The following is a 57,671-nucleotide window of genomic DNA, read 5'->3' as shown; positions in this document are numbered from 1 at the left end:
ATCTTGTCCATAAAGCCCACGGTCAGCAGGTTCTGCGCTGCCGCGGTCTGGATACCGATGTTCCAGATACTGGTGCCCTGGGCAACGATAATCATGATACCGGCAGCGATGTTGGAGCGCTTGTCGACGCCAAAGGCAGCAATCACCCCCATCATGATCGGCACCACGCAGGCACTGCGGGCAGTGGCACTGGGAACCACCAGACTGAGCAGAATGGTCACCGCTACCGCACCGAGCAAAATACGCCGGGTGCTGACACCGACACTGGAAAGCGTTACCAAGGCAATACGCCGATCCAGTCCGGTGTGGGTCATCGCAGCAGCTATGAACAAGGCCCCAACCACCAGCGCCAGGGCGCTGTTGGAGAACCCGGTCAGGGCCAGGCTGATCGCCGCCGAGGAACCGTAGGTCACGGACGGGTCGGCCACAGTCGGTGCCGTACCGAGCAGAAAGGCCATCAGCGAAGTGATCATGATCGCACTGGCTTCGTACGACACCGCCTCGCTGATCCACACCACGACGGCAAAGGCCAGGATCGCCAGCACCCGTTGCCCGGCCACCGGCAAGTCAGCTGGCAACGGTAACAACAACACGCCGATCAGCGCAGCAATCCCAAGCAATAAACCGATCGGAACCTTGACCCGACTGGATTGCGCACCCGGTGCGCTAGCCGACGAACTCATGAGAATCTCCCTGCAATACATGAATGGTCATCTTCGGCCACTTTCAAGCGATGCGAACTGATACGCATCAACAGCGACGAAACAAGTATTGTCGGACAAGATGTAGTGACTCAAAAAAATCACTACAAAAGCTATTGACGCCATTCGTCGCCCCTTGCATCATGAGGCCGTCTCCCCGATCGGGGACACTGGCAAGGGTGTTCCAGGCAGCTCGAAGGATCCATGAGCTGTATGCGGATGGGTACTGCCCAAAAGGCAGCGGGTAAAAGCCCCCAGTTGTGACGCTGCTGTAGCAGCTTTCTTTCAACGCTACATGACGTGCGCCGAGTTTGAACTCAACTAAATGATCTAGGGGGCTTTATGATGAATCTGAACAATCAACCGACTGTTGACGAACTGGCCCAGCTGTTCGCTGCGCGCAAAGACACACTCGACAGCCACATTCTCTGGGTTTGCCAATCGGGTGAAGTACGCCTGGACAGCCTGGGGACACTGACCGATGAAGCGCAGTTCGAGCAACGCACGCCGAACATGCGCGCCCGGTTGAAGATGTACCGCCGTGGGCAAGGCTACGTCGGCAAGAAAGCCGCCGCCGACACCCAGTACGTCGGTCGTGTTCTGCAGACCCTGCAACATGAGTGGGCGTCGCTGCAAAACAATCCAGGCGTCGCGGTGATCGACCGCCTCTGCTGAGAACGGCTGCTACAACAAAGCCCGGTGCGCAAGCACTGGGCTTTTTTCATTGTTGCGGCATCTGGCTACAATACCCGCTTTTGCTCAGGAGCCCTGGCCATGAACAGTCGCGCATTCGGTACCGGCGATGCCTCCTACCAGGCCGCAGGCGGCATCGATGGCCTGCGTCGGCTGGTGGATGATTTCTACCGGTTGATGGACCAGACTCCCGGCGCCCGCCCGGTGCGCCAGATGCACCCGGACAACCTCGACAACTCGCGAGACAAACTGGCCTGTTTTCTGAGCGGCTGGCTCGGCGGCCCGGCCCTGTACGGTGAACGCTATGGCTCGATCGCCATTCCGGCGTTCCATGCCCGTTGGCCAATCGATGACTCCCACAGCGAAATCTGGTTGAGTTGCATGGCGCAGGCTATTGCCTTGCAGGGCTACTGCGCAGAATTTGCCGAGTACCTGCTACGTCAGTTGCGCGTGCCGGCCCAGCGCATTGTCCAGGCCAGCCGCAACCGTCACTCTCAGGCCTGACGCCGCATTGGCGTCTGATCTATGGGGAAGTCGCCAGTGAGCAGTGCCCTGGCGCGGTCTACACCCCAGACCATGGCCCGTGTCATGGTTTCGCCGGGGCGGTGATCGTAATACTCCTCCACCATCGCCTTGCCATGACTGGCATACACGCCGAGGAACAATTGCGTGGCGCCGGTGCGCGATAACCTGACCTGAACATCGATGCTGGTGCCGTCACTGAGCAGTTCGTCATGGCAGCGGCTGTGCAGGTGCACGTCAGCCCACTTCCAGTATGTTTCTTCCCTGATACGCATCGGTTACCCCCTGTATTGATAGCAGCCGGACAAGTAAGGCATACAAGCGCGGCGCAAGCGAGCGCCTATGCCCCAACCGTTGAGCAAGGTCAAACAATGCAGAAAAAACCCCGCGACAATCGGCGGGGGGATGTGAACCGGTTCACTTTTTCACAGGAACCCTGGGCATGAATCGGCCCTTCTTGGTGCGCTGCAGGTGACACGGTTTGGCCTGGTCTGCGTCGTCCTGGGTCATATGGGCAAAGCCCAGACGGAAGGCCGCCTGACCGCAGCGCACCTGGCTGTTGATGGGGAACTCGTCGCCGTTGTCCTCGATATAGAACTCACTCATGCCTTGCCTCCTGCTGACAGAGGAGCGGTACCGGCAAGCAGATGATTGCCCAAAAGAGTACCGACCCAAGTGATTCTGAGACTAGCCGGTCATTTACGGACCATGCAGGCAAAAAACAAAAAGCCCGACCAGTGGCCGGGCTATTTTGTCGCACCTGCAGGGTTAACGGAGTTTGACCGCCGTACCGGTCACAAACACCACGACCATCCCACCCCGAGCCGACGGCATGCTGATCTCGTAATCCAGGCCAACAACAGCATCGGCCTGCAGGCTACGGGCGCGCGCCTTGATTTCAGCGGTGGCCTGTTCACGTGCTTCTTTCAAGGCACTTTCCAGGGTCTGCGAGCGTCCGCCGAAAAAATCGCGAAAGCTTGCGAACACGTCGCGCACCACATTGATGCCCTGAACCGACTCGGCGCTGACCACATCCAGGTACGCGGCGATTTGCCGACCTTCGACAGTGCCTGTGGTGGTGATAATCATCTTGCTCTCCTAGCCCATTGCCAAACGCCACCGCAATCAGCGGCGGCGAAAAACGCCAATGGTAGCAAAGTCTGGCGTTACCCTCAGTGATAGGCATCTCCCACCTTCACCTTGCCGCGGAACACGTGGTAGCTCCAGAAGGTGTACACCAGAATGATCGGAATGATGAACAACGCCCCGATCAAGGCAAACAACTGACTCGACGCAGGCGACGCCGCCTGCCAAAGGCTGATGCCGGGTGGCACGATGTTCGGCCAGATGCTGATTGCCAAACCCAAATAACCGAGGAACACCAGGGCAACGACTGCCACGAAGGGCAAATGCGAATGGCGTCGGCGCAAGGTCTTCTGAATCACTACTACCGCTGCCAATGCCAACAAGGCGATAAGCGCAACACCAAGCCCGTGACCGGCGCCGAACCAGCGTCGGCCAATGTCTTCATGCAGGTACACCGTCCAGGCACAGATGATCGCGATGACCAGCGCCAGCAGGTAGACCAGCGGACGGCTGTAGTGACGCATGCGCGACTCCAGCATGCCCTCGGTCTTGATCAACAACCAGGTGCTGCCCAACAGCGCATAGGTCAGGATCAGGCCCACACCACAGAACAGCGGGAACGGCGCCAACCAGTCCAGTGCACTGCCGGCAAACTGACGGTCGACCACCGGGATGCCGCTGATGTAGGCGCCGATCGCCACCCCCTGAAAGAAGGTCGCCAGAATCGAGCCACCAATAAATGCCTTGTCCCACCAATGGCGTTTGTGCGCATCCGCCTTGAAGCGAAACTCGAACGCCACCCCTCGGAAGATCAGCCCAGCCAGCACCAGCACCAGTGGCAGGTACAAGGCTTCGAGGATGACCGCGTAAGCCAGCGGAAATGCCCCATACAATGCTGCAGCGCCGAGCACCGCCCACGTCTCGTTACCGTCCCAGACCGGCGCCACGGTGTTCATCATTACATCGCGTTCGCGAGCGTCTGAAATCAGCGGGAAGAGGATCCCCAGGCCCAGGTCAAAGCCATCCATAATCACGTACATCATCAGGCCGAAGGCGATGATGACACCCCAGATGATCGACAGGTCGATACCTTGAATTGCCATGTTCCAATCCCTCTCAGTCGGCGGCAGACAGCGGTCTGCGGGAAGTTGCAAGCAGGTTGTCTGGGTGTGCGGCGTCATGGCTGGCCAATGCCGTTGGCCCTTTGCGCACCAGACGCATCATGTAGCCGATTCCGACGGTAAACACCGAGAAGTAAATAACCACGAACAGCGCGAGGGTCACACTCATCTGCGTGGCGCTGTGGTTGGATGCCGCTTCGGTGGTGCGCAACATGCCGTAGACCACCCAGGGCTGACGGCCGACTTCGGTGGTGAACCAACCGGCCAGCAACGCAATCAGACCGGATGGCCCCATCAGCAAGGCGAACCACAGGAACACCTTGTTGCGATACAGCGCGCCCTTGCGCCGCAACAGCAGCGCCAGCAGTGCGCAGCCGAGCATCAACATACCCAGCCCGGCCATGACCCGGAAGCTCCAGAAAATGAGGGTGGCGTTAGGTCGGTCTTGCTTGGCAAAGCTCTTCAGCGCCGGGATCTGCTTGTCCAGGCTGTGAGTGAGGATCAAGCTGCCCAGGTACGGCACTTCGATGGCGTAATGGGTGGTCTCGGCGTCCATGTCCGGCAGGCCGAACAACACCAACGGTGACGGCTCACCCGGGGTGTTTTCCCAATGCCCTTCGATGGCGGCGATTTTCGCCGGTTGATGTTCAAGGGTATTCAGGCCATGGGCGTCACCGACGACGATCTGCACCGGTGTGGCAATCAGGATCATCCACATGGCCATGGACAGCATCTTCCTGATCGGCGGCGAGTCATTGCCGCGCAACAGGTGCCAGGCCGCCGAGGCGCCGACGAAGAACGCAGTGGACAGAAAAGCGGCCAGCGCCATGTGCATCAGACGGTAGGGGAACGAGGGGTTGAAAACGATCTTGAACCAGTCCACCGGTGCCACCCGGCCATCAATGATTTCAACCCCTTGCGGCGTTTGCATCCAGCTGTTGGACGACAGGATCCAGAACATCGAGATCAGCGTGCCGATAGCCACCATCACCGTGGCAAACAAATGCAGGCGCCGCCCTACCCGGTCCCAGCCAAACAGCATCACCCCGAGGAAGCCGGCTTCGAGGAAGAACGCAGTGAGCACCTCATAGGTCAGCAAGGGGCCGGTGACACTGCCGGCAAAGTCGGAGAAGCGTGCCCAGTTGGTGCCGAACTCATAGGCCATGACCAGGCCCGAGACCACGCCCATACCGAAGTTGACCGCAAAGATCTTCGACCAGAAGTGATAAAGGTCTTTGTAGACCCGGTTGTTGGTCTTCAGCCAGCAGCCTTCAAGCACGGCCAGAAAACTGGCCAGGCCGATGGTGATGGCCGGGAAAATAATATGGAACGAGACCGTGAACGCGAATTGAATCCGCGCCAGGTCCAATGCACCCAGAGAAGTCATGAGCAAATCCTTAGAGACGCACTGGCACGCCCAGGAGCAGCAACCATAGGGGCTGCCGCCGGCGGCCAGTACTCCAAGTCAATAAGAGGAGGTAGCGAAAGGGTTAAACAGCCGCCGATGGAATGCGGTTGTTGCCCCGCGCTTTCTCAAGCTTGATGGCGATGAATTTCGAGGTCGGGGTGAAGGTCCGGTCGCCGTAACTTTCCAGCGGCACCAGTGGATTGGTCTCGGGGTAGTACGCCGCAGCCTGGCCACTGGGAATGTCATACGCCACCAGGGTAAAGCCGCTGACACGACGCTCGCGGTCATCCTCCCAGAGCGATACCAGATCGACCTTTTCGCCAGGCTCGAAGCCCAGGCGGCGGATGTCCTGCTCATTGGCAAAGATCACTTCGCGCAGCCCAAACACACCCCGGTAACGGTCGTCCAGACCATACAAGGTGGTGTTGTACTGGTCATGGGAACGCAAGGTCTGCAGGACCAGATCAGGCGTGTCGCCACGCGCCAATACCGCTTCATTGACCAGCTGTTGCGGCAACAGACTGGGGGTGAATTGGGCCTTGCCCGTGGCGGTGTGCCATTGCCGCGCCGCTGCGGGGTTGCTCAGATGAAAGCCGCCGGGATGCTGCAGACGGGCATTGAAATCTTCGAAACCTGGAAGGGTGTCAGCGATCAGGTCGCGAATACGACTGTAATCGGCCACTGTCCATTCCCAGTCGATCGGCTGGTCACCCAGGGTTGCCTTGGCAATGCCGGCGATAATCGAAGGTTCAGAGCGCAGCAGCGGCGAGCGCGGTTTGAGTTGGCCGTAGGAGATATGCACCATGCTGAAGGTGTCTTCCACGGTGACGCCTTGTGGCCCTTCGGCCTGCATGTCGATCTCGGTACGCCCCAGGCACGGCAGGATCAAGGCATCACGCCCGGTGACCAGGTGCGAACGGTTGAGCTTGGTCGCGATGTGCACCGTCAGGTCGCAATTGCGCAATGCATCATGAGTACGCGGGCTGTCAGGCGTGGCCTGGGCGAAGTTGCCACCCAGGGCGATAAACACTTTGGCGCGTTTGGCCTCCATCGCCTGAATCGCCAATACGGCGTTGTGGCCATGCAGGCGCGGGACCTGAAACTTGAAACGCTGTTCCAGTGCATCCAGCAGCCACGCGGGTGGTTGCTCGTCGATACCCATGGTGCGGTCACCCTGCACGTTACTGTGACCCCGTACCGGCGACAGTCCGGCCCCCGGCTTGCCGACGTTGCCGCGCAGCAATTGCAGGTTGATGATTTCTTGCACTGTCGGCACCGAGTGACGGTGCTGGGTAACGCCCATGGCCCAGCACATAACCACCCGCTCGGCCCGCCGGTACATGCGTGCGGCCAGCTCCAACTCAGCCAGACTCAAGCCAGATTGTTCAACGATGTGCGCCCAGGGGGTGGCATCAACTTGCGCCAGGTAGGCGTCCAGGCCCGAGGTATGCTCGGCAATAAAGGCATGATCGAAAACCGCTGGCTCGCCCTTGGCCTGGGCTTCGCGCTCCCAGGTGAGGAGGAATTTGGCAATGCCGCGCATCACCGCCATATCGCCACCCAAGGCGGGCCGGAAATACGCGGTATTGGTCGGTTCGGAACCATTGCTGAGCATTTCGAACGGATGTTGCGGATGCTGGAAGCGTTCCAGGCCGCGCTCCTTGAGCGGGTTGAAGCAGACCACCTGGGCGCCACGCTTTACCGCCTCACGCAGCGGTTCGAGCATGCGTGGGTGGTTGGTGCCGGGGTTCTGGCCAATGACGAAAATCGCGTCAGCCTCCTCCAGGTCATGGAACACCACCGTGCCCTTGCCTACGCCCAGGGTTTCGCCCATCCCTACTCCACTGGCCTCATGACACATGTTCGAGCAGTCGGGAAAGTTGTTGGTGCCAAACTTGCGCACAAACAGCTGATAAAGAAACGCCGCCTCATTGCTGGCTCGACCAGAGGTGTAGAACTCGGCCTGGTGCGGCGAGTCAAGCCCGTTGAGGTGACGTGCAACCAGGGCAAACGCCTCTTCCCACGAGGTTTCGACGTAGTGATCGGTGGCGGCGTCATAGCGCATCGGATGCGTCAGGCGCCCTTGATACTCAAGCCAGTAATCGGTCTGATCGGCCAGTGCACTGACACTGTAACGGGCGAAAAACGCCGGGTCGACCGAACGCCCCGTGGACTCCCAGTTGACCGCCTTGGCACCGTTTTCACAGAACTTGACCATGCCATCTTCAGGAGATTCGCCCCAGGCACAACCCGGGCAATCGAAGCCGCCATTCTGGTTGGTCTTGAGCATCACCCGCAGATTCTTGAAAGCATTCTCACTGCCCAGCCAGCTCTTGGTCACGCTTTTCAACGCCCCCCAACCGGCGGCCGGGGCATTATAGTTTTTGATGTGTTCGTCTTGACTCATCACGGTATTCCTCGATGTGCACGCAGAGATTTATTAATCTCCAGGCAAGCGCAGGCCATATTGCGACACGGATAAATCCGCGCAAAACAATTAACTGGCGCCGTTCGAATAGCCGTTAGGCGAATGCCCACTGGCTTTCTATTTATTTCACACTTACAGACTATTGGGCCCGTTCGCGTGCGTCCAATCGAAAGTAATGACAGACCGATCAAAACCCTCTATCACGGCCAAACCCCACAAAATCCGTGACCTACAGCGCCGATAGACAGCACTTATCACATGGTCACTAAAAGCAATTTGACGTCACCTCGGCGCCTCCCTATGCTCGATACAACGCAGCACTTTTAGTTGACACATTGCTTAAAGTGCATTCACCGCAACAACCGATATTCGATTAAACGAGGTAATGCCATCGTGAATGCAAGCAACCAAATTCTGGTCGATGGTTTTAATCGAAAGATTGATTATCTGCGGATGTCGGTGACTGATCGCTGCGACTTTCGTTGTGTTTATTGCATGGCCGAAGAGATGCAGTTTTTGCCGCGCCAACGCATCTTGACGCTGGAAGAGCTGTACCAGGTCGCCGAGCGCTTCGTGGCCATGGGCACCCGCAAGATCCGTCTGACCGGTGGCGAGCCACTGGTGCGCAGCGGCATTGTCGAGTTATGCGCACGCATTGCGGCCTTGCCGGGTTTGCGCGAGCTGTGCATGACCAGCAATGGCTCGCAACTCGGGCGCCTGGCCAAACCCTTGTTCGAAGCTGGCCTGTCGCGCCTGAACATCAGCCTCGACAGTCTCGACCCTGAACGCTTCAAGGCGCTCACGCGTACAGGCGACCTGCAGCAGGTGATAGCCGGCATCGACGCGGCACGTGCCGCCGGCTTTCGTCGTACCAAACTCAATTGCGTGGTGCTCAAGGGCCGTAACGACGGCGAGATAAACGATCTGGTGCGCTTTGCCATCGACCGTGAACTGGATATTTCTTTCATCGAAGAGATGCCTCTGGGCGTGATCAGTGAGCACCAGCGCAGTGAGTCCTACTGTTCAAGTGACGAGGTGCGTGCGCGCATCGCTGAACAATTCACCTTGATCGAATCGGCCGAATCCACTCAAGGTCCTTCTCGTTACTGGCGCCTGACCGAAGCACCGCAGATCCGCATCGGCTTCATCTCGCCTCACAGTCATAACTTTTGCGGCACCTGCAATCGCGTGCGTCTGACGGTCGAGGGTCGCTTGTTGCTGTGCCTGGGCAACGAGCACGCCAGCGACCTCAAGCAGGTCTTGCGCGCCCACCCTGGCGACACCGCACGCCTGGACAAGGCCATTCGCGATGCCATGACCCTCAAGCCCTACCGCCACCACTTCGATATCAACGGCGATGTGCAGATACTGCGCTTCATGAACATGACTGGCGGCTAGCCGCTACTTTCGCAAATGAGCCTCCCATGATCGTTCACCCCAAACCCAATCTGCTCAATATCCTGATTACCCTCAAAGGCTCTATTGCCAAACGCATCGCCCGGCGCTGCATCATGGTCACCCTGCTGGCTTCATTGATTGTGCTGATCGAGAACCTGCACCCAACCCTGTTTTCCCGGGTCAATGCCACGCCCTTCACCCTGCTCGGTCTATCACTGTCGATCTTCATGAGCTTTCGCAACAACGCCTGCTATGAGCGATGGTGGGAAGGCCGTAAAGCCTGGGGCCAGGTGATCATCGAAATACGTTCGTTTATCCGCGAGAGCTGCGTGATCGCTGATCCGAAACTGCGCGAAAGCCTGCTGTTGGCGCTGTGTGGCTATGCCCATGCGCTGAATGCCAGACTGCGCGGCGAAGATGAGCAACAAGCAGCACGCAAATGGCTACCCGGGGTGGCAGGCCTTGCTGCCCACAACGTCAGTGACGGGATCTTGCAAGACACCGGCAGAGTCTGTTCGCGCCTGGCCGAAGACAACATCATCAGCGAGTGGCGCTATGTGACGCTGGAACAACGCCTGCGCGGCTTATCCGAAGCGCAGGCTGTGTGCGAACGCATCAAGAGCACACCCTTGCCCTTCCCCTACACCTTATTGCTGCATCGAACGATCTACATCTTCTGCGTCCTGCTGCCCTTCGCCATGGCCCAGCCGCTGGGCTGGCTGGCGCCGATCTTCACCGCCATTGTCAGCTACACCTTCTTCGGCCTGGATGCCATCAGTGATGAACTGGAAGACCCGTTTGGGCGCGAAGAAAATGACCTGCCGACCGACGCCATGGTCAGGACGATTGAGCGGGAAATACTCTCCGCGACCGGTCACACTGAGCTGCCCCCGCCTTTGCAGCCGGTGGACTTTGTGTTGAGTTGAAGGCTGGGGAAGATGGGTTGGGGTGTTCAAAACCGAGGGGTTTATCGTGTCGATGTGGCGACGCTGCCGCCCCCTTCAACCCTTACGGCGAGTCCCTTTGTATTGGTGTATAAACTGGAGACATAGTGGCGCAGCGCAGCACCTTCGGCAGTAGCCGAAGGCGCGAGGCGGAGACTTTGCGAAGCAATTCGTGGCCGTGTGGCCTCGGAAAGTGCCGGAGCGCTGGATCGTATACAGGAGCAAGCGGTTTGCTGGGTCTGCCCCCAGGTAACGGACGCCAAGAAGCTGGTTATCCAGCCCACACCTCAACCGGATAAACTCACGTCCCAAGTGCCCCAGCCCCAACGCTATCGCCCGCAAAATTGCCTGCATAGCAGAAGGCTGTCGACCCGATAACCATTTGTGCTATGACAGGCAATCCAACTCGTTCAATCCCAGGTTGAGTCCTGGATGTTCCATTTACCTGGGATTGCCCCCTTGGTGAACCGCAGGCACTCGTCCTGCACTGTCAAAGGCCGACCCGTTTCCCGGTCCCCCTGCCAGATCTCGTAGTAGTTGCCCATGTCGTAGAACGTGACCTTATCCTCTCTGGAAGCGACCGGTTTGGCCCAGCCGCTACTGGAATCGATGTACTTGTCCTTATCGGTGACACAGGTGATCTGAAGGTAGCCGCCCCAGTTACCATCTTCGGACCAACCGTCGACAACCTTGACCCACAAGGATGGGTGCGTGGAGCCGTCCAGCTGGAAATTTTTCGTATCCTCCGACCAGGAAGTGCCGTCGGACTGAAGATTGATAGCTAGGTAACCGTCACCTCTGAACCGCACGGTGTGCGTACCGGCGCGATGAGGGACATAGCGGCGGGGGGTCGAAGCCTTGGAAATCACAATCTCGTGCGCCGCCCAAGCGAAGGTGCGCCAATTCATCTCATTCGTGGATCTGAAGGTAGTGCGAATATACTTCTTGAGGGCTTCCTCGTCTGTACCAGCCTCCTGGACATTTTGGACGATCTCACGCAAGCGAGGCTCTGTGTCTAGGTTCCGATAACTCCGAATCAGGTCTTCCATACGTCCCTTCTTGGCCACTTCATGCGCGGCTTCAATCTCCACCATTTTCTGCCGTTCAAGCGTCTCGTCCTCTGCTGGAGCGTCCGGATCGCTAAAAATCAAGAAGCTATTCTTACGCAAGTATCCCATGAGACTTCCCTCTCGTTCCGTCGATAGAAAGTTGCCGCCCGGCAGCTTTTCACGTACATAACCTAGCGTAATTTTGGCGGAGGGCACCACTGACAAAAATACCAGTTGCATAATCAAAATAGGTGGTTTGTCTCTGCTGTTACACAGCCACCGAACTGGTGAAAGGGATGAAGTCAAGCAGATCGTCCGACTCAAAATCCGTATCCACCGGCAGTTCCAGAAAGCCATCAGACCAGGTTGCACTGAGCCGCGCGCCCGAACTCTGAGCCGGTTGCAGCACCGCGCGCCCCTGCTCGATGCTCACCCGCAGGTACTCCTGACTCCTGACTGACGCGTTCCGGCCTTGGGCCAATTGAAGCCACTGGCAGGCGGCAGTCGTAACGGCTGGCAAACACTGTCTACGACACTGACAAAGGGCCGCTCACGACATCGTTCAGGTTGAAGGCATAGCCATCCATAGCACTACTGTTCGATCAAGGGGCGGATCGATACGCGCTTGCACGTCACGGGCCAGTACCCGACCATCCGCGTCGGCCAGAGGGACCTCCTCAACGGCGGTAATCGGCGCCTGTGCCGCGAGCAGAATCAGTTGTTCGAGGGCCTGATCGACCGAGATCAGCGCACCGGCCTTCATTGGCGCGACGCGCACAGATTGCCAGGCTTGAGATGGGCGACAAAGTTACACGGGCGATGGCGGGCATCGAGCTGCTCGGCCAGGATGCCTTCCCATGCCGTGCGACAGGCGCCGGTCGAACCCGGCAGGCAACACACCAGGGTGCCATTGGCGAGCCCCGCCAAAGCGCGGGTTTGTACGGTGGAGGTGCCAATATCGAGGATCGACAACGCCCGGAACAACTCGCCGAAGCCATCAATATGTTTGTCCAGCAAGCAGGCCACCGCCTCGGGTGTACTGTCTCTGGCAGTAAAGCCGGTACCGCCGGTAACCAGTACAACTTGCACCTGCTCATCGGCAATCCAGGTCGCCACCTGAGCACGAATCTTGTAGACATCGTCCTTGAGCAACTCGCGCGCCACCAGACGATGACCCATTTCTACCGAGCGGGTCGCAAGCAGCTCACCGGAGGTATCGGTCTGGAAGGATCGCGTGTCGCTGACGGTCAGTACGGCAATGTTGATCGGTACAAAAGCCGCATCCAATTTCACACTCATGTCATAGCCTCACCAACGAAGAATAATCGTCGGGAAAACTAGTGACTAATAGAAACACCGTCCAATCGATAGTTCACAACACCCTATCGACTTCCTCTATTGGCACACGCCCCAACGCCTCACTTCATCGACCGTAGCTATCACACAGTCAACACGGCCCATTGGACGTCTATGGCGTCTGGCAGTAGGGTTGCGCAACCGCGCTATGCTCAATTCCACATTCCTTGCCAGGCCGCACCATGGACATCAAGCAACTGAAGTTTCTCATCGCCCTGGATAAGACCAGACACTTTGGCCAGGCGGCTGCACTGTGTCACATCACCCAACCGACCCTGTCCATGCGTCTGCGCAACCTGGAAGATGAACTGGACCTGGTGCTGGTCACCCGCGGCCAACGCTTCGAAGGCTTCACCGAAGCCGGTGAGCGTATCCTGGCCTGGGCCCGAACCTTATTGGCCGCCTACGATGGCCTACAAGCCGAAGCAGCCAGTTGCCGCGGGCAAATCGTCGGCAATCTGCGCTTGGGGATGGTGCCACTGTCGAGCATCAACCCGATGAGTTTCCTCACCCCCCTGGCCCAGCGCTATCCGGAGCTGCATTTCCAGCTTTCGTCGTTGAGCTCGGAGCAAGTCATCGATGGCTTGAGCCGCAACCAGCTCGACCTGGGCATCTGCTACCTGGACCAGATCAACACCAGTTTCTTCGAGGTCATCGAACTGGGTGCCACCAGCATGGGGTTGCTGTATGACACTCGCCACTACCACTTTGACCAGATCGAGCTGCCCTGGGAGGCCATTAGCGACCTGCCCTTGGGCATGCTGTCCGAGGGCATGCACTACCGCCAGTCGGTCGACTTGAGTTTCAGAAGCCGCGGCCTGCATCCTCAACCGGTGCTGGAAAGCGACTCCACCTACCAACTGATTCAGGCGATCTGTGCCGGCATCTGTTGCGCGATCATGCCGCTCAACTGCGGGCTGGACGAATTGAGCGAACACATCAGCATCGTACCGATTGCCAGCGCCAGCGTGCACGCGCCGATTGGCCTGCTGCTGCGTCGCAGCGAGCCGCGTTCGGCCCTCGCGGAAAAGTGTTTCGCCGAAGTCAAAGCCCTGCTCGAAGCTCTCTAAAGAACATTCAGACAGCTCGCAACACTCAGATACATTCACTTGACTGTAGTTGTATGTACATGCTCATATCTGCTGGCGTCGCCGGCCTTGCGCTGCGCGATGACTCGACCGCCCAACAACAAAAACATGCGGAGATTCCGAGCAATGTCCCAGGTCAGCGCCCCGCGCAGCAAGCCCCTGATCGAGCGCCGCTCGATTGACTACATTCCGGAAAACGAACGACACGGACGCCTCTACAGTCAGTTCACCTTGTGGTTGGGTGCCAACCTGCAGATCACCGCGATCGTTACCGGGGCCCTGGCCGTGGTGCTCGGTGGCGATGTGTTCTGGTCGTTGATCGGCTTGCTGATCGGCCAGTTGGTCGGCGGCGCGGTCATGGCCCTGCATGCCGCCCAAGGGCCCAAACTGGGCCTGCCACAGATGATCTCCAGCCGGGTGCAATTCGGCGTCTATGGCGCGGCGATCCCGATTGCCCTGGTGTGCCTGATGTACCTGGGCTTCACCGCCACAGGCACGGTACTGTCGGGCCAGGCCATCGGCCAGTTGCTCGATGTCAGTGACAGCGCCGGGATCCTGATCTTCGCCGCCGTGATCGTACTGGCGACGGTGTTCGGCTACCGCATGATTCACTGGATTGGCCGCATCGCCAGCGTCTTGGGGATCATCGCCTTCGTCTATCTGTTCAGCCGCATCATGGTCATCAGCGACATTGGCCAACTCCTGGAAAACCGTCACTTCACCTGGGCCTCGTTCCTGCTTGCAGTGTCATTGTCGGCCTCCTGGCAGATCTCCTTCGGGCCCTATGTGGCGGACTACTCACGCTACCTGCCAAGCAACACCTCATCGTTCAAGACCTTCCTTGCCGCGGGCCTGGGCTCGGTGGTTGGCTCTCAGGCGTCGATGGTACTCGGCGTATTTGCCGCCGCCATCGCCAACGGCCAGTTCTCCGGGCGCGAGGTAGCCTATATCGTCGGTCTGGGCGGGACAGGCGCCACCGCCGCGCTGCTGTACTTCAGCATCGCCTTCGGCAAGGTGACCATCTCCACCCTCAATTCCTACGGCAGCTTCATGTGCATTGCCACCATCATCAGTGGCTTTCGCGGGCATATTGAAGTCAGCCGCCGTCAGCGCCTGTTGTTTGTGCTGGCCATCGTCGGTGCCTCGACCCTGATAGCGCTGCTCGGTCAGCACTCGTTTCTGGCCGCGTTCAAATCGTTCATCCTGTTCCTGCTGACCTTCTTCGTGCCCTGGAGCGCGGTCAACCTGGTGGACTACTACTTCATCACCAAGGAACGCTATGACGTACCGGCGCTGTCCGACCCCAATGGCCGTTACGGACGTTGGAACAAGCCCGGCATCATGGTCTACACCCTCGGCGTACTGGTGCAGATGCCGTTCATTTCCACCAAGCTCTACACCGGACCAATGGTTGCCCACCTGGGCGGGGTCGACGTGTCGTGGATCATTGGCCTGGTGGTACCGAGCGTGCTGTATTACCTGGTCGCCCGAGGTAAGGCCGGGCAAGCACCAGCGCGAATGATCTTGCCCGAAGCAGCCAGTTCCTGAGCCAACCCCTGAGTTGCCCACTGCCGTAGCGGTGGGCAACGACCGTTCGGCGCCCCACCCTATAACGACATATTTTCATGCTGGTCAGGCAATCGGCCAGCGCCAACCTTAACCTGCCAGAAGCTACCCTCAATACGATGCTCGCCGTACATGGCGAACCTCCTATTGCGCCACCCTTCATAGCTTGGCGATCGATACCTCGGTGGATTTGACGAAGGCAATCACTTCACTGCCCACCCGCAACTCCAGCTCGTGTACCGAACGGGTGGTGATCACCGAGGTGACGATACCCGCCGAAGTCTGCACATCGATTTCCGATACCACTGGTCCTTCGATGATCTCCTTGACCGTGCCCTTGAACTGATTGCGGACGTTGATCGCCTTGATGGTCATGCGCTGCTTCCTCGTTCCGGAGTGCACTGCCGCGCAGTGCTTGAGGGACAGAATGCACGCCTACAGAAAAAACAAAAAAGAATAATTATTCACATTTATATAACCAACTGCAATATGTGTTCACGCGACGCCCCCACCCTACCTACAACTTTGGTCTAATGCACCGCGCTACGGCCCCTCACATCTCGCACGCATGACAAGGCTTTGCCACGCATGAATTGGCCACGATAGACCCGCTCGATAGCACCATCGACACCCTTGATTAGTCCTACATTCCATACGGGAATACACTACCGTTCATCCGCGTATTCGGAGCCTTGCGCTAGACAGGGCCTGCAACCAATCGTGATCTCACCCCAGCCAACTGCGCTTGCGACGCCTTGTTGCCGGGCATGCCTATGCCCGCAGCTTTGTGCAGCCGTCAGAAACAGGCCGCCGTAAAAATAAGGAGATACTCATGGGACTTGGCCGCCGCCAGTTCTTCAAGCTCTGCACCGCCGGTGTCGCCACCGCCACCTGTGCGACCCTGGGTTTTGCCCCCGGCATGGCCCAGGCCACGCAGTCGCGTCAGTACAAGTTGTTGCGCGCCAAAGAAACCCGCAACAACTGCACCTACTGCTCGGTGGGCTGCGGGATTCTCATGTACAGCCTCGGTGACGGCGCCAAGAACGCCAAAGCGCGGATCTTCCATATCGAGGGCGATCCGGATCATCCAGTCAGCCGCGGCTCGCTGTGCCCCAAAGGCGCTGGCCTGGTGGACTACGTGCACAGCGAACAACGACTGCTGTTCCCCGAATACCGTGCGCCCGGTTCAGACAAATGGCAGCGCATCAGCTGGGACCACGCCATCGAGCGCATTGCCCGGCTGATGAAGGACGACCGCGATGCCAACTTCATCGAAAAGAACGCCAAAGGCACCACGGTTAACCGCTGGCTGAGTACCGGCATGCTCTGCTCCTCAGCAGCCAGCAGCGAAACCGGCTCGCTTGACCAACGCTTCACCCGCGCCCTGGGGATTCTCGGTACCGACAGCCAGGCCCGCGTCTGCCACGCGCCCACGGTTTCGGCCTTGGCGCCGACCTTTGGCCGTGGTGCGATGACCAACAACTGGGTCGACATCAAGAACGCCAACGTCGTGCTGATCATGGGCGGTAACCCCGCCGAGGCACACCCGGTGGGCTTCAAGTGGGTGATCGAAGCGAAGATTCGCAACGGTGCCAAGGTCATCGTCGTCGATCCACGCTTTAACCGTAGTGCTGCGGTGGCCGATATCTACTCGCCGATCCGCGCCGGCTCCGACGTGACCTTCCTGATGGGCGTGGTCAACTACCTGATCAGCCATGACAAGGTTCAGCACGAGTACGTGCGCCACTACACCAACGCCAGCCTGATCGTGCGCGAGGACTACCGCTTCGACGACGGCCTGTTCAGCGGCTACGACCAAAGCAAGCGCAGCTACGACCGCAGCTCCTGGACCTATGAGCTGGACGCCAAAGGCTACGCCAAGCGTGACCTGACTCTGAGCCACCCGCGCTGCGTGTGGAACCTGCTCAAAGCCCACGTCAGCCGCTACACCCCGGAAGTAGTCAACAACATCTGTGGCACGCCCAAGGATGACTTCCTGCAGATTTGCGCGATCCTCGCCAGCACCTGCGTGCCGGACCGCACGGCGACCTTCCTCTACGCCCTGGGCTGGACCCACCACACCAATGGTGCGCAAATGATCCGCGGCTCCGGGATGATCCAGCTGTTGCTGGGCAACATCGGCATGGCCGGTGGCGGCGTCAACGCCCTGCGCGGCCACTCCAACATCCAGGGCTACACCGACCTGGGCCTGCTGTCGCTGCGCCTGCCGGGGTACATGAACCTGCCGTCGGATGAGCAATCCACGCTGGACACCTACCTCAAGCAGACCACACCGACAGCGTTGCTCGAAGATCAGGTCAACTACTACAAACACACGCCGAAATTCTTTATCAGCCTGATGAAAAGCCTGTGGGGCGACAAGGCGACCAAGGATAACGATTGGGGTTTCGACTGGCTGCCCAAATGGGACGACAGCTACGACGTGCTCAACTACAGCAACCGCATGTTTGAGGGCAAGGTCAACGGCTACATCGCCCAGGGCTTCAACCCGGTGGCGGCCTTCCCGGACAAGAACAAAGCCCAGGCGGCGCTGGCCAAACTCAAATTCCTGGTAATCATCGACCCGCTGGCCACCGAAACATCAAGCTTCTGGCAGAACCACGGCGAACAGCACGACGTCGACACTGCGGCGATCCAGACTGAAGTGTTCCGCCTGCCCTCCTCCTGCTTTGCCGAAGAAGACGGCTCGATCGTCAACTCCGGGCGCTGGTTGCAGTGGCACTGGGCCGGTGCTGCGCCGCCCGGCGAGGCCTGGCACGACGGCAAGATCCTCGGCCATCTGTTCATGAAAATCCGTGAACTGTATGAGCAAGAAGGCGGTGCCAACCCGGCACCGATCCTCAACATGAACTGGGATTACGTCGACCCGTATGACCCCAAGCCCGAGGAAGTGGCCAAGGAATCCAACGGCCGCGCCCTGGCTGACCTGCATGACGAGCAAGGCAACCTGATCCTGCACAAGGGCCAGTTGCTCAGCGATTTCTCGCAACTGCGCGATGACGGCACAACCCAGTGCTTCAACTGGATTTTCGCCGGTTCCTGGACCGAACAAGGCAACCAGATGGCCCGTCGCGACAACGCCGACAGTGGCCTGGGCTGCACCCCGGGTTGGGCCTGGGCCTGGCCACAGAACCGACGCATTCTTTACAACCGCGCCTCGGCCGACCCCCAGGGCAACCCGTGGGACCCGAAACGCAAGCTGATCGGCTGGGATGGCCAACGCTGGAGTGGCGTCGACGTGCCCGACTTCGCCGTCACTGCCGCACCAGGCAGCAAGGTCAATCCGTTCATCATGCTGCCGGAAGGCCTGGGTCGGTTGTTCTCTGTTGGCGCGCTGAACGATGGCCCGTTCCCCGAACACTACGAACCGACCGAAAGCCCGCTGGCGAACAATCCGCTGCACCCGAAGGTCACCTATAGCCCCACCGCACGCGTGTATGAAAGCGACCGTAAGCGCATGGGCAAGCGTGAAGACTTCCCTTACGTGGCGACCACTTACTCGATCACCGAGTTGTTCCGTCACTGGACCAAACACGCACGCCTGAACGCCATCATCCAGCCTGAACAGTTCATCGAGATCGGCGAAAAGCTCGCCCATGACAAGGGCATCGTGCAAGGCGACACGGTCAAGGTCAGCACCCAGCGCGGCTACATCAAAGCCAAGGCCGTGGTGACCAAGCGCATCCGCCGCCTGGCCGTCGATGGCCAGGCTGTCGACACCATCGGCATTCCTTGCCACTGGGGTTATGAAGGCGCAACCCGCAAGGGCTTTCTGGCCAACACCCTGACCCCAGGCGTCGGCGACTCCAACACCCAAACGCCGGAGTACAAGGCGTTTCTCGTGAACATTGAAAAGGTCTGAGGGCGAAACCATGTCCATGCAATCCCAAGACATCGTCCGCCGCTCGGCCACCAGCGTGCTGACCCCGGCGCCGCACACGCGCGATCATCAGGCCGAAGTGGCCAAGTTGATCGACGTGAGTATCTGCATTGGCTGCAAAGCGTGCCAGGTCGCCTGTAATGAGTGGAACGACCTGCGTGACGAAGTCGGTCACAACGTTGGCGTCTACGACAACCCGGCGGACCTGTCCGCCGAAACCTGGACGCTGATGCGCTTCGACGAGGTCGAAGATGAAAGTGGCAAACTCGAATGGCTGATCCGCAAGGACGGCTGCATGCACTGCGCCGATCCCGGCTGCCTGAAAGCCTGCCCGCAACCGGGCGCGATCATTCAGTACGCCAATGGCATCGTCGATTTTCAGTCCGAGCACTGCATCGGCTGTGGTTACTGCATCGCCGGTTGCCCATTCGATGTGCCGCGCATCAGTCAGAAAGACAACAAAGCCTACAAATGCACTCTGTGCGTAGACCGCGTGTCGGTCGGCCAGGAACCCGCCTGCGTCAAGACCTGCCCCACTGGCGCAATCAACTTCGGCAGCAAGCAGGACATGCTGCACCAGGCCAGTGAACGGGTCACCGAGCTGCAGGGTCGCGGCTTTGCCGGGGCGGGCATCTACGACCCGCAAGGCGTCGGGGGGACCCATGTGGTGTATGTACTGCAACATGCCGACAAGCCGCAGCTGTACCACAAGCTGCCCACTGACCCGCGCATCAGCAGTGCCATCCAGGGCTGGAAAGGTTGGATGAAACCGGTGGCGGCGGCAGCCTTCTTCGCCACGCTGGCCGGCACCTTGTTCCATTACATCGGCGTGGGCCCCAACGAGGTCGACGAACAGGATGAGAAACGTGAGGAGGATACCCCCGCATGAACACCGACAAACTGATCCTGCGCACCCGCTTCATTGATCGCGCCTGTCACTGGTTCATGGTGATCTGCTTTTTCGCCGTGGCCCTGTCGGGGTTGTCGTGGTTCTTCCCCGCGTTCAATGGCCTTAATGCGGTGTTCGGCACCCCGCAGTTAGCGCGCATTCTGCACCCGTTCTTCGGGGTTGTGGTGTTCGTGCTGCTGATGTTCCTGTTCGCGCGTTTCGTGCGCTACAACCTGCCGGAACGCGAGGACCTGCAGTGGTTCAAGAACGTCAAACAGGTGCTGGCCGGCAAGCATGACCCAGTGTTGAACATTGGCAAATACAACGCCGGGCAGAAGGTGCTGTTCTGGGGCATCATGAGCTTGATCACCTTGTTGCTGCTCAGCGGTGTGGTGATCTGGCGGCCGTATTTCGCCCCACTGTTCTCGATTCCGAGCATTCGTATTGGTTTGCTGGTGCATGCCCTGGCCGGAATCGCCCTGATCCTGCTGATCATCGGCCATGCCTACCTGGCGTTCTGGGTCAAAGGCTCGATTCGCGGCATGCTCACCGGTTACGTCAGCCGTGCCTGGGCCAAGACCCACCATGATCGCTGGTACCGGCAGATCAGCAAGCAAGACAAAACCGGGAGCAAGCCATGAGCAGTATCCAGATGACTCCGGTTCAGACGCCTACAGGTGGGGTCAACGAGATCCCGCCGGTATTGCTGCCCTCACTCAAGGATCGCTACAGCAAACGCGCCGACCGTCTTCGGCAACTGGCCGACGCGCACGCCATGGGCGACTACCTGGGCTTTTGCGCACAGCTGGTTCATGCCCAACAGCAGTTGCTTGAGCGTATGCCGTTGCCCCCGGCGTTGCTCACCGGGCTCGCGGATAGACTGGGCAGCGGCCAGGCGCCGCTGGCCAGCACTGACTACCCGCGTCAGCGCTACTGGCAGGACTTGCTGCAAGGCCTGATCGAGTTGCTGTACGCCGACGCCAACCCCAACGTGCGCACCACGCTGGACGGCCTGCGCAGCCACACGGCAGAGCAGCTGGAAAGCCTGGCCGACGTCTTGTTGGCCGGTCACTATGAGCAGGTCGGCAGTGGCCAGGCGCTGTTCCTGTGGGCGGCGCTGTCGCTGTACTTCACCCAACTGGCCAGCGCCTTGCCGGCATCGGCCAGCGCCTCCCTGGGTGAACAGCGCCAGCACTGCCCGGTGTGCGCCAGCGCACCGGTGGCCAGCGTGGTCATGACCGGTGCTCAATCCGGGCTGCGCTACCTGCAGTGCAGCCTGTGCGAATGCCGCTGGCACATGGTCCGGGTCAAGTGCAGCAACTGCGAAGCCACCGGCGCACTGGACTACTGGTCGCTGGACCGGCAGGATGCCGCGCTCAAAGCCGAAAGCTGCAACGATTGTCACAGCTACCTGAAAGTCTTTTACCCGGAAAAGGACCGTGACCAGGAACTGCTGGCCGATGACCTTGCCACTCTGGCCCTGGATGCTGAAGTGGAGCGTGAAGGTTTTGGCCGCAGTGGCATTAGTCCGTTTCTATTTCCTGGTTGAGCCTGGGGCTGCTTCGCAGCCCATCGCTGGCCCCTGATAACCACCGATCAACCGAGAGAAACCCATGGCCCTGAAAAAATCCTCAGCCGAACTCAAGCGTGACCTTAAAAGCGTCGCCTCCAACCTTGAGCGTACCGCCGGAGAGATCAGCAAGCTGGCCGAGCGTATCGACGGCGTCGATGTAGTCGCCGTACTGCACCTGATGAACCGCCTGTACAAAGACTCGGACAAGCTCCATGCCTATGCCGACGAGATCAAGAGCGGACGCATCGTACGGGCTAAAGCCGAGTAATCAGCTACCCACTCCAACTCATCGCCCCTCACCATCCAGCCACGCCCAAGCCGACGACCGGCGAGCAAATCCCCGTAGCAGACTTACACTTGGGGAATGCCATCGCTTACTGCATAGCACGTGGTGTTGGTGTTGTACGGCCTGCTGGCCAACCTGTTCCGCCGCGCGGTGATTGAATCGCCGCGGGTGCAGGACTGGCTGCGCCGCAGTTTTGCGGCATCCTTTGCCGGCCTGGGCCTGAACCTGGCGTTCGCCCAGCGCTGAGGAGCGCATGCGATGAAGCGCTGTGAGGTACTGATTGTTGGCGCCGGCCCCACCGGGCTGGTGCTGGCCTTGTGGCTGAGCAAGCAAGGCGTAAGCGTGCGCATCATCGATAAAACCGCGGGCCCCGGCACCACCTCCCGAGCCCTGGCGGTACAGGCGCGAACGTTGGAACTGTATCGTCAGCTGGACCTGACCGGAGCTATCCTTGAACGGGGCCACCGGGTGTCGGCGGCCAATCTCTGGATCAAGGGCGAAGCCGCTGCGCGCTTGCCCTTCAACACCATCGGCAGCGCGTTTACCCCCTATCCTTTCCTGCACATTTTCCCTCAGGATGAGCACGAGCAGTTGCTCATCGAGCGCCTGCAGACGTTCGCGGTTGAAGTGGAACGCGAGACCGAGCTGCTCGGCTTCAACCAGGATGTCCAAGGCATCAGTGCCCAGTTGCGTCACGCCGATGGCCTGGAAGAACACTGTGAGGCCAGCTATCTGGCTGGATGCGATGGCGCCAGCTCTACGGTGCGTAAGGCGCTAGGGATCGGCTTTGTGGGCGGCACCTACCAGCAAGTGTTCTATGTCGCTGATGTCCAGGCCACCGGCCCTGCGCTGAACGGCGAGCTACATGTCGACCTGGACGAAGCGGACTTTCTTGCCGTCTTTCCCTTGGCCGACAGCGGCCGTGTACGGCTGATTGGCACCGTGCGCGATGAACGTGCAGAACAGCCGCAACAGTTGCGTTTCGAAGACGTCAGCCAACGGGCCATCGACCACCTCAAGGTACAGGTCCAGCAGGTCAACTGGTTTTCCACCTATCGTGTGCATCACCGGGTGGCTCAGCATTTTTGCCGCCAGCGCGTGTTCCTGCTCGGTGACGCGGCCCACATCCACAGCCCGGCGGGTGGCCAGGGCATGAACACCGGTATTGGTGACGCCATCAACCTGGCCTGGAAACTGGCCAGCGTCCTGCGCGGTGAAGCCCAGGCCAGCCTGTTGGCCAGCTATGAAATCGAACGCAGCGCCTTTGCCCAGCGGTTGGTGTCCAGCACAGATCAGGTGTTCAACTTTGTCACCGCCGATGGCCGCCTCGCCGCCCTGCTGCGCACCCGCCTGGCACCACGACTGTTGCCAAGATTGCTGGGGTTCAAGTCGGCGCGCGAGTTTCTCTTTCGCACCGTCTCGCAAATTACCCTCAACTACCGCTACATGCCCTTGAGTAGTGGCAACGCTGGTCACATTCAGGGGGGGGACCGCTTGCCGTGGGTCGCTGAAGGTGGCCGCGACAACTACAGCGGCCTGAACCGCCTATGCTGGCAGGTGCAGGTCTACGGCGCGGTCAGCGCCAGCCTGGTGCAATGGTGCAGTGGCCGGGGCATACCGGTGGATGTGTTCATCTGGAGCGATGCCCATGCAGCGGCAGGCCTGATGCGCGATGCGGTGTACCTCATTCGGCCGGACACCTACATCGCCATGGCCTGGAGCAATGCCGGCGCCGAGGTCCTGGAAAACTACTTTAACGAGCGCGGCCTGCGCTATTGAACCTGCAGATGCTGGACGAACCAGTCTCGGGCAACGCTGATGGCCTGCTGCGCATGCCGTGTGTAGGGATCGAAATGCCCGTCCGGCAACAGGCACAAGCGCTTGGGCTCACCCGCCCGGGTGTAGGCGGCCAGCGCCAGATCAGCAGGCGTTACTGCATCGCGCTCTGCGACCAGCATCAGCAGTGGTGTCGGGCTCAAACGCTCGATCAACATGCCCGGTTCATACTCGCTGGCACGCTCACTGGAACGCAGGGTTACGCGGTTTTCCCAGCCTTGTGCCAGGGTTCGCGCCGCACCATAAAACGCCTGGGCATCGTCACCAGAATAAATGCCGGCTTCACCCGCCTCGGCAATCACCCGCCGATAGATCGCAGGCTCACCACGATAGCGTGCGGCACGGTCGCACTGGAAAGCGTCTCTCACGGCATGTATCTGCTCGCCAGCGCGGCGCAGGAAGCTTTGATAGCCGCTAATCGTCGGCACTTGCGCTACCACACAACGCACTCGCTTATCCAAGGCACCGAGGCAGATGGCATGCCCGCCACTGTAACTCGAGCCCCACACACCAATGCGCTGCGGATCAATTTCGGCCTGGGCACTCGCCCAAGTGATGACTTCGCGCATATCCTCGATCTGCTGCTGCGGGTCAATGTCGCCACGCAAGTCGCCGCCACTGGTGCCGAAGTTGCGCTGATCGTAGACCACCACCGCCAGCCCCGCGGCCGCGAAGGACTCGGCGAAACGGTCCAGATACTGCTCCTTGACCGCAGCAAAGCCCGGGCTCATCACCACCAGTGCGCTGGGCTGCTGGGTATCAGGTCGGTAAAACCAGCCCGCCAATCGGATGCCATTGACCGCAATCGCAAGGTCTTGGCGGGTATAACGGTAATCCATGCTGCACTCCACACACACGTTGAAAGTGAAGTACAGGATAGCCACGGGCGCTCCAGGCTTCTGCCTGCAACACGCCAGCTCAGGGTTCGAATCGGCCAATCAGCGGTAGTCACGTGGCGAACACCCGAGCAATCGGCGAAATGCTTTGGAGAATGCCCCCGCCGAGTCGTACCCCAAATCAGTGGCGATCCGCACGATGGGCTCGCCTTGGCTCAACCGGGCAATCGCCGTGTACACCCGTACCTGTTGACGCCAGAGCAGGAAGTGACTCCCCAACTCGGTGTGAAACAGGCGCGATAATGTCCGGGCTGAAGCGCCCACCTGCAGGCCCCACTCGGCCAGGCTGCGTTTGTCGCCTGGTGTGCTAAGCAAGCCACTGCAGAGTTTTTGCAAGCGCGGGTCGCGGGGTATCTGCAGGCGCAACTCAAGTCGCTGAGCCCAGCGCACCTCATCCAGCAACAGGGTAATCAAATGCGCCTGGTGACTGTCGGCGGGCGTGTCGTGATTGATCGGCGAGGCACGCAAGATCAACTCGCGCAGTAGCGGGGTCACGAGCAAACTCTGTGGCTCCAGTGCCAGTACAGGGTTGTCGAGCTGCGCATGCACGAACAGGGTACGCAAGCTGACCTGGCTGCGTGCGCGAAGACTGTGCGCCCGTCCGGCCGGCATCCACAGTGCTTGTTGCGGCGAGATTACCCAGAAGCCCTGGTCGCAATGCAGCTCCATGATGCCCTGGCTGGCGTAGATCAATTGCCCGGCTTCGTGCCAGTGTTCAGGCAACACTTGCCCCTCAGCGTACTCCCGGGATACCGGTTTGACCTGCTCATCGGCATGGGCAAAAACAGCCAGATGACGCGTACTGGAATCCTTCACAATCCTCGGCCCGGCGCTTCAAGAACAATCATTATGGGCGCTGGACGCGCACATCGGCGCGGGCAAAACGATAGCTGGCCACGGCGCACAGCACCAACCCCATCACCGCCAGCGATCCCCCTACCAGCCCGATATTGGCCAGCCCCATATGCACGCTGACCAGACTACCGATCAACGCCCCTGCCCCGATCCCAATGTTGTAGATCCCGGAAAACATCGCCATGGCCACGTCGGTAGCATCGGAGGCAAGGGTCAGCACTTTCGACTGCAGTGCCAGGCTAAAGCACATGATCGACACGCCCCAGAACGCGCACAAGGTTCCGAGCAGACCGAACTGACCCGACAGCGGCAACAGCAGCAGCAGACAGGTTGCCAGCATGGCGATGGCTGCGAGCAGAAAGCCGTTAGGGAAGCGCTCACTGTAACGACTGAACAGCACTGACCCAAACACCCCGGCGCCGCCGAACAGCAGCAACAGCACGGTGGTCAGCTCTCCACTGATCTGCGCGACGTTCAGGGCAAACGGCTCGATGTAACTGTACGCAGTGAACTGTGCGGCAATCACCAACGCCACCAGCACATACACCGTGACCAGTGCTGGACGCTTGAATAACACCGGTACGCTGCGCAGCGAGCCGGAGTTCTGACTCGGCAACAACGGCAGCGACTTGACCAGACAGATCAAGGTCGCCAGCGCTACCCCGGCGATCACCAGAAAGGTGGTGCGCCAGCCCAATGCCTCACCTACCACCCGCCCCAACGGAATACCCATGACCATTGCCAGTGTTGTGCCGGTTGCCAACAACCCCAGGGCCTTGGCCTGCTGTCCCGGCGGTGCAACCCGTACTGCCAGCGAGGCGGTAATTGCCCAGAACACAGCGTGGGCCAAGGCAATGCCAATACGGCTGAGCAACAGCATGCCGAAACTCTGCGCCACGCCTGACACCAGGTGGCTGACGATGAACAACAGAAAAATGATGATCAGCAACTTGCGCCGCTCGATGTTGCGCGTCAGCAGCATCATTGGTAACGACGTCAGCGCCACGACCCAGGCATAGATCGTCAGCATCAAGCCGACCTGGGCGGTGGACATCTGAAAACTGCTGCCTATATCACTGAGCAGGGCCACCGGCACAAACTCGGTGGTGTTAAAGATAAAAGCCGCCAGGGCCAGGGCGATCACACTGAGCCAGCTGCCGGCTCGCGCATCCACGGGGTTGTTCATCGCTGGGGGTGTTACTCCAGATCGGTTGCAGGCGCCGGACGCAAAATCGCGCCCAGCCTGAATCACCCACGCCCATCGGGCCTGAGTGCAAGCGTGTGCGCTGAGGAATTGGTTATAAGTATGCGGAGTATCGCTTGCCGGCAAGGATAGTACGTCGGCCCGCACCTGTCACAGCAGTTTTGCCCGGCGCTGCTACACTGAATTCGCTGAACGGAGGATTCAATCATGTCCGACAAAGAAATCACCACACTGCTGAAACTGATCGACCATCGGCAAACCACGCTGGCCAGTGCCTGCAAGGAAATTGCCGACTGGATCGACCGTCAGGGTGATGTGCCGGTCGCCGGCAAGATCCGCGCCAGCCTCAAGGCCGTCGAAGCGGACGAGGCACTGGTCAAGAAAACCCTGACCTCGCTCAACGTCGAACGCCCACTGCCCCGTTTCCGTTAAGCCCAGCGCGTACGTAACTGGCGCTGGCTCTAGCGGATAGACGAGGGCTCGCGAAAACGCCATCTGTGACATACGCTCAATCAGGCTTCATGGCTGTGCTGCCGCGTGTTTCCATAATCACGAGGACTCGTCATGCGTAACTTACTGCTCGTTGCACTGGTCGTCGCCAGCCCACTGGCACTGGCAAAAACCGAATGTTCCACCGCCGACAAGGTTCAGTGGCAAGATCCGGACAACTTCCAGCAAGACCTGAAAAACCAAGGCTACGAGATCAAGAAATTCAAGATCACCGACGGCAATTGCTATGAGATCTATGGCAAGAACAAAGACGGAAAAAAGTCGAGATCTACTTCGATCCGGTGACCGGCAAGAAGGTCAAGGAAGAAATTGACTGAAGTGAGCGACGACCGTTTGCGCCTGTGGGATCCGTTGCTGCGCTTTTGTCACTGGTCGCTGGTGCTGGCCTTTTTCAGTTGCTACTTCTTTACCGAAGAAGGCGATGGCTGGCATCGCTGGCTGGGTTACTACGCCGTGGCAATCGTTGTACTGCGCAGCGTTTGGGGGTTTATCGGTACGCCGGCAGCCCGCTGGAGCGACTTTTGGCCGACACCAGCGCGGCTCAAGTGGCACCTGCGCGCACTGTTCAGTGGCGAGCGCTACCAATCTGCGGCCGTGTTCGAAAGCCTGCGCCTGAAGAAAAACCTGCCGCTGTCGATGATTACTGGCAAGCGGCGCAAGCGTTAGCCTCCGACCTGGTTGCCGCGACCTGCCCTCCTATCATTCCCAATGATAATAACCTTCGCCCCATTCGATTCGTCGTTAATAGTTACAACTCGCAGAATCCGCCCATTCTTAATAAATTGGCGGACATCCCATGGAACAGTCACTCAAACCTTTGCGTTACCCCCTGGCTCTACTTGCAGTACTGGTGATGAGTGCCTGCGGTCGTACCCCGGAAGCCGTTCAGGCACCGGCGGCGACCAAGGTCAGCGTGGCCAAGGTACTGGAGCAACCGATCAATGAATGGGACGAATTCACCGGTCGCCTGGAAGCACCCGAGACGGTAGAAGTGCGGCCACGGGTTTCCGGGCAGATCGATCTGGTCGCATTTACCGAAGGTGCTCAGGTCAAAAAAGGTGACCTGCTGTTCCAGATCGACCCGCGCCCGTTCCAGGCGGAGGTCCGTCGCCTCGAAGCACAACTGCAACAAGCCCGCGCCACTGCCGTACGCAGCGAAAACGAATCCCGTCGCGGCGAGCGCTTGCGCAGCAGCAATGCCATCTCGGCAGAACTGGCCGAATCACGTACCAGCGCTGCCGCCGAGGCCCGCGCCGGGGTCGCCGCCATCCAGGCGCAGTTGGACCTGGCGCGCCTGAACCTGAGCTTTACCCGGGTTACCGCGCCGATCAGCGGTCAGGTCAGCCGCGCCCAATTCACTGCAGGCAATATCGTCAGCGCCGATGTCACCCCACTCACCAGTGTGGTCTCTACCGACAAGGTTTATGCCTATTTCGACGCCGATGAACGCGTGTACCTCAAATACACCCAACTGGCCCGCAACGGCCAGCGCGGCCAGACCACCCCGGTCTACCTGGGCCTGTCCAATGAACAAGGCAACCCGCACCTGGGGCAGATGAACTTCGTTGACAACCAGGTCAATCCCAAGACCGGCACCATCCGAGGCCGGGCAGTGTTCGACAACACTGATGGGCAATTCACCCCAGGCTTGTATGCACGCCTGAAACTGGTTGGCAGCGCGACCTACTCCGCGGTACTGATCAACGACGAAGCGGTCGGCACTGACCTTGGCAAGAAGTTCGTGCTGGTCATGGACCAGGACAACAAGGCCGCCTACCGCGCCGTGGAACTGGGGCCAAAGCTTGAAGGCCTGCGCATCGTACGCAGCGGCCTGAACAAGGATGACCGCATTGTGGTCAAGGGCCTGCAGCGGGTGCGTCCCGGCTCGCCAGTCGATCCTCAGGACACGCCGATGGCCAGTGAAGCGACCATCGCTGCCCTCGCCCAGCAACGCCAGGCCCTGGAAGCCAGCACCCAGGGCAAGTCTGTGCGCCCTGCCAACGTCAAACTCGCCAGTGCTTCGGCACCGCGCGGTTAAGGAATCGGTCCGATGAATTTTTCCAAGTTCTTTATCACCCGGCCGATTTTCGCCGCCGTGCTGTCGCTGCTGATCCTGATTGCCGGCAGCATCTCGCTGTTCCAACTGCCGATCAGCGAATACCCTGAAGTGGTCCCGCCGACCGTGGTGGTGCGCGCCAACTTCCCTGGAGCCAACCCGAAAGTGATCGGCGAAACCGTCGCCGCGCCGCTGGAACAGGCCATCACCGGGGTAGAGAACATGCTGTACATGTCCTCGCAGTCCACCGCCGACGGCAAGCTGACCTTGACCATCACCTTCGCCCTCGGCACTGACCTGGACAACGCCCAGGTGCAGGTGCAAAACCGGGTGACCCGCACGCAACCCAAACTGCCCGAGGAAGTGACCCGAATCGGCATCACCGTCGACAAGGCTTCACCCGACCTGACCATGGTTGTGCACCTGACCTCGCCGGACAACCGCTACGACATGCTCTACCTGTCCAACTACGCCATCCTCAACATCAAGGATGAGCTGGCGCGCCTGGGCGGTGTCGGTGATGTGCAGCTGTTCGGCATGGGCGACTACTCGCTACGCGTCTGGTTGGACCCGAACAAGACCGCCTCGCGCAACCTCACTGCCAGTGACGTGGTCGCCGCCATTCGTGAGCAGAACCGTCAAGTCGCTGCGGGCCAGTTGGGCGCCCCACCCGCGCCGGGCAGCACCAGTTTCCAGCTGTCGGTCAACACCCAGGGCCGCCTGGTCAATGAAGAAGAGTTCGAGAACATCATCATTCGCTCCGGCGCCGAGGGAGAAATCACTCGCCTCAAGGACATTGCCCGGGTCGAGCTGGGTTCGAGCCAGTACGCCTTGCGCTCGCTGCTCAACAACCAGCCGGCGGTGGCCATCCCGATCTTCCAGCGCCCTGGCTCCAACGCCATCGAGATCTCCGATGAAGTGCGCTCGAAAATGGCCGAGCTGAAGAAAGACTTCCCCGAAGGCATGGACTACAGCATCGTCTACGACCCCACGGTGTTCGTCCGTGGCTCGATTGAAGCGGTGGTTCACACCCTGTTCGAAGCCCTGGTGCTGGTAGTGCTGGTGGTGATTCTGTTCCTGCAGACCTGGCGCGCCTCGATCATTCCATTGGTGGCGGTACCGGTATCGTTGATCGGTACCTTTGCAGTGATGCATCTGTTTGGCTTCTCGCTCAACGCCTTGTCGCTGTTCGGCCTGGTGCTAGCCATTGGTATCGTCGTGGACGATGCGATCGTCGTGGTCGAGAACGTCGAACGCAACATAGGTCTAGGCCTGAAGCCCCTGGAGGCCACGCAAAAAGCCATGGGTGAAGTGACCGGACCGATCATTGCCACCGCCCTGGTGCTGTGCGCGGTGTTTGTACCCGCCGCGTTCATCTCCGGGCTCACCGGGCAGTTCTATAAACAGTTCGCCCTGACCATTGCCATCTCCACGGTGATCTCGGCGTTCAACTCACTGACCTTGTCGCCCGCGCTGGCAGCGGTGCTGCTCAAAGAGCATCACGCCCCCAAAGACCGTTTCTCCCGTGTCCTTGAGCGCCTGCTCGGTGGCTGGCTGTTCAGCCCCTTCAATCGCTTCTTCGACCGTGCCAGTCACAGTTATGTCGGTGCTGTCGGCCGGGTCATCCGTAGCAGCGGTATTGCCCTGTTCGTCTACGGCGGCCTGATTGTCATGACCTGGCTGGGCTTCTCGTCGACGCCGACCGGTTTCGTTCCGGCGCAAGACAAACAATACCTGGTGGCCTTCGCCCAACTGCCCGACGCGGCCAGCCTTGACCGCACCGAAGCGGTGATCAAAAAGATGAGTGAGATCGCCCTCAAGCAACCGGGTGTGGCGGATTCGGTGGCGTTCCCGGGCCTGTCGATCAACGGCTTCACCAACAGCCCGAACAGCGGCATCGTCTTCACCCCGCTCAAGCCTTTCGATGAGCGCAAAGACCCCAGCCAGTCAGCCGCCGCCATTGCCGCCGCGCTGAACGCGCAGTTCGCCGATATCGAAGATGCCTACATTGCGATCTTCCCGCCACCGCCGGTACAGGGGCTGGGCACCATCGGTGGCTTCCGCCTGCAGATCGAAGACCGTGGCAACCTGGGTTACGAAGCGTTGTACAAAGAAACCCAGAACATCATTACCAAGAGTCAAAACGTGCCAGAACTGGCCGGCTTGTTCACCAGCTACCAGGTCAACGTGCCGCAGGTCGATGCCGCTATCGACCGGGAAAAGGCCAAGACCCACGGCGTGGCCATCAGCGATATTTTCGACACCCTGCAGATTTACCTGGGCTCGCTGTATGCCAACGACTTCAACCGTTTCGGCCGTACCTATCAGGTCAACGTCCAGGCAGAACAGCAGTTCCGTCTCGAAGCCGAGCAGATCGGTCAGCTGAAAGTGCGCAACAACCAGGGCGAGATGATCCCGCTGGCGACCTTCATCAAGGTCAGCGATACCTCGGGGCCTGACCGGGTGATGCACTACAACGGCTTCATCACTGCCGAAATCAACGGAGCTGCAGCCCCTGGCTACAGCTCCGGTCAGGCGGAAAAGGCGATCGAGAAACTGCTCAAGGAAGAACTGCCTAATGGCATGACCTTCGAGTGGACCGAGTTGACCTACCAGCAGATTCTGTCCGGCAACACCGCGCTGTTCGTCTTCCCGCTCTGCGTACTGTTGGCCTTCCTGGTGCTGGCCGCCCAGTACGAAAGCTGGAGCCTGCCGCTGGCGGTGATCCTGATCGTACCGATGACCCTGCTGTCGGCGATCACCGGGGTGATTCTGTCGGGTGGTGACAACAACATCTTCACCCAGATCGGTTTGATCGTGTTGGTAGGGCTGGCGTGCAAGAACGCGATCCTGATTGTCGAGTTCGCCAAGGACAAACAGGCCGAAGGCCTTGACCCGCTGGCGGCGGTCCTGGAAGCCTGCCGTCTGCGTCTGCGGCCGATCCTGATGACCTCGATTGCCTTCATCATGGGTGTGGTACCGCTGGTGTTCTCTTCCGGTGCCGGCGCCGAAATGCGCCATGCCATGGGTGTTGCGGTGTTCTCCGGCATGATCGGGGTGACCTTCTTCGGCTTGCTGCTGACGCCAGTGTTCTTTGTTCTGATCCGCCGTTATGTCGAGCGTAGCCAGGCCCGTAAGGCGGCCCGGGTACTGAAGCTGGAGAGCCATGCATGAACAGTTTGAAACTTATGCTACCCAGCCTGCTGGTTCTGGCCTTGGCGGCTTGCGCCGTCGGGCCGGACTACACAGCCCCGGACACGGCGGCGGCACAACTGAGTGCCGCCAACGAACCGAGTGCCAAGACAGCGTTTGACCGTAGTCGCTTCGAGAGCATCTGGTGGAAACAGTTTGACGACCCAGTGCTCAACCAGTTGGTCAGCCAGTCGCTGCAAGGCAACCGTGAGCTACGTGTGGCCTTCGCCCGATTGAAGGCAGCCCGGGCGATCCGCGACGATGTCAGCAACGATGCCCTGCCGACCGTGACCAGCCGTGCCAGCAGCGAGTTGGGCAAGGGCCAGATTCCCGGACAGACCGACGACCGGGTCAACATCGAGCGCTATGACCTGGGATTAGACATGGCCTGGGAGCTGGACCTGTTCGGCCGCATCCAGCGCCAACTGGAAGCCAGTGAAGCCCAGCAGGACGCGGCCCAGGCCGACCTGCAACAGCTGCAGGTCAGCTTGATTGCTGAGCTGGTCGATGCCTATGGCCAACTGCGCGGTGCACAGCTGCGCGAGAAAATCGCCCTGGCCAACCTCAAGACCCAACAGGATTCGCGTGGCATCACAGAAACCCTACGCGACGCCGGGGTCGGCAACGACCTTGATGTGGTGCGGGCGGATGCGCGCTTGGCACAAGTGGAAGCGACGGTGCCGCAGCTGCAGGCTGAACAGGTACGAGCACGCAATCGCATCGCCACCTTGCTGGGTAAGCGCCCGGATGCCTTGGGCGTTGATCTGTCACCGGCCCAACTGCCTGCCATTGCCAAGGCGCTGCCGGTGGGTGATCCGGGTGAACTGCTCAAACGGCGCCCGGATATCCGCAGCGCCGAACGCCAGCTGGCGGCGGCGACGGCCAACATTGGCGTGGCCACTGCAGACCTGTTCCCACGGGTCAGCCTCAGTGGTTTCCTCGGTTTTACCGCTGCGCGTGGCTCGCAATTAGGTTCGTCTGCGGCCCAGGCCTGGGCCTTGGGCCCGAGCATTACCTGGGCCGCTTTTGACCTGGGCAGCGTGCGGGCGCGCCTGCGCGGCGCCAATGCCGATGCTGAAGGGGCGCTGGCCAATTACGAGCAACAGGTATTGCTGGCCTTGGAAGAATCGGAAAACGCTTTCAGCGACTACAGCAAGCGTCAGCAACGTTCGCTCGCCCTGCTGCGCCAGAGCGAAGCCAGCCGCAAGGCGGCCGAGCTCGCCTCTGTGCGCTATCGAGAAGGTACGGTGGACTACCTGGTGCTGCTCGACGCCGAACGCGAACGCCTGAGCGCCGAAGACGCCCAGGCTCAGGGTGAGGTTGATCTGTACCGGGGCATCGTCGCCATTTACAAAGCCTTGGGTGGCGGCTGGCAAGCCGAGAGTGTCGCCAGGGTCAACTGATTAAACAGCTCCTTTGGTTGGTTTCTGACCGGCCTTTTGCCCCGCCTGCTCGCGCTTGCGGGGCTTTTTTGTGGCGCTTCACGGATTGCCGGGCGAGATACTCTTGAGCTGATGCTGGGTGTTTATAGCGCAAGCTTATCCAGTGGATGTGGCGATGCTGCCGGCCCCTATGGGGCAGTGACTAAGATCTATACTCACAGCTTTCTTCGCAGTGGGTATACCCGATGCCGCAACAGCTACCGTCCACTTCGTCATCGCGGCTGCTTCTACCCTTTGCCTGCGCCCGTCCACGGCGCACCGTGGTGTTGTGCTTTCTCGTCGCCTTCGCCATCACTCTGATACTCGCCGGGCGCCAGTATTATCAGCTGCAGCAGCACGAACTGGAGATGCGCGAACACAACCTGCAGTTGCAGGCGCTAGCAATAGAAACGCTGATTTTCAGCGGCAAAAGCCAGCTGCAGTTCCTGCGCCATCTCGCCGAACGGGTGCTGATCGAAGGCCATAGCCAGCCCTCGATGCGCCAAAACGACGCCATCGCCGCCGCCATACGCAACAGCCGGCAACCGCTCTGGGGGCTGCCGGTGCCCAAGTCCGATGCACCGGTGCGGGCCCTTGGCGATACCCAGGTCGCGAGCATCCCGGGCCTGAGTCGCGAACCGCAGCAGTTGGTGGAAGATCTGCATCTGTCGCGGGCCATGAGCCAGGTACTGCCTGCTCAGTTTCAGGGGGAAAGCAACCTGTCGCGCATCCTCTTTCTAACCACCTCCGGGATCGTCATTGCCTACCCGGCGGTGCGCGATACGCAACTGGAACCGATCCTGCGCAAACTTGCCAGTTCACCGCTGATGCAGCTCAACCGCGCCAATGTCGAAGACCTCGATATCGTCTTCTTTCCACTGCCTGGCAGTGACTTGGGCAGCATGCCGCACTTGCTGCTCAGCACCCCGGTGTACCTCAATGCACTCATGCGCGGTGCGGTGATCTACGACGTGCCGCAGACCAAGCTGCAGAATTACCTGTATCAGAGCACCGAAAGCGATGAGCTGCATGCCCTGATAGACGAAGAAGGCAGCCTGGTCGCCTCCAGTGAGCAAGCCTTCAAACCGTTCCAGGGTAACTGGTTGAGCAGCCTGCCGGCGACACGCAAGCGCTTGTCCCTACCGATGCTGTTCCAGCGCGACCACGGCACAGTGAATCTCGAGCAGGGCTACCTGCAGTTTCGCGAATTACAAGGTATCGACCTGATCCTGACCAATTACATCAGCGCCAGCGACCTGCGTGCAGCGGTTAATGCGCAGATCGACTTTCTGTTTCTCGGTGTCTGGTCACTGCTGGGTTTTTTGATGTTTCTCACCCTTTACATCGTCGACCGGCTATTCAAGGGTCAGTTGCGCCTGAACCGGCAACTGCGCGAGATGGGCCTGGTCGACGGCCTGACCCAGCTGGCCAACCGCCGACGCCTGCAGTCCGACTTCGGTGGCCTGCTCCAGCGCCTGCGCGAAGATCAGCCACTGGCCTTGTGGATGCTCGACATCGACCACTTCAAAAGCATCAATGACAACTGGGGGCACAGCGCTGGTGACGAAGTGATCAAACACCTGGCCACCCTGTGCCGAGCCCTGGTCCGGCCCCAGGACCTGGTGGTGCGCTATGGCGGTGAAGAATTCTGCGTACTGATGCCCGACACCGCACTGGCCGACGCCACGCACATGGCCGAACAACTGCGCGCGGCCACCGCAAAGTCAGTGTGCGTGCCCGACGCCGGAACCCTGCTGGCTGGCGCGCCGTCGCTGGAAATTCGTCTGACCGTATCGATCGGTGTGGCAGAACTGCGTGTCGATGGCTGCCAGGAACTGGAAGACTTGGTAGCCACCGCCGACCGGCGCCTGTATGCGGCGAAGAAAGGCGGTCGCAACCAGGTGGTCAATCACGACTGAATGGGTCGGTTGCATGTTTTTTGTCGTCCGCGGCTTGCTGGCGCGGCAAAGCCGAGCCTTAAGCTCGGCCGGGTGTGCCATAACGACAAAAAACGGAGACACCATGCGCCTTCCCACCCTGCATCCACGGGCCCGTCTGGCGAGCCTGATCACCCTCGCCTGCCTGAGCCAGAACCTGTATGCCGAACCGGCAAGCGCCGCCTCAGCGGCCAGTGCCCAGACCCGCAGCAACAATGCCGCAGTGCTCCAGCAACGCCCATTCAGCAACGACGCCGACTACGCCGCCGTCACCCGCGGGCTGATCGCGCCGTTCAAAGGCCAGGTGCTGGACGCCGCCGGAAAACCGGTGTGGAACCTGGCCAGTTATGACTTCCTGAACAAGAAGGACAGCCCCGCCACGGTCAACCCGAGCCTGTGGCGCCTGGCCCAGCTCAACAATCACGCGGGCCTGTTCGAGGTGGTGCCCGGCCTGTATCAAGTGCGTGGCATGGACCTGGCCAACATGACCATCATCGAGGGCGACGACGGCCTGATCATCATAGACCCGCTGACCGCCGTCGAAACCGCCCGTGCCGCCCTCGACCTGTACTACCAGAACCGCCCACGCAAGCCGGTGGTGGCCGTGATCTACAGCCACACGCACACCGACCATTTCGGCGGCGTGCGCGGGGTGATCGACGAGGCCGACGTCAAGGCTGGCAAGGTCAAGGTCCTGGCGCCTTCCGGGTTCATGGAACATGTCATGAGCGAAAACGTCTATGCCGGCAACGCCATGAGCCGCCGTGCCCAGTATCAGTTCGGCCTGTACCTGCCCCGTGGCGAGCAAGGGCAAGTCGACGCGGCTATCGGCAAGGCAGTGGCCATCAGTGGCACCATCACCCTGATCCCGCCTACCGACCTGATCAGCCAGCCCTATGAAACGCGCCGAATTGCCGGCATCGATCTCGAATTCCAGCTCACCCCTGGCACCGAAGCGCCGTCAGAAATGAACCTCTACCTGCCCAAGTTCAAAGCCCTGGGTATCGCTGAAAACGCCTCGCAGACCATGCACAATATCCTCACCCCACGCGGCGCCCAGGTGCGCGATGCCAAGGCCTGGTCGCAGTACCTGGATGCCAGCCTGAATCGTTATGGCGACAAGACCGACGTCTTGTTCGGCCAGCACAACTGGCCAACCTGGGGTCCGGAGCCCGTACGTACCCTACTGGCCGACCAGCGCGACATGTACGCCTTCCTCAACGACCGCACCCTGCACCTGCTCAACCAGGGCCTGACGCCGATGGAAATCGCCCAGAACATGGAAAAGCTGCCAGGCGAGCTGCAGAACAAGTGGTACACCCAGGGCTACTACGGCTCGCTGAGCCACAACTCACGGGCGGTGTATCAGCGCTACATGGGGTTCTACGACGGCAACCCGGCCAACCTCAACCCACTGCCGCCGGTTGAAAGCGCACGCATGACCGTCGAAGCCATGGGTGGTGGCGAAGCGGTACTGGGCAAAGTGCGCGCAGCCCTGGACAAAGGTGAATACCGTTGGGCTGCGCAATTGGGCAACCAGCTGTTGTTCGCCGAACCCGAGAATGCCAAGGCCCGCGTAGCCCAGGCCGAGGCTCTGGAGCAGTTGGGCTACCAGAGTGAAAACGCCAACTGGCGCAACATCTACCTGACCGGTGCGATGGAGCTGCGCGGCGGCATACCGAACAATCCGGGCAGCTCGGTATCGGCCGATATGGTACGGGCGTTGACGCCGCAGATGTTCTTCGACTTCATGGCGGTGCGCGTGGATGTCGACAAGGCGCTGGGCCATGACATGAACCTCAACTGGCGCTTCAGCGAACCGGATCAGGCGTTCAACCTGACCTTGCGCAACGGTGTACTGACCCACCGTGAAGGTCTGAATCCCAAAGCTGATGCCGGCCTGACCATGAGCAAGGCGACCCTGGAGCAGATCAGCCTCAAGCAGCTGGACTTTCCCACCGCGATGCAAAAAGGTCTGATCAAAATCGAAGGCGATGGCAAGAAATTTGCCGCGTTGCTCGGGGCACTCGATACCTTCAGCCCGCAGTTCAATATCGTTACACCTTGAACCGCTTCTAGCCTGCGCCGGCTCCCCTCTGCGTCCAGGGAGCCGGTTTTGTCGGCAATCGAGCCAACAGGCTCGTATTACTTAGCCCAGCGACGCAATTCGGACGGTGTGTAATCATCCGTCTTGGCGCTGAAGCCGACACGCATCGGCATCTTCTCTTCGTTACTCAAACCACCGGCATAGTAGCGACCGGAAATCAGGTCATACGAGGTTTCCAGCACGTTGTAGGTGAAGTCATGATCGTAGTGCTGGATCGCATGCAACTCCGAACTGCGCCACAACTCGCCACGGCTGTCGTACTGATCGACTTGAGCAATCTGCCAACTGTCCTCATCCACATAGAAACGGCGCTTGCTGTAGAGATGCCGCGCCCCCGGTTTCAGTGTCGCTTCAACCACCCACACCCGATGCTTTTCATAACGGGTATAGGCCGGGTTGATGTGGTTGGGCTTGACCAGCTCGTCGAGTTTCAGCGCCCGACTGCCCAGACGGTAGCTGTTGTAGGGAATGTACAGCTCTTGCTTGCCGATCAGCTTCCAGTCGAATCGGTCGGGCGCGCCATTGAAGCCGTCGATGTTGTCGGCGGTAATCAACCCGTTGCTGTAGCGGGCGCTGTTGTCATACGCCAGCATCGGTGCGCGGCGCACCCGGCGCTGGGCCGGTAGATACTGCCAGGCCGAACGCGGTTCGGCGACCTGATCAAGCGGTTCATGCACCAGCACCGTCTCACCGGCCAGACGTGCCGGCTCCAGCACCCGACTCTTGAACATGAACAGCACGTTGGCGTTTGGCTCAAGACCGCTGACCGCCTCGGCAAAGCTGACCAGTGACTGCGCGCGAATGTAGCTGACTGCACCGTTCTCACGCACCAGGGCAATACTGCTCAAGCGCTCATAGCTACCGCCGCGCCACCGGCTCATGTGGTTCCACATCACCTCCATGCCTTCGGTTGGCAACAGAAACGGGATGCCGCGGCTGTAGTCATGCAGGCCATTGCCGCCATCGGCCAAAGTCGTCTTGCTGGCGTTGCTGCGGCTGTCGGCCAGGATCGCTGCGGGTAAGCGTGCACTACGATGGCTGGGGTAAACCGGCATCTGGTAGCTGGCGGGATAGCGCTTGAACATCGCCACCTGGCCTTGGCTCAGGGCCGCCTGGTACTGCCCAAGGTTCTGCGCAGTGATGGTGAACAGCGGCTTCTCGCCGGCAAACGGATCACTGTAACCACCGTTGCCATCGACACTACCGGCGCTCTTGTCGAGACCACCGGTCCAAGCTGGGATGCTGCCGTCGGCATTGCCGGCGCGTTCCGAGCCCATGGGGGTGAGCGTCTTGTCCAACGGCCCAAGGTCATTGGTCTTGGCCATAACCGTGGCGCTGACACAGGTCAGGGCCAGCAACAGAGGATGTATGCGCATTTTTATTGTTCTCCTTAGAAATCAACCTTGAAACTGACCGAGGCGAAGTCGCGGTCATCCAGGGTGCTGTAGTCGTTGGAGCCGAAGAAGGCGCTGTAGGCCAGCTCCACGCTGTAGTCATTGAGGTAGTTGGCGCTCAGGCTCAGGCCAAGTGCTTGCTGGCCTTCCTGGAACGGCCCGGCCGGGTCGTAGGAATAGCCCTCGACGTCATGGCGCCAATTGACCGCCGGGATCAGGTTGATTCCCGGCAACACGTCGCTGTACTCAAGGCTGGCGCGCAGTCGATAGCCCCAGGACCAGTCGGTGGCAAAGCCCTCATCGGTGCAGTAACGGTTGGTCACTCCGGAAGCCTCAGTGTTGCAGGCTGTGCCATTGCGTGGCGCACTGCGACCAAAGGCAGCGTTGCGCCCCAGGCGCTCATCACCGAGGCTGTCGATGTGCACCACACCCACTTCGCCAAACAGGCTCAGGCGCGTGGCGCCAAGCACGTTGTCGATCGCCTGGGTCGCCGAGCCCGTCCATTGCCACACGCCCTTGCGCTGCCAAGCGTCAAAGCGGTCGCCATTACGCGTGTTGAAATCTTCTGGCAATTCGACCCAAGAGCTGCCCACAGCGCCGGAGACTACCGCCGTGGTGACATCAGGGGCGTTGTAAGCCAGCGGCATGTTGGGCCGGTAACTCAGTTCAGTGGCCAGCGAGATACCGCTGTAAGGTTCTACCCCGGTTAGGCTCACGCCATACAGGCGAATATCCTCGGGGAATGCCGCTGCATAGGACGGCCCTTGCACACCGCCAGGAAAGTTGCCCGGCAGGCTGGTGTTACGTGCATCAAGGGTCAGGTACGGCAGGCGTGAGTGGTAGTTGATGAAGTACAACGCCGCCTCGGCATCGTTGAGCGCAGGCAGCATCTGGCGCAAGGCGAACCCGAACTGGCCAGTGTCCGATGGCGATTCGTTACCGCGTGAGCTGGCATACAAACCACTGGCTTGCATCTGCTGATCGCTGAGTACCTGAGTTAGGTACAACGGACCGCAACCCGGCTGAATCACATCGCTGCTGGCAAAGAAAGTACCGCAACCGTCGAGCACGCTCGGGCGCCAGTTGTATTGGTAGAAGCCTTCCAGGTTAAGGGTGTCGGAGATTCCGAAACTGAACGACAGCATCTCCACCGGCAACTGGCCTTCCTTGATCTCGACCCCGGGGCGATTAAAGGCGGTGATATCCAGCGGGTTGATGACGTTGATGCCGTTCTGAATCAACAAGGCCTCGCCCCACGACAACACCTGCTTGCCAAGCTTGACGTTGAGCGCATGGCCGCCCAGTTCCAGGTCCTTCCACAGATAAGCGTCGAGTGCCTCGAAACCCTGGAACCTGGCCAGGTCATCCCAGCCGCTGTCGTCGAAATCCTTGAAGCGCCCGTCGCGGGTTTCATAGGCGTGGTCGTACCAGTATTTGAGGCGCAGGAACGCGCCCTGCCCCTGGCCGTCGAGGCTGAAGTCGGTCAGGCCTTTGAAAGTTTGCGAGATCGGATCGCCCTTCTTGAAATTGAGGCGATTGTCATCGGCGCTGACACTGCTGCCATCGGCACTGACGCCCTGAGCCTGCAAGGCATTGGCGCGGGTCATCAAATGCCGGTCGGGGCTCTGGGTTGACCAACTGCTACCCAGGCTCAGGGTACTGCGTGTGGTCAAGCTCCAGTCTTCATTGATGTCGAAGGAGGTCGCCTGGACAGGCGCGGCGACGGACGTCAGCAGCGCCAGCAGCAGTGGCGGGTGACCATTGCGGTCAAAACGCAGGCGCAGGCGCGCCGGGGTTGAGCTTGTTGTTGTCATTATCGAGCTCCAGTTGGATTACGCAGCTCGATCAAGATGCCCAAGCACCGGTCGCCACGCGCAAGCGGTGCACGACAAAAAACGATCATCAGCCAGCAACGGCAAAGGCGTTACGCCGATTGCAAAACGCCCAGGCGAAATTGCTTGGGCGTCACCCCAAACTGTTTGCGAAAGGCACGAATGAAGTTGCTCGGTTGCCGGTAGCCCAGACGCGCGGCGATGCGTTCGATCGGCTGGTCACCGGCAGCCAGCCAGTGCCGGGCCAATTGCAGACTGCCCTGGCGGTCGGCGTCGCCAACCGCGCCCTGCCATTGGCGCAGCATGCTCTGGTGCAGGAAGCCGTTGGCCCCTGGCAAGGCCAGCGCCAGTGCCCCAGGGGCCAATTGCAGGCAGAGCCATTGCCCTTCAGCTGTCGGCACGCCCCATTCCTGCAACCAGGGCTGCGCGGCCTGCTGCGCCAACAGCGTCACCTGGGTGAACACGCTGGCAGGCGGCTTGCCGGCACGCCGGGCAATGTTACGCACCAGGCTCAACACCGCGGCATCCAACATGTAGTAATGCGGTTGGTGTTGATAGCGGCGCACGTGCAACAGCGTTTGGCCTGCGTCTTCTTCCAGGCTGACCAGCACACAATTGGTGACCAGCGGCAGGTAACGGATAAAGCATTCCAAGCTGGCACGCACCGTGGCAGCCGAATCGAGGAGAATATTCAGGCCTTGCAGCGAGTGGGTGGCCATGCCCGGCACCAGTTCGCAGCCAAACTCGCGCCCAGCGCCGGCTGACTCGCATTCGACCAACAGTTGCTCAACCAACCGCGCCGGAACCTTGCCGTGCCCCTCGAGCCACGCAGGATCGATACCGGCGCGCGTCAACAAGCGCTCGACGGCCAGGCCGCAGCCTTCGGCATGCGCGACCAAGGTACGGGTGAGAGCAGTGGAAACAAAGGCTGCAGCAGGCATGGCGAGTCACGAGAAAAGAACAGGACTAGCGTTATGCCAGTCGCTACACTATCGATCAAATGCATAAAAAACATGCCTAACATGCAAGGGGCGCATAATGGACCTTCGACAGCTTCGCCATTTCGTGGCCCTGGCCGATTGCCGCGGTTTCGTTCGTGCGGCTGACGCAGTGAACCTCAGCCAGCCTGCTTTCAGCCGCAGCATCCAGACCCTCGAGCGTGACCTCGAATGCGCCCTGGTCGAACGCGGCAGCCGTGAGTTTCGCCTCACCGGCCAAGGCCAACTGGTGCTGCAGCACGCCCGGCGTTTGCTCGCCAGCAGTCAGACCCTGCAAAACGAACTGCTGCAGTACAACGGCCTGGAAGGTGGCGAGCTGCACTTTGGCAGCGGCCCCTACCCAGCGCAGTTGCTGGTACCGGAGGCCTTGGCGCGTTTCATCCATGACCATCCGTTGGTTCTGGCGCGCTTTCACCTGGCCGACTGGGAACAGCTGGGCATCTGGCTCAAGGAACAGCAGATAGAATTCTTCGTCGCCGACTCGCGCTACTTCAAAGATGATCCGCGCTATCACGTGCAGGTGCTGCGTCCGCGTCGCGGGCGCTTCTTCTGTCGCGCCGGCCATCCGCTGCTGGACCGCGGACCGCTCAAGCTCGCCGACCTGCTCGACTACCCGATCAGCGGCACACGAATCCCGCCGATGATCCGCAAGATCCTTGCCCGAACTCAGGGTGTGGAGGATTTCATCACCAGCGTCGAATGCGCGCAGTTCGATGCCATCCGTCGCGTGGTCATGCGCTCTGACGCCGTGGGCCTGGCCACAGAGGAAGCCCTCAACGAATGGGTCGCAGCCGCTGAAATAAAGCTGCTGAGCTTTGTCGATATCGACACCGGCGACCCCGAGTTGCAACTGCGCTATGGCATTGTCAGGCGCGCTGGGGCTACCCTGACCCCGGCTGCGCAAGCGATGATCGAGACGATCCTGAGCGTCGATCAACAGCTGCTGGAGAACCCTTGATGAGCACGCTGTACAGCCCACCCGCGAACGCCTTCTATGCCCCAACCCTGCTGCCCGCCATTGAAGAACTGCAGGCACGAGGCGTTGACCTGGCATTGATCGAAGCGGTGTTTCGCCGCAGCCTGTTCGAGTTACGCACGCCGTTTTTGCGCGTGCCCTTGGTGCTGTCACGGCGCTTCTGGACCTTGGCTCTGGCCGAAACCTGCGACCCATTGATTGGCCTGGCCGCTGGCCGGCGTTTCGTCTCCACCGCCACCAATGGCCTGACCTATCTGTTTGATGTGGCCGCCTCACTGGAAAGCGCCTGCGCGTTTTTTGTCGAGTATTTTCCGTTTTTCAACGGCCATTTTCGCGCCCGCATCGAGCGTACCGAACGGCAGGTAATCCTGCGCCTGGAAGATTGCGGCAGCCTTAAGGCCACGGCACCGATCACCGACTACATGCTCACCAGTATCAGCAGCCTGCTGCACCGCAAGCTGCTGGCCAGCGGCCTGGATCAGGACCCGATCGTTGCCATCGAACTGGCCCATCCAGCGCCCGCCGATACCACCGCGCACCCGCAAGCCTGGCGCGCCGCAGTCAGTTGGGGGCATGCTGAACACAGTATCCTCCTAGACCCTCAGGTGTTCAGCCAGCCGCTCACCCCCGGTAACCAGGCGTTGGAGCAGATGTTGGTGGCACTGCTGCAACAGACCCAAAGTAACAGCCAACCCACCCTGCTGGAGTTAGCCAGTGACCACTTGGCCCTGCATTTGGCTGATAACCAGCGCTGGCCGCTGTTCTGCAACTGCCAGCACCTGCTTGAACGCACGGCGGCACGGCGCTTGAAAGCGTTGGGCTGGAGCTTCTCGGAACTGCTCGACGAGTACCGCCGCTACCGCGCCGAAGACTTATTGCACGGCAGCGCCCTGGAGCTGGTACAGATCGCTGACCAGCTCGGCTACAGCGACGTGCAAAGCTTCCATCGCGCCAGCCTGCGCTGGTTCGACTGCGCGCCCGGTGCCTACCGCGCGCGCTGAGCTCAGAGCACCTCGAACAAACCCGCCGCGCCCATGCCGCCACCCACGCACATGCTCACCACCACGTACTTCACCCCACGGCGCCTGCCTTCGAGCAAGGCATGGCCGACCAAAGGACTCCAGGTCAGTCACAGCGCAAACGGCTCAAGGCCGCTCGCAGGGGTTGAGGAATCGGCTGCGGGCGGTTGCTGGCACGCTCGACGAAGACGTGGACAAAGTGCCCCGCTGCACACGCCAGTTGCTCCCCAGCCTTGAAAATACCCAACGTGTAGTGCACCGAACTATTGCCCAGCTTGCTCACCGCCAGGCCCACTTCAATACGCTCGGGAAAGGCAATGGAGGCGAAATAGTCGCAGCTGGAATTGACCACCAAAGCGATCACCTCACCGTGGTGAATATCCAGCCCGCCCTGCTCGATCAGGTAGCTGTTCACCGCACTGTCGAAAAAGCTGTAGTACACGACATTGTTGACGTGGCCATAGAGATCGTTGTCGTGCCAGCGCGTGGTGATCGGCTGGAAATGGCGAAAGGCGGCACGTGATGGTTGGTCCATTTCAGTACGCTTGCCGATAGATCGTCAGCGCATCAGCCTCGCTGACCTCACGCGGATTGTTGATCAACAGGCGCTGCTGAAACATGGCGTCACGGGCCAGTTGTTCAAGGCTACGCTCGGCCACCCCGGCATCGCGCAAGCGTGTCGGTAAACCGCAGCGCGGGCTGAGCTCGGCCAGCTCATTGACGAACTGATCACTCAGGCTACGTGTATCGCCTGGCCGCAAGCGTTCACCGAGCAACAGCGGCGCCAGTTGCGCATACAACGGCGCCGCGACTTCAGCGTTGAAGCGCAACACATGAGGCAGCACCAGCGCATTGGACAGCCCATGAGGAATATGAAAATGCCCACCCAAGGGGTAGGCCAGCGCATGCACCGCGGCGACGGGCGCGTTGGCAAAAGCCTGACCGGCCAGGCAGGCGCCGAGCAACATGGCCTGACGCGCCTCGCGGTTACTGCCGTTGTGCACCGCTTGATCGAGGTTGCTGGCGAGCATACGCAAGGCTTCGCAGGCCAACAGGTTGGACAGCGGGTTGCGCTTGAGCTTACTGGTGTAGGCCTCGATGGCGTGGACCATCGCATCGATGCCAGTAGCAGCGGTGACCGCTGGCGGCAAACCGACGGTCAGGTCGGCATCAAGCAGCGCCAGGTCCGGCAACAACTGGGGTGAGACCACGCCCATCTTGGCGTGCTCGCCGGTGGTGACAATGGCGATTGGCGTCACCTCCGAGCCGGTGCCGGCAGTGGTCGGCACTTGAATCAGCGGCAGGCGCTGGCCCTTAGCCTGGTCGACGCCGTACATCTCGTTGAGTGGTTGCTGGCAGTGCGGATGCGCCAGCAAAGCCACCAACTTGGCGACATCCATGGAACTGCCGCCGCCAAAACCGACGATGACATCAGCCTGCATCGCCCGCGCCTGCTCTACCACGTCCAGCACACAGGCCTGTGGTGGATCGGCCAGCACCTGGTCAAACACCTGCACTGCGACCCCTTGCTCGGTAAAGCCTGGCAGCGACGGCTCGAGCAAACCCAGACGCGCAATGCCTGGATCGGTGACGATCAGTACCGAGCGCGCCCCGCGCTCGCGGCACAGGCTCGCCAGGCGCGTGGCGGCACCGGCTTCACAGAGGATCTGCGCGGTGGTAGCAAAACTGAATGACTGCATGCGGCGTCCCTCATTGTTGTTGTGATGTCGGCAGAACTGATCAGAAAGCAAAGTCTGCCGCCGGTAAGCCCATTAGGCACCCGGCACCGGCCAGCAAAGCCTGGCGATGCGCAGCCGCCCGAGGCAGCACCCGGCGTTGATAGAACTCGGCCGCGTGCAGTTTGGCCTGATAGAACGCCGTTTCGTCCGTGCCCGCCGCCAGGGCTTGGCTGGCGCACTGCGCCGCTTGCAACCACAGTGCGGCCAACAACGTGTAGGCCGAGTAGGCCAGGAAATCCACCGACACTGCACCGATTTCTTCAGGGTCTCGCGCACAGGCCTGCAGCACCGACTCGGCTAATGCCCGCCACTGCTGCAACTGCTGCGCAACCTGCTCGGCCATCTGCGCATGCGCGGTGGCCTGCGCCGCATCGGTAAGCAGGTCATCGATCAGCGCATTGAGCGCTTGACCTGCGTCACCGAGCAGTTTGCGCCGAATCAAATCCAGCGCCTGGATGCCGTTGGTGCCCTCGTAGAGCTGAGTGATACGGCTGTCGCGCATCAACTGCTCCATGCCCCACTCGCGAATGAAACCGTGTCCGCCATACAGCTGCACACCGAGGCTGGCGACCTCCTGGCCGCAGTCAGTGAAGAAGGCTTTGACGATAGGAATCAACAACGCGGCGCGCCGTTTGGCGGCGCTGCTTGTGTGTTCGAGATCCAGCTGCCGGGCGGTGTAGGCGGCGAGCATGCGGCAGCCTTCACTGAGGGTTTTCTGGGTCAGCAACATACGCCGCACATCGGCGTGGACGATGATCGGATCGGCGGGCTTATCCGGGGCCTGCGGGCCGCTGAGCGAACGCGACTGCAAGCGCTCGCGGGCATACGCCAGGCCACCCTGGAACGCGGCTTCTGCAATCCCCAGGCCCTGCAGCCCGACCTGAAAGCGCGCATCGTTCATCATCGTGAACATGCACGCCAGGCCCTGGTTCGGCTCGCCCACCAGCCAGCCAGTGGCGGCGTCGAAATTCATTACGCAGGTGGAGGCACCCTTGATGCCCATCTTGTGCTCCAGCGCCCCGCAACTCAGGGTGTTACGTTCGGCCAGCGAGCCGTCGCCGTTGACCAGGCGCTTGGGCACCAGGAACAAGCTGATGCCTTTGACCCCCGCTGGCGCGTCGGGCAAGCGTGCAAGTACCAGATGGATGATGTTGTCGCTGAGGTCTTGCTCGCCACCGCTGATGAATATCTTGTTGCCGCTTAGCCGATAGCTACCGTCAGCTTGCGGCTGGGCGCGAGTGCGCAACAGCGCCAGGTCGGTGCCGGCCTGAGGTTCGGTCAGGCACATGGTGCCGGTCCACTCGCCGCTGACCAACGGCGCCAGGTAACGCTGTTTGAGCTCGGCACTGCCGTGGCGATCCAGAGCCAACACCGTGCCTTCGGTGAGCCCTGAGTAAACACGAAACGACAACGAGGCCCCCATCAGCATCTCGTGGAAACTGGCCGAGAGCATTTGCGGCAAGCCCTGACCACCGTACGCGATAGGGCCGGTCATGCTCGCCCAGCCCTGTTCAACATACTGCGCGTAGGCCTGAGGAAACCCGTCCGGGGTGGTCACCTTGCCGTCCTGCAAGTGACAACCCTGTTCATCGCTGTTGCGGTTGAGCGGTGCGACCACTGCGGCGGCAAACCGTGCCGCCTGCTCCAGCACACCGTCGATGGTTTCACGGTCCAGGCCATTGTCCAGTTGCTGACAATGCCCGGTCAGGTCGAACAGTTCATGCAGGACAAAACGCATGTCACGCAGCGGCGCCCGATAGTTCATACCCGGCCCTCCTGCACAGCGGCCAGGCCCTTGCCCGTCGCCACCAAGCGCGTGATCAGCGCTGCCGGTTGCCAATGCGCGCCAAGGGTGTCCTGCAAACGCAACAGACGCGCCTGGATCGACGCCAGCCCCTGGGCATCGGCCCAGCTCAACGGCCCGCCGACGGCAGCCGGGAAACCATAGCCGTTGAGATAGACCAGATCGACGTCATGGCTGTTGGCAGCGATGTTTTCTTCGAGAATCTTTGCCCCTTCGTTGACCAGTGCCAGCAAGCTGCGCTCTAGGATCTCCTCATCACTTAGGGCACGACGTTGATAGCCCAGGCCCGCGGAGATTTTCGCAATCAGCGTGTCAACGTCAGGATCATGCACAGCCTCGCGACTGCCCTCGGCATACTGGTAGTAACCACGCCCGGCTTTCTGACCAAAGCGGCCGAGTTCGCACAAAGCGTTGTCGACCTGTACCAGTGGGCTGTCCAGCCCCTGCCCGGCCAGCTGCCGAGCACGCCATTCGAGATCGACACCGACCACGTCGTACATGCGAAACGGGCCCATGGCAAAACCAAAGGCTTGCAGGGCGCCGTCCACTTGCCGTGGCAACGCACCTTCAAGGAGCATCTTGCGCGCTTCGTCGGCATAGGTCTTGAGCATGCGGTTGCCAATGAAACCACGGCAGTTGCCCGCCACCACCGCCACCTTGCCCAAGCGCTGGCCCAATTGCCGGGCGACGTCCAGTACGGCGGGCGACGTCTGCTGACCGCGGACGATTTCCAACAATTTCATGATGTGCGCGGGGCTGAAAAAATGCAGGCCGAGTACCTGCTCAGGGCGACCGGTCACTGCGGCAATGGCATCGACGTTCAGTGCCGAGGTATTGCTGGCAAGAATCGCATCGGGCTTGAGCGTGCGGTCCAGGGTGCGGAAGATTTCCTGCTTGAGTTCAAGGTTCTCGTACACAGCTTCGATCACCAGGTCGACATCGCTCAATTCGGCGTAACTGTCGACGGCACGTATCCGCGCCAGGTTCTGCTCGGCCTGCGCTTCACTGATGCGACCCTTGACCACTTGCTGGGCCCAGGTGTCGGCGGCCATCTTCAAGCCTGCGGTGACCATCTGCGCACTGGCGTCCAGCCACAACACCGGGATGCCGGCACTGGCCAGGCTGATGACAATTCCCCGCCCCATGGTGCCAGCGCCAACCACCGCAGCCTGCTGCACATCGAATCCGTTGCTCACAGCGACACTCCCAAATCGAGAAGAAGGATTGCCGACACCCTAAGCAGCTGCCTACTATTTGAGAAATTTCATTTTCATATGCGTGATATTTGCAAAATGAATATAAGCAATTTCGACCTCAATCTACTGCGTGTGCTCGACGTGCTGCTGCGTGAGCAAAACGTTTCACGCGCCGCCGAGCGCCTGGCCCTTAGTCAACCGACCGTGAGCAACGCCTTGGCGCGCCTGCGCGAGCTGCTTGACGATCCGCTGTTGGTGCGCATTGGTCGGCGCATGCAACCGACGCCCAAGGCACTGGCATTGGAGGGCCCGATCCGCTCGGCGCTACAGCAGATCGAGCAGACCCTCAACGTCGGCGACAGCTTTGAGCCACACCACAGTCGCCAGACCTTTCGCATCGCCATGACCGACTTCGTTGAACAGCTGTGCATGCCGACCCTACTGCGTCGCCTGCAGGACAGCGCACCGAACCTGCGCCTGGACATCGCCCCACTGGCGCCGAGCCTGCCGGTGGACGCACTCGACCGTGGCCAACTCGACCTGGTGCTGGGCCGTTTCGACGAGATCCCGGCGCGTTTCGTCCGCCACCTATGGCGGCGCGAAACCCTGCAGGTTGCCGTGCGTGAGAATCATTCGCTGATCAGCGATACGCTGGACCTGGACACCTTTCTGCGCCTGCGCCACCTCTGGGTGCACGGTGGCCAGACCCGTGGCATGGTCGATCAATGGCTGGGGGAACAGGGCTTGGCACGGCAGATCGTCTACACCACACCCAACTACCTACAGGCGGCACACCTGGTCACAACTTCGGACCTGTGCGTGGTACTGCCGACGCAACTGGCACGGCACTTCGCCACATTGCTGCCCTTGCAACTGCATGACTTGCCATTCGCCCTGGAGGCGTTCGAACTGGAACTGGTGTACTTGGCACAACGTGGCCAGGACCGGGCATTGAATTGGTTGGTCGAGGAAATACTGGGCGTCACCAAGGACTGACCCACGCCCGCCGTTGCAGCAGGCGTGGGTTCAAACCCAGCGCAAAGGCGTTATGAACGCGTCGACGGCCCTGGGCGCGGATCCTCTGCGCCAGGTGGCTTGCTCCCTATCGGCAATTGCACGATCTCTTGGGTCAACGTCCGGACCAGTGCGGCTACTGCCCTATCCCACTCTTCCTTGATCTGCTCCTGCGCAGCCTTGTACTCGTCATCGCGCATCTGCGCATTACTCGCCTCCTCCATCAGTTCAGTTGAGCGATTCTGGAAGGGCTCATTGACCGCGCTGAAACGCGAGGCATAGGCACGCTTGAGGTGTGCCACCCAGAAATCCCGCGTCACCAGCGATTCGGCCAGGCCCTCATTGTTCTCCCGGGCGAGGATTTGCTGCCCCAAGCGCTGGGCCTGCTGGGAATCCAGGCCGGCGATTGCACGAAAGCCCATGTCAGCGGGTTGGGCTGGCAGGTTGAGCAGTTGGCGCAGCTCAAGGCGATAGGCTAACCCCACCTCAATCTGATCCAGATGTTGTCCTGCCGCCTGGCGCGCCTGAATATCCGCCAAGGCTGCCTGATCCACCTGGTCCAGGCGCCACATCTGTCGTCCCAGTTCGATCAGGGCACTTTGTTCACGACCGGGCCCCGCCTCATTGCAGGCGCGCCAGACCAGCATGCCCAACTCCAACCCGCTCAGGTGCAGGGCGGCACTGTCCTGACAGGTCATTTCCAGATTGTTCAACACCCCAAACAGCTCTTCACGCAACCCACTGTACTGACACATGGCTTCAAGCAAGGTGAATACCCGATTAGCTAATACAAAAGGTTGATGCTGAAAATCGACGGTATCGAGCAACCGCTCCAGCAAATCGAACAACGCTTGTGACCCCTCAGTGGCCTGCAGCTGATCCCAAGTGGAGGTTCGCTGCGCAAGCGCCTCAACGGCCACCGCGTTCAGCCAGCGGTCACGCACACCGTGGGGATTAACGGCAGGCGTATCCAACCAGCCTGCGGCAATGTGCCAGCCATTGGCTTGCATGTACTGTCGCATGCGCTGCTCGACGTCGGGATTGAGCGGGTTCCACTCCAGCAGGATGGTACTGCTCAGCCATTGCGGGAGCCGATAGAACTGCTCAGGGACCTGGGTGATTGCGTTATTGCGCAAGTCAACCACATTCAACGCCTGACGGCTGAGCAGGTCCGGGGGGAATTGTGCGATGCCAGTGTGCTGTAGGTGCAACCTGCGCAAGTGGATCATTCGAGCCAGCGAAAAAGTGCGGCCCAAGGGGTTGGACGACAGGTTGATGACCTCTAAGCTTTCGCATTCGCTGAGCATCAGCGCTTGCGCCGGATTGAGGGCGATGCTGTTGTTGAAGAGGTCCAGTTCACGCAGCATGTGCAGTTGCGACAAATTCTGCGGCAACTGGGTGAGGCGATTGTTGGGGAGTTCAAGGAGGCTCAACCTGGGAAACGCGCGAAGAAACTCGGCTGGAATTTCCCGCAACCCCATACCCCGAAACGAAAGCTGTCGGACATGCTCAAATCTCACCCCCTCAGGTAGCGCAGGCACGTTATCCAAGCGTAATCCCCAGAGCATCAAGCGGTAGCCCTCAAGCTCACCGGTTGCCGAAAAAATTTGGATCCCTTGGGTATGCTGCCAACAACCGATCAGGGCATTGCTCAAGCTTTGTCGTGGTGTACGCTGTGACGAGGTAGCAGGAAGGCTTTCGCTCCAGCGACGAAGTTCAAGCTGCAAGCTGGATAACTCGCGCTGTAAACGCACCACCTCGCGTTCGGGATCTTGTCCCGAACGCCTGGCAGCCTCCAGCCAGTGCTCAATCTGTGCATCGTTAAACGCGGGGTACAGCAAGCGCAAGTGGCGTTGCAAGGCTGCCGGTCGGTGTGAACGCCCAGGCCTGCGGCCCGACAGGGGATATCCCCGACGCCCGTCCTCCAGACGCTGCGGTGGCACGAACCAACCAACCCGTTCAGCAGCCCCAAGCCACTGCCCGACGTCCTGACGTTGGACCTTGGCCTGTGCTGCCAATAGCACCCGCAGGTTGTGCGCAAAGGGGTCGCTCAGGTCCATAGCATCACGGTCTGCAGTATCAAAGCCTGCGGCCATGACAGTGAAAAACTCTCCGGGCCCGGCCAGTGAGCGGCCTTGGCTATCAAAGAGCTGGAATTCGCCATCGTGGTGCAGCATATCCAGGCACCGATCGCCTTCGACTTCGCCCACTGCCAGCATTGCCGGGCCCTGCAAAGCGCTATCGAACAAGCGCCAGCCCTGGGTCGCAGGAGCATTAGGCAGTTGACCGCACAACCTCAGGCATACGCGGGCAAGGTCAAGCGACTGCGGGGTATGCAGGTACAACGCCTCATATACCCGCGCCACACGGATCTGCCTTACCGCAGTGCGAGCGGCCTGCGCCATGGGCAAGGGAACACGCCCGCTATCGAGTAAATGCTCTCGCTGCCCGGAACCGGCAGCCTCCAGCACTGCCGTCGCTGCGCGCTCGTGCAAAGTGGGAAAGTCCCGACGCAACAAGGCCGTGTCACTGGAGGTACTGGTAAGGTTGGCATCGTAAAGTTGCTGAAACAATGATCGCCGTTGCAATGTGGCACGATCAGCCAACTGGGGCGCAGACAACTGCGCAGCACCTGGCAGTGCCCGGATCGCGTTAAGCACCTGTTCGTCTTCTACTGGGTGTTCTTGGCTCAGTTGCGTGATCGCAACACCAATGCGCTGGTCAACGGCGAAACGCTCGCAGGTGTCAACGAAACAGGCGTCCGGCGCCTGCGCATAGACATGCAGAGTCCGAAGTTGATCGACCGTCATGTTGGTGGCGGTGAGGATTTCATCTATCTGCTGGTCATTGAACGTCTGGTAGAAGCTGCCCAGCCGACGAAACATCCGGTGCGGGTCATCCCATTCGGCGGGTTGTTCGCTCCACAGTCTCCATGCCCCGGCACCATTGTGCACCAGCCCCGGTGCATGCCCCCTGCGCGTATTCAAACACCACGCCTCATTGTGTTGGCGTACGACGTAGAAGTAACCGTCCATCTCGATCCAGGTCTGGTTGCCCAAATGAAATAAACCTTGATGATCTTGAACCGCCGCAGCCGGAGGGGCTTCGCTGCGGTAAGCCGTCAGGTCCTGATTCCACAAGCGCTGGTTGCCGTCGCTCAGCTGCGCCGGAATCAGGCTATCGACCACTGCCGAGCGCTGCCAGGCATCGCGCACCGCGTGAATGCCGGCCGCCGTTGCAGCCATGACCGCCAGATCGATGGCGACATTCAAGGCGTGATCGAGGGCGTCATGAACGTCACCCTCGCGCCACGCCTGCACCCCGTAATAGACCCCACGCAGCAGGTCCCAGGCGGCGATAGCAACCAGTACCGCACCGAGCACCGGCACAAATAGACCTGCCAGATTGAGCAAGGTCCAGCCTTCAGTTGCCAGGCGCTCATCGTGCTCACGCTGAACCTCGCGATCGACCGCAGCCGTCGGCACCGCAATCATCGCCGCATCATCCTTGATGCGCTGGATGCTCGCCTGGGCCAGGCAGTCAAACAGGTGCCCCTCAAACGCATGCATACGCTCTTGCAAATCGATGTTGGCAAGATCCGAGACATCGGCATAGCCACTGACAACGCGGCTGAAAAAGCGCTGGCTGTCACGGCGTCGAACGAATCGACGGAAGAAGCCTTGATAGGTGCCAATGCGTAGGCGATGGCCGAGGTCATTGGCAAAATAACGTAACGAACGGTAAGCCCGCCACGGTGTCAGGGGGTCGCCGGGGATGTAAACCAGCACCCGGTTGCTGGAGGTGTAGATCGGACTGTAGGTTTCATCACGCACATCGAGAACCACAATTTCTTCCAACTGACAGCCAAGCAGACTCAACTGTTTAGGTATCACAGGGTCATCGTTGAGATTGATCGGGCTATGGAGGCCACACAGTTTGACCAGCAGCTGATGCTCATCGGCGTGCAATTGGCCTTTGATCCAGGCGATATGGGCATCTACCAGCATGGTGTAACGCTGCATGCGGGCAATCAGCGAAGCCACTCGCCTGCGCCCTTCACCGGGTTGCTCGCCGTCGCCATCGGCCGGTAGCAGCACCGAATCAAGGTGCTGTTGGTACAGCGCGCCGAGGTCGAGTTGTCGACACCAACGAGCGAACACATCAGGCGTCGGCAACGCAGCTCCAGCGTCGTTCGGGTCGAGCAGTCGGTTACCCGCCAGATAGCCCCCCGGCTGGGTTTCCTCTGCGCTGAAATTTCGCAGCGCCGCTTCCAGCACGGGGATATTCGAGTACACCGCCGCGGTCACCGGGTAACCAATGGGTTGCGAGGTGATCACCGGCTCTTTACGCCCCATCCTGAACTGCAGACGCTGAGCGTCCAGGCCTGGGCCGAGTGCTTCTTGCAGTAACGGCAAAGTGAACGCGTCGATACTCTGCAGCCCCGCCAAGGCACTGCGCGTGCGCTGGTTGAAGTACAGACTCAGGACCATTGCCTCCTTGAGCGCAGTGAGTTGCTCAACGCTGGCTGTACGCAGCCAGGCGGGTAAGGCGCGGCCAATGAAGCCGTCCTGGTAAGCCTCCAGGCTGATTTGCAGTGGCGTTTTTGTTGCGCTGTCGTCGTTGCTCGCAGACATACCCTTCAACCTTCTGTTGAGAAACGCAGGAGGTTAGGTTGGCGGGGGCGCTGCGATGCGCTAGATATCTATGGCCACGCCCTGAACCCTTTGCGGTGAACGCGGCAGGTGCCAAGCCTGCGTATCGACAAAGAATGCCCGTGCGTTGTCCTCCACTGCGAAACGGCTTACGCATTGGGCGCAGCGCGTGCTGCACGGGACAAATGCGAGACCTCCCAGCCATGGCGAAATTTCCCACGCCAAATAGACCAAATGCCTACTTACAAGCCAGAAATGTTCTGCATACAAATCGCGGTGCCATCACTTTAATTCAGATCCTCGAACTGCTTGCGCACATCGCCTCAACGGGTGTGCTGCGCGAGCGACCTCGCCGTTGGAGTTCAGATGTTAAAGGATCTAACCCCGTTGTTCGCACCTCAACAGCAGCGCCTGATCAGGCTGACCACCCCGCTGCTACCCGAGCATGAACTGTTGCTGGAAGACTTTTGCGGCGCAGAAGGCGTCTCGACCCTGTTCAGTTTTGAACTGTCGCTGCTTTGCCAGGATGCCCGCCTTGAGCTCAAATCGCTTATCGGCCAGCCCGCCCACCTGAGCATTGAACGGCCTGGCGGCGAACCGCGCTTCATCCATGGCTATATCAGTGGCTTCAGCCTGCAGGGCAGCGATGGTGGCCTGGCACGCTATTCGGCCACCTTAAGCCCGTGGCTGTGGATGCTGACACTGCGCCAGGACTGTCGAATCTTTCAGGAGCAAACCATTGAGTCGGTGATCCGCACGGTGTTTGCCCAGTACCCTGCGGTGCGCGCGTTCGAATTTCGCTTGAGCCGCCCGCTCAAGCATCACAGTTACATCACCCAGTACCGCGAAACAGACCTCACCTTTGTCCTGCGCCTGCTGGAGCATGAGGGCTTGTTCTTCTACTTCGATCATGCCCGCCAGGGCCATACGCTGGTCATCAGCGATGACTCCTCACGGCTGATTGCGCTGCCCGAACAGCCGCAGATCCGCTACCACAGCACAGCGCTTACCGAGAGCAGCGACGCCATCAGCCAATGGAGCAGTCAGCGTGTGCTGCAACCTGGGCGCATGTCCGTGCAGACATTCGACTACCGCCAGCCCAGCAACCTGTTGCCGGCCAGCATCAACACGATCAACCAACAAGGGGACGTCGAGCATCAAGAAATCTACGACGTGCTCGGCCATTACAGCCATCGCCTGCCCAGCGAAGCTGAAGGGCTGTTACGCGATCGCCTGGAAGCCATCGAAGCTCAAGCCAAGACCTTTCACGGCGCCAGCAACTGCCGCGCCCTGCACCCCGGTTACAGCTTTGAGCTGAGCCAGCATTTTGACCACGATAACGGCAGCCGCGAAGACCGCCAATTCCTCTTGCTCAGCGTCAAGCACCAGGGCAGCAACAACTACCTCAACGATCAGCCGGCTTACTACAACAACCGCTTTGTCTGTATTCGCCAGAAGATTGCCTACCGCCACCCCATCAGCGTCCCGCGCCCGAGTATCCCTGGCCCGTTGAGCGCGATTGTGGTCGGGCCACCGGGTGAAGACGTCTTTACCGATGAGCTGGGCCGGGTACAAGTGCGCTTCCACTGGCAACGCGGCGACAGCCTGCCACAAGGCACCACCTGGTTGCGGGTGGCCATGCCCAGCGCGGGTGCAGGTTTTGGCCATCAGTTTCTGCCGCGCATCGGCCAGGAGGTGCTGGTGACCTTCCTCGCCGGCGACATCGACCGCCCGCTGGTCACCGCGGCGCTGTACAACGCCGAGCACTTTGTACCGCAGTTCAGCAAAGCCTCAGGGTTGCCCGGCAACCGCGTGCTGTCGGGCATCAAGAGCCAGGAACACAACGGCAAGGGCTTCAACGAACTGTTGTTCGATGACAGCCCCGGTGCCGTGCGCGCACGCCTGGGCAGCACCCACCAGGCCAGTGCCTTGAACCTCGGCAAGCTGGTCACCCCGCGCACCGACGGCTCAGCCCAGCCACGTGGCGAGGGCGCCGAGCTGCGCACCGATGCCGCGATTGCCTTGCGCGCCGCCCAAGGCATGTTGCTGACCACCTTCGCCCGCCACGACGCACAGGGTGCACAGCTGGATCGCCAGGAGTTGCTCGCGCTATTGGCCGATTGCCATGAGCTGTTCCACGGGCTCGGCCAAACCGCCGCGGCACGTGGCGCCCAGGCGCTCGACAGCCAGGGTAGCGAAGCACTGCGCCAGGCGCTCAAGCAATGGCCCGCCGCCGACAGCGCGTCTGCCGGGGCAGCGCTCATGGCCCTGACCGCCGAGGCCGGGATCATCAGCGCAACGCCCCGTTCGCAGTTGCACTACGCCGGTGCCAACCATGACACCACTGCCCAGGACCACCTGCAATTGAGCAGCGGTGGCGGTATGCGCCTGCACGCGGGCAGAGGGCTGTCGGCGTTTGTTCAGGACGACGGCATCAGCGCCATTGCCAATCGCGGCAAGGTGCACGTGCAGGCGCAGGAGGACGACATCGCCCTCACGGCACAGAAAAACCTGCAATTCACTGCCAGCGAAGGTGAAGCGCTGATCAGCGCGCCCACCATTCGCCTGGTTGCCGATGACGGCAGTTACATCAGGATCGGTGGCGGAGGCATCGAGATCGGCAGCCAGGGCAAGGTCAACGTACATGCCAGTGAGCATGACTGGCTCGGGCCGAAAACCGACAGCAGCGCCGCGCCCTCCTTCAGTCGCGACCCTGCGGCCCAGCGCATGGCACTGCACTACCCCGGTGAACACGACGATAGCCTGCGGCCAGCGGCCGAGCTCGCTTACCAGGTTGCCCTCGACGATGGCAGCGTGGTGCAAGGGGCGAGTGACGCCAGTGGCCTGTCGCAACAGGTACAGCGCCAGCTCATGCATCAAGGCCAGGTGGCGTTACTGCGTGACAACAAGGAGGAAAACCATGAGTGATCCTGACCAGTATTGCATCGCTGAATACAACATACGTTTGCTGCCCAACTGCAACACTGCACGCAAAATGGAAGTACCTGCCGACCTGCCGGGTGT

Annotated in this window: 46 protein-coding genes and 2 pseudogenes (1 of these 48 running past the window's edge); 25 read left to right on the top strand and 23 right to left on the bottom strand. The window is 60.4% G+C overall.

Going from position 1 to position 57,671, the window contains the following annotated elements; genetic code table 11:
• Nucleotides 1-683, bottom strand: partial view of a DASS family sodium-coupled anion symporter gene (locus tag ACQRAX_RS19910; RefSeq protein ID WP_412041020.1) — the 5' end (the start) only. It extends 808 nt beyond the left edge of the window; 683 of the gene's 1,491 nt are visible here — the first part of the coding sequence; it begins with the start codon at nt 681-683; its stop codon lies off the left edge, out of view.
• Between the two features lie 360 nt (nt 684-1,043).
• Here ACQRAX_RS19910 and ACQRAX_RS19905 point away from each other — a divergent pair, with 360 nt between their 5' ends.
• Together ACQRAX_RS19905 and ACQRAX_RS19900 are read left to right on the top strand one after the other, a co-directional pair.
• Nucleotides 1,044-1,376 (top strand): hypothetical protein, encoded by a 333-nt coding sequence (locus ACQRAX_RS19905; protein WP_412041021.1) that lies wholly within the window; start codon nt 1,044-1,046, stop codon nt 1,374-1,376.
• Nucleotides 1,377-1,475: 99 nt separating this feature from the next.
• Nucleotides 1,476-1,898, top strand: coding sequence for a group II truncated hemoglobin (locus ACQRAX_RS19900; protein WP_412041022.1), 423 nt, complete (start codon nt 1,476-1,478; stop codon nt 1,896-1,898).
• Here ACQRAX_RS19900 and ACQRAX_RS19895 read toward each other — a convergent pair.
• From ACQRAX_RS19895 to ACQRAX_RS19870, 6 genes are all read right to left on the bottom strand, one after another.
• Nucleotides 1,889-2,191 (bottom strand): hypothetical protein, encoded by a 303-nt coding sequence (locus ACQRAX_RS19895; RefSeq protein WP_412041023.1) that lies wholly within the window; start codon nt 2,189-2,191, stop codon nt 1,889-1,891. The two genes, ACQRAX_RS19900 and ACQRAX_RS19895, sit on opposite strands and share 10 nt — an antisense overlap.
• A gap of 142 nt (nt 2,192-2,333) precedes the next feature.
• Nucleotides 2,334-2,522, bottom strand: a complete 189-nt coding sequence (locus ACQRAX_RS19890) for a hypothetical protein (protein WP_045183145.1) — start codon at nt 2,520-2,522, stop codon at nt 2,334-2,336.
• Nucleotides 2,523-2,684: 162 nt separating this feature from the next.
• Entirely contained in the window at nt 2,685-3,005 is a 321-nt protein-coding gene (locus ACQRAX_RS19885; protein ID WP_412041024.1) for a YbjQ family protein, read from the bottom strand.
• Nucleotides 3,006-3,088: 83 nt separating this feature from the next.
• Nucleotides 3,089-4,105 carry a cytochrome d ubiquinol oxidase subunit II gene (gene cydB / locus ACQRAX_RS19880; RefSeq protein ID WP_412041025.1) on the bottom strand — a complete coding sequence of 339 codons (1,017 nt, stop codon included), beginning with the start codon at nt 4,103-4,105 and terminating at the stop codon, nt 3,089-3,091.
• A 13-nt stretch (nt 4,106-4,118) separates the two neighbouring features.
• Entirely contained in the window at nt 4,119-5,510 is a 1,392-nt protein-coding gene (locus ACQRAX_RS19875) for a cytochrome ubiquinol oxidase subunit I (protein ID WP_412041026.1), read from the bottom strand.
• Nucleotides 5,511-5,613: 103 nt separating this feature from the next.
• Complete coding sequence (locus ACQRAX_RS19870; RefSeq protein ID WP_412041027.1) at nt 5,614-7,938, bottom strand: FdhF/YdeP family oxidoreductase; 2,325 nt, start codon at nt 7,936-7,938, stop codon at nt 5,614-5,616.
• 414 nt (nt 7,939-8,352) lie between these two features.
• On the opposite strand from ACQRAX_RS19870, the gene moaA reads away from it, so the two are divergent.
• Together moaA and ACQRAX_RS19860 are read left to right on the top strand one after the other, a co-directional pair.
• Entirely contained in the window at nt 8,353-9,357 is a 1,005-nt protein-coding gene (moaA, locus tag ACQRAX_RS19865; RefSeq protein ID WP_412041028.1) for a GTP 3',8-cyclase MoaA, read from the top strand.
• Nucleotides 9,358-9,383: 26 nt separating this feature from the next.
• A complete protein-coding gene (locus tag ACQRAX_RS19860; protein ID WP_412041029.1) occupies nt 9,384-10,283 on the top strand; it encodes a bestrophin family protein in 900 nt (299 codons plus the stop codon).
• Between the two features lie 428 nt (nt 10,284-10,711).
• Here ACQRAX_RS19860 and ACQRAX_RS19855 read toward each other — a convergent pair whose 3' ends face one another.
• From ACQRAX_RS19855 to moaB, 4 genes are all read right to left on the bottom strand, one after another.
• Nucleotides 10,712-11,479, bottom strand: coding sequence for a hypothetical protein (locus ACQRAX_RS19855; RefSeq protein WP_412041030.1), 768 nt, complete (start codon nt 11,477-11,479; stop codon nt 10,712-10,714).
• A gap of 139 nt (nt 11,480-11,618) precedes the next feature.
• Nucleotides 11,619-11,831 carry a hypothetical protein gene (locus ACQRAX_RS19850; protein ID WP_427867753.1) on the bottom strand — a complete coding sequence of 71 codons (213 nt, stop codon included), beginning with the start codon at nt 11,829-11,831 and terminating at the stop codon, nt 11,619-11,621.
• An 81-nt stretch (nt 11,832-11,912) separates the two neighbouring features.
• A complete protein-coding gene (locus ACQRAX_RS19845; protein ID WP_412041032.1) occupies nt 11,913-12,128 on the bottom strand; it encodes a hypothetical protein in 216 nt (71 codons plus the stop codon).
• Nucleotides 12,110-12,649 carry a molybdenum cofactor biosynthesis protein B gene (gene moaB, locus ACQRAX_RS19840; RefSeq protein WP_412041033.1) on the bottom strand — a complete coding sequence of 180 codons (540 nt, stop codon included), beginning with the start codon at nt 12,647-12,649 and terminating at the stop codon, nt 12,110-12,112. Before moaB ends, ACQRAX_RS19845 begins: the two co-directional genes overlap by 19 nt.
• A gap of 239 nt (nt 12,650-12,888) precedes the next feature.
• Here moaB and ACQRAX_RS19835 point away from each other — a divergent pair, with 239 nt between their 5' ends.
• Together ACQRAX_RS19835 and ACQRAX_RS19830 are read left to right on the top strand one after the other, a co-directional pair.
• Entirely contained in the window at nt 12,889-13,776 is an 888-nt protein-coding gene (locus ACQRAX_RS19835) for a LysR family transcriptional regulator (protein WP_412041034.1), read from the top strand.
• A 144-nt stretch (nt 13,777-13,920) separates the two neighbouring features.
• A complete protein-coding gene (locus ACQRAX_RS19830) occupies nt 13,921-15,342 on the top strand; it encodes a purine-cytosine permease family protein (RefSeq protein ID WP_412041035.1) in 1,422 nt (473 codons plus the stop codon).
• A 177-nt stretch (nt 15,343-15,519) separates the two neighbouring features.
• On the opposite strand, the gene ACQRAX_RS19825 is transcribed toward ACQRAX_RS19830, so the two are convergent.
• Entirely contained in the window at nt 15,520-15,735 is a 216-nt protein-coding gene (locus tag ACQRAX_RS19825) for a TOBE domain-containing protein (RefSeq protein ID WP_010227092.1), read from the bottom strand.
• Nucleotides 15,736-16,192: 457 nt separating this feature from the next.
• On the opposite strand from ACQRAX_RS19825, the gene fdnG reads away from it, so the two are divergent.
• The 7 genes and pseudogenes from fdnG (at nt 16,193) to ACQRAX_RS19790 (ending at nt 23,788) form a co-directional block, all read left to right on the top strand.
• A complete protein-coding gene (gene fdnG, locus ACQRAX_RS19820; protein ID WP_412041036.1) occupies nt 16,193-19,243 on the top strand; it encodes a formate dehydrogenase-N subunit alpha in 3,051 nt (1,016 codons plus the stop codon).
• A gap of 16 nt (nt 19,244-19,259) precedes the next feature.
• A complete protein-coding gene (gene fdxH, locus ACQRAX_RS19815) occupies nt 19,260-20,150 on the top strand; it encodes a formate dehydrogenase subunit beta (RefSeq protein ID WP_412041062.1) in 891 nt (296 codons plus the stop codon).
• Complete coding sequence (locus tag ACQRAX_RS19810) at nt 20,147-20,791, top strand: formate dehydrogenase subunit gamma (protein WP_412041037.1); 645 nt, start codon at nt 20,147-20,149, stop codon at nt 20,789-20,791. Before fdxH ends, ACQRAX_RS19810 begins: the two co-directional genes overlap by 4 nt.
• Nucleotides 20,788-21,699: a formate dehydrogenase accessory protein FdhE gene (gene fdhE / locus ACQRAX_RS19805; RefSeq protein ID WP_412041038.1), complete on the top strand. Its 912-nt coding sequence runs from the start codon at nt 20,788-20,790 to the stop codon at nt 21,697-21,699. The genes ACQRAX_RS19810 and fdhE overlap by 4 nt, the downstream gene beginning before the upstream one ends.
• 64 nt (nt 21,700-21,763) lie before the next feature.
• Nucleotides 21,764-21,991 (top strand): hypothetical protein, encoded by a 228-nt coding sequence (locus tag ACQRAX_RS19800; protein ID WP_045183173.1) that lies wholly within the window; start codon nt 21,764-21,766, stop codon nt 21,989-21,991.
• A 123-nt stretch (nt 21,992-22,114) separates the two neighbouring features.
• Nucleotides 22,115-22,255, top strand: a pseudogene (locus tag ACQRAX_RS19795) (LysE family translocator); the annotation flags it as partial.
• A 12-nt stretch (nt 22,256-22,267) separates the two neighbouring features.
• Nucleotides 22,268-23,788, top strand: a complete 1,521-nt coding sequence (locus ACQRAX_RS19790) for an FAD-dependent oxidoreductase (protein ID WP_412041039.1) — start codon at nt 22,268-22,270, stop codon at nt 23,786-23,788.
• Here the strand turns inward: ACQRAX_RS19790 and ACQRAX_RS19785 are convergent.
• The 3 genes from ACQRAX_RS19785 to ACQRAX_RS19775 all read right to left on the bottom strand — a co-directional run bounded on the left by ACQRAX_RS19785 (nt 23,782) and on the right by ACQRAX_RS19775 (nt 26,782).
• On the bottom strand, nt 23,782-24,684 hold the full coding sequence (locus ACQRAX_RS19785) for an alpha/beta hydrolase (protein ID WP_412041040.1): 903 nt from the start codon (nt 24,682-24,684) through the stop codon (nt 23,782-23,784). The genes ACQRAX_RS19790 and ACQRAX_RS19785 overlap by 7 nt on opposite strands.
• A 99-nt stretch (nt 24,685-24,783) precedes the next feature.
• Nucleotides 24,784-25,557 (bottom strand): AraC family transcriptional regulator, encoded by a 774-nt coding sequence (locus tag ACQRAX_RS19780; RefSeq protein WP_412041041.1) that lies wholly within the window; start codon nt 25,555-25,557, stop codon nt 24,784-24,786.
• Between the two features lie 31 nt (nt 25,558-25,588).
• The gene (locus ACQRAX_RS19775) at nt 25,589-26,782 is read right to left on the bottom strand and encodes a sugar transporter (RefSeq protein WP_412041042.1); all 1,194 of its coding nucleotides are present in this window, start codon (nt 26,780-26,782) and stop codon (nt 25,589-25,591) included.
• A gap of 225 nt (nt 26,783-27,007) precedes the next feature.
• On the opposite strand from ACQRAX_RS19775, the gene ACQRAX_RS19770 reads away from it, so the two are divergent.
• The 8 genes and pseudogenes from ACQRAX_RS19770 to ACQRAX_RS19735 all read left to right on the top strand — a co-directional run bounded on the left by ACQRAX_RS19770 (nt 27,008) and on the right by ACQRAX_RS19735 (nt 37,984).
• Nucleotides 27,008-27,232 carry a hypothetical protein gene (locus tag ACQRAX_RS19770; RefSeq protein ID WP_045183183.1) on the top strand — a complete coding sequence of 75 codons (225 nt, stop codon included), beginning with the start codon at nt 27,008-27,010 and terminating at the stop codon, nt 27,230-27,232.
• A gap of 132 nt (nt 27,233-27,364) precedes the next feature.
• A pseudogene (locus ACQRAX_RS19765) lies at nt 27,365-27,627 on the top strand (PepSY domain-containing protein).
• 1 nt (nt 27,628) lies between these two features.
• On the top strand, nt 27,629-27,976 hold the full coding sequence (locus ACQRAX_RS19760) for a cytochrome b/b6 domain-containing protein (protein WP_412041063.1): 348 nt from the start codon (nt 27,629-27,631) through the stop codon (nt 27,974-27,976).
• A gap of 130 nt (nt 27,977-28,106) precedes the next feature.
• The gene (gene mexE, locus ACQRAX_RS19755; RefSeq protein ID WP_412041043.1) at nt 28,107-29,348 is read left to right on the top strand and encodes a multidrug efflux RND transporter periplasmic adaptor subunit MexE; all 1,242 of its coding nucleotides are present in this window, start codon (nt 28,107-28,109) and stop codon (nt 29,346-29,348) included.
• Nucleotides 29,349-29,360: 12 nt separating this feature from the next.
• Entirely contained in the window at nt 29,361-32,540 is a 3,180-nt protein-coding gene (locus tag ACQRAX_RS19750) for an efflux RND transporter permease subunit (protein ID WP_412041044.1), read from the top strand.
• The gene (locus tag ACQRAX_RS19745; protein ID WP_412041045.1) at nt 32,537-33,961 is read left to right on the top strand and encodes an efflux transporter outer membrane subunit; all 1,425 of its coding nucleotides are present in this window, start codon (nt 32,537-32,539) and stop codon (nt 33,959-33,961) included. The genes ACQRAX_RS19750 and ACQRAX_RS19745 overlap by 4 nt, the downstream gene beginning before the upstream one ends.
• 224 nt (nt 33,962-34,185) lie before the next feature.
• Nucleotides 34,186-35,898 (top strand): diguanylate cyclase, encoded by a 1,713-nt coding sequence (locus ACQRAX_RS19740; protein ID WP_412041046.1) that lies wholly within the window; start codon nt 34,186-34,188, stop codon nt 35,896-35,898.
• A 103-nt stretch (nt 35,899-36,001) separates the two neighbouring features.
• A complete protein-coding gene (locus ACQRAX_RS19735) occupies nt 36,002-37,984 on the top strand; it encodes an alkyl/aryl-sulfatase (protein WP_412041047.1) in 1,983 nt (660 codons plus the stop codon).
• Nucleotides 37,985-38,061: 77 nt separating this feature from the next.
• Here the strand turns inward: ACQRAX_RS19735 and ACQRAX_RS19730 are convergent, their stop codons facing one another.
• The 3 genes from ACQRAX_RS19730 to ACQRAX_RS19720 form a co-directional block, all read right to left on the bottom strand.
• Nucleotides 38,062-39,399 (bottom strand): DUF1329 domain-containing protein, encoded by a 1,338-nt coding sequence (locus tag ACQRAX_RS19730; RefSeq protein ID WP_412041048.1) that lies wholly within the window; start codon nt 39,397-39,399, stop codon nt 38,062-38,064.
• Nucleotides 39,400-39,413: 14 nt separating this feature from the next.
• Nucleotides 39,414-41,231 (bottom strand): DUF1302 domain-containing protein, encoded by a 1,818-nt coding sequence (locus tag ACQRAX_RS19725; protein WP_412041049.1) that lies wholly within the window; start codon nt 41,229-41,231, stop codon nt 39,414-39,416.
• A 110-nt stretch (nt 41,232-41,341) separates the two neighbouring features.
• A complete protein-coding gene (locus tag ACQRAX_RS19720; RefSeq protein WP_412041050.1) occupies nt 41,342-42,190 on the bottom strand; it encodes an AraC family transcriptional regulator in 849 nt (282 codons plus the stop codon).
• 97 nt (nt 42,191-42,287) lie between these two features.
• Between ACQRAX_RS19720 and ACQRAX_RS19715 the strand changes: the two genes are divergently transcribed.
• Both ACQRAX_RS19715 and ACQRAX_RS19710 read left to right on the top strand, forming a co-directional pair.
• Nucleotides 42,288-43,205: a LysR family transcriptional regulator gene (locus ACQRAX_RS19715; RefSeq protein WP_412041051.1), complete on the top strand. Its 918-nt coding sequence runs from the start codon at nt 42,288-42,290 to the stop codon at nt 43,203-43,205.
• Nucleotides 43,205-44,224: an AraC family transcriptional regulator gene (locus ACQRAX_RS19710; protein ID WP_412041052.1), complete on the top strand. Its 1,020-nt coding sequence runs from the start codon at nt 43,205-43,207 to the stop codon at nt 44,222-44,224. The genes ACQRAX_RS19715 and ACQRAX_RS19710 overlap by 1 nt, the downstream gene beginning before the upstream one ends.
• A gap of 124 nt (nt 44,225-44,348) precedes the next feature.
• Here ACQRAX_RS19710 and ACQRAX_RS19705 read toward each other — a convergent pair whose 3' ends face one another.
• From ACQRAX_RS19705 to ACQRAX_RS19690, 4 genes are read right to left on the bottom strand one after another with little or no spacing between them, the layout of a single operon-like run.
• Nucleotides 44,349-44,777, bottom strand: a complete 429-nt coding sequence (locus tag ACQRAX_RS19705) for an acyl-CoA thioesterase (RefSeq protein ID WP_412041053.1) — start codon at nt 44,775-44,777, stop codon at nt 44,349-44,351.
• A gap of 1 nt (nt 44,778) precedes the next feature.
• A complete protein-coding gene (locus tag ACQRAX_RS19700) occupies nt 44,779-45,942 on the bottom strand; it encodes an iron-containing alcohol dehydrogenase (RefSeq protein ID WP_412041054.1) in 1,164 nt (387 codons plus the stop codon).
• Between the two features lie 40 nt (nt 45,943-45,982).
• The gene (locus ACQRAX_RS19695; protein WP_412041055.1) at nt 45,983-47,746 is read right to left on the bottom strand and encodes an acyl-CoA dehydrogenase C-terminal domain-containing protein; all 1,764 of its coding nucleotides are present in this window, start codon (nt 47,744-47,746) and stop codon (nt 45,983-45,985) included.
• Nucleotides 47,743-48,981, bottom strand: coding sequence for a 3-hydroxyacyl-CoA dehydrogenase (locus ACQRAX_RS19690; RefSeq protein WP_412041056.1), 1,239 nt, complete (start codon nt 48,979-48,981; stop codon nt 47,743-47,745). The genes ACQRAX_RS19695 and ACQRAX_RS19690 overlap by 4 nt, the downstream gene beginning before the upstream one ends.
• A 96-nt stretch (nt 48,982-49,077) precedes the next feature.
• On the opposite strand from ACQRAX_RS19690, the gene ACQRAX_RS19685 reads away from it, so the two are divergent.
• Nucleotides 49,078-49,977 carry a LysR family transcriptional regulator gene (locus ACQRAX_RS19685; RefSeq protein WP_412041057.1) on the top strand — a complete coding sequence of 300 codons (900 nt, stop codon included), beginning with the start codon at nt 49,078-49,080 and terminating at the stop codon, nt 49,975-49,977.
• A 50-nt stretch (nt 49,978-50,027) separates the two neighbouring features.
• Here ACQRAX_RS19685 and ACQRAX_RS19680 read toward each other — a convergent pair whose 3' ends face one another.
• Entirely contained in the window at nt 50,028-54,629 is a 4,602-nt protein-coding gene (locus ACQRAX_RS19680) for an NEL-type E3 ubiquitin ligase domain-containing protein (RefSeq protein WP_412041058.1), read from the bottom strand.
• A 384-nt stretch (nt 54,630-55,013) separates the two neighbouring features.
• Between ACQRAX_RS19680 and ACQRAX_RS19675 the strand changes: the two genes are divergently transcribed.
• Complete coding sequence (locus tag ACQRAX_RS19675) at nt 55,014-57,575, top strand: type VI secretion system Vgr family protein (RefSeq protein ID WP_412041059.1); 2,562 nt, start codon at nt 55,014-55,016, stop codon at nt 57,573-57,575.
• The last annotated feature ends 96 nt before the right edge of the window (nt 57,576-57,671 follow it).

The organism is Pseudomonas sp. UM16, assembly GCF_050312595.1.
Taxonomy (GTDB): domain Bacteria; phylum Pseudomonadota; class Gammaproteobacteria; order Pseudomonadales; family Pseudomonadaceae; genus Aquipseudomonas.
Note: the sequence above shows the minus strand (reverse complement) of the source record. Positions and strands in the feature narration are given on the sequence as shown.

Coding starts and splice junctions, on each gene's coding strand:
- ACQRAX_RS19905 (WP_412041021.1), top strand. CDS start 1,044: ATGATGAATCTGAACAATCAACCGACTGTTGACGAACTGGCCCAGCTG.
- ACQRAX_RS19900 (WP_412041022.1), top strand. CDS start 1,476: ATGAACAGTCGCGCATTCGGTACCGGCGATGCCTCCTACCAGGCCGCA.
- ACQRAX_RS19895 (WP_412041023.1), bottom strand. CDS start 2,191: ATGCGTATCAGGGAAGAAACATACTGGAAGTGGGCTGACGTGCACCTG.
- ACQRAX_RS19890 (WP_045183145.1), bottom strand. CDS start 2,522: ATGAGTGAGTTCTATATCGAGGACAACGGCGACGAGTTCCCCATCAAC.
- ACQRAX_RS19885 (WP_412041024.1), bottom strand. CDS start 3,005: ATGATTATCACCACCACAGGCACTGTCGAAGGTCGGCAAATCGCCGCG.
- cydB (WP_412041025.1), bottom strand. CDS start 4,105: ATGGCAATTCAAGGTATCGACCTGTCGATCATCTGGGGTGTCATCATC.
- ACQRAX_RS19875 (WP_412041026.1), bottom strand. CDS start 5,510: ATGACTTCTCTGGGTGCATTGGACCTGGCGCGGATTCAATTCGCGTTC.
- ACQRAX_RS19870 (WP_412041027.1), bottom strand. CDS start 7,938: ATGAGTCAAGACGAACACATCAAAAACTATAATGCCCCGGCCGCCGGT.
- ACQRAX_RS19860 (WP_412041029.1), top strand. CDS start 9,384: ATGATCGTTCACCCCAAACCCAATCTGCTCAATATCCTGATTACCCTC.
- ACQRAX_RS19855 (WP_412041030.1), bottom strand. CDS start 11,479: ATGGGATACTTGCGTAAGAATAGCTTCTTGATTTTTAGCGATCCGGAC.
- moaB (WP_412041033.1), bottom strand. CDS start 12,649: ATGAGTGTGAAATTGGATGCGGCTTTTGTACCGATCAACATTGCCGTA.
- ACQRAX_RS19835 (WP_412041034.1), top strand. CDS start 12,889: ATGGACATCAAGCAACTGAAGTTTCTCATCGCCCTGGATAAGACCAGA.
- ACQRAX_RS19830 (WP_412041035.1), top strand. CDS start 13,921: ATGTCCCAGGTCAGCGCCCCGCGCAGCAAGCCCCTGATCGAGCGCCGC.
- ACQRAX_RS19825 (WP_010227092.1), bottom strand. CDS start 15,735: ATGACCATCAAGGCGATCAACGTCCGCAATCAGTTCAAGGGCACGGTC.
- fdnG (WP_412041036.1), top strand. CDS start 16,193: ATGGGACTTGGCCGCCGCCAGTTCTTCAAGCTCTGCACCGCCGGTGTC.
- fdxH (WP_412041062.1), top strand. CDS start 19,260: ATGCAATCCCAAGACATCGTCCGCCGCTCGGCCACCAGCGTGCTGACC.
- ACQRAX_RS19810 (WP_412041037.1), top strand. CDS start 20,147: ATGAACACCGACAAACTGATCCTGCGCACCCGCTTCATTGATCGCGCC.
- fdhE (WP_412041038.1), top strand. CDS start 20,788: ATGAGCAGTATCCAGATGACTCCGGTTCAGACGCCTACAGGTGGGGTC.
- ACQRAX_RS19800 (WP_045183173.1), top strand. CDS start 21,764: ATGGCCCTGAAAAAATCCTCAGCCGAACTCAAGCGTGACCTTAAAAGC.
- ACQRAX_RS19790 (WP_412041039.1), top strand. CDS start 22,268: ATGAAGCGCTGTGAGGTACTGATTGTTGGCGCCGGCCCCACCGGGCTG.
- ACQRAX_RS19785 (WP_412041040.1), bottom strand. CDS start 24,684: ATGGATTACCGTTATACCCGCCAAGACCTTGCGATTGCGGTCAATGGC.
- ACQRAX_RS19775 (WP_412041042.1), bottom strand. CDS start 26,782: ATGAACAACCCCGTGGATGCGCGAGCCGGCAGCTGGCTCAGTGTGATC.
- ACQRAX_RS19770 (WP_045183183.1), top strand. CDS start 27,008: ATGTCCGACAAAGAAATCACCACACTGCTGAAACTGATCGACCATCGG.
- mexE (WP_412041043.1), top strand. CDS start 28,107: ATGGAACAGTCACTCAAACCTTTGCGTTACCCCCTGGCTCTACTTGCA.
- ACQRAX_RS19750 (WP_412041044.1), top strand. CDS start 29,361: ATGAATTTTTCCAAGTTCTTTATCACCCGGCCGATTTTCGCCGCCGTG.
- ACQRAX_RS19745 (WP_412041045.1), top strand. CDS start 32,537: ATGAACAGTTTGAAACTTATGCTACCCAGCCTGCTGGTTCTGGCCTTG.
- ACQRAX_RS19740 (WP_412041046.1), top strand. CDS start 34,186: ATGCCGCAACAGCTACCGTCCACTTCGTCATCGCGGCTGCTTCTACCC.
- ACQRAX_RS19735 (WP_412041047.1), top strand. CDS start 36,002: ATGCGCCTTCCCACCCTGCATCCACGGGCCCGTCTGGCGAGCCTGATC.
- ACQRAX_RS19730 (WP_412041048.1), bottom strand. CDS start 39,399: ATGCGCATACATCCTCTGTTGCTGGCCCTGACCTGTGTCAGCGCCACG.
- ACQRAX_RS19725 (WP_412041049.1), bottom strand. CDS start 41,231: ATGACAACAACAAGCTCAACCCCGGCGCGCCTGCGCCTGCGTTTTGAC.
- ACQRAX_RS19720 (WP_412041050.1), bottom strand. CDS start 42,190: ATGCCTGCTGCAGCCTTTGTTTCCACTGCTCTCACCCGTACCTTGGTC.
- ACQRAX_RS19715 (WP_412041051.1), top strand. CDS start 42,288: ATGGACCTTCGACAGCTTCGCCATTTCGTGGCCCTGGCCGATTGCCGC.
- ACQRAX_RS19710 (WP_412041052.1), top strand. CDS start 43,205: ATGAGCACGCTGTACAGCCCACCCGCGAACGCCTTCTATGCCCCAACC.
- ACQRAX_RS19705 (WP_412041053.1), bottom strand. CDS start 44,777: ATGGACCAACCATCACGTGCCGCCTTTCGCCATTTCCAGCCGATCACC.
- ACQRAX_RS19700 (WP_412041054.1), bottom strand. CDS start 45,942: ATGCAGTCATTCAGTTTTGCTACCACCGCGCAGATCCTCTGTGAAGCC.
- ACQRAX_RS19695 (WP_412041055.1), bottom strand. CDS start 47,746: ATGAACTATCGGGCGCCGCTGCGTGACATGCGTTTTGTCCTGCATGAA.
- ACQRAX_RS19685 (WP_412041057.1), top strand. CDS start 49,078: ATGAATATAAGCAATTTCGACCTCAATCTACTGCGTGTGCTCGACGTG.
- ACQRAX_RS19680 (WP_412041058.1), bottom strand. CDS start 54,629: ATGTCTGCGAGCAACGACGACAGCGCAACAAAAACGCCACTGCAAATC.
- ACQRAX_RS19675 (WP_412041059.1), top strand. CDS start 55,014: ATGTTAAAGGATCTAACCCCGTTGTTCGCACCTCAACAGCAGCGCCTG.